Source organism: Kerstersia similis (assembly GCF_965139615.1).
Lineage (GTDB): Bacteria > Pseudomonadota > Gammaproteobacteria > Burkholderiales > Burkholderiaceae_B > Kerstersia > Kerstersia similis.
Window position 1 is genome coordinate 115,344 of record NZ_CBCSIQ010000003.1, and the last position, 57,671, is coordinate 173,014.

Here is a 57,671-nt window from a genome sequence, read left to right on the forward strand (position 1 = left end):
CCCACTCCATCGAATCGCTGACCATCCTGCGCTTTCTGACCGGTATCGGCCTGGGCGGCGCCATGCCGACCTGCATTACGCTGAGTTCTGAATACTCGCCGGCACGCCGCCGCATGATCATGGTGACGCTGAGCTGGAGCGGCTTTACCGCCGGCCTGGCGCTGGGCGGCTTGCTGGCCGGACAGATCATCCCCGCTTACGGCTGGCGCGGCGTACTGATCTTCGGTGGTGTTGTACCGCTGCTGATGCTGCCGCTGCTCGCCTGGCTGATGCCCGAATCCGTGCGCTTCATGGCCTCCAGCCCCAAGCATGCCGACGCCCTGCACAAAGTCGTGCAACGCATTACCGGCAAATCCTGGCAAGGCGTCACCATCCTGGACGATGAACGCCCCGCGCAAAGCCGTTCGCCGGTCAGCAACCTGTTCGCCGAAGGCCGCACGCTCCAGACCCTACTGCTTTGGGTCGCGTTCTTCTGCTCGCTGTTCGTGTTCTATCTGTTGACCAGCTGGTTGCCGACCATCCTCAAGGATGCCGGCTACGACATCGCCCATGCCTCGCGCGTCGGTGCCATGGTGCCGCTGGGCGGCACGGTGGGTGCCATCCTGATGGCCCTGCTGATGGATCGTGTCGGCCCGTATCGCGTACTGGCCCTGTCCTATCTGGGCGCGGCCGCCATCATTGCCCTGACCGGCTACATGATGGGCGACATTTATCAGCTGGCAGCCGCCGTATTCCTGATCGGTTTCGGCGTTGCCGGCGCGCAGAATGGCCTGAACCTGGTATCCGCCACGATTTACCCCACCACGGCCCGGGTCACCGGCGTCAGCTATGCCATGGCCAGCGGCCGCTTCGGCTCCATCGTGGGTTCCATGCTGGGGGCCTGGATGATCGCTTCCGCCGGTTCCTCGCAAGTGTTCTTCCACTGGCTCGCGCTGCCCGTGCTAATCGGCTCGGCTGCCATCTTCGTCCTCTATCGCATGAGCCTGGCTCGCCGCCGCAGCGCGGCCGGCGCAGTCCCTGCCGCCACCCACTCCTGATAGCCCCGCCGGAGCGGCACGCAATGTGCCGCTCCAGGCTGTCCTTCCTCCTGCTGTCCGCCGGCCATGCCGGCGGTCCGCTTGCTGCAGTTCCCCCAGCCTCCATTCTCCTGCCCTGGCCCGCAGCGTCTCCGGGACGCGCCAGTCATGGGTCATCGGCTCAGCCCGCTCCTCCGCTTCCCCCATACCCCCATACCGCCTGGGCAGTCCGCACAGCCTGTCGTGGCGAGCCTTTGCCGGCCCTTTGCCGTTTATGACGCCGGTTTTCTTCTATATAACAACACGGTATCAGGCAGCCCTAGGGAAAACCCTTGCATCAGTTCAGGGTTTTCCCTATAATTCATCTCAAGGGTTTTCCCTAGGTCATATAGAAGTTGGTCTTAGCCAAGACCGCACTGTATGACACATCACAAACAAGAAGGAGCCGCCACCATGACCAAGCAAACCAACACCGAACTGTATTCCGACATCCGCATGACCGACTCGCTCGAGCGCGCACTGCTGCAACGCGCCATGCTGGATGAAATCGACGCTCAACGCGCCGAAGCCATGCGCGCCATGTTCCGTTCCATCGGCAACGGCGTAAACCGTACGTTCAAGGCTGTTTTCAACACCATCGTCGAAGCGCGCAAGCATCAGGCCCGCGCTGCCATGCGCAACAGCATGGCCCGTTCGGCCAGCCTTCACGGCAAAGCAGTCTGATCACACGCGGCTCCCTGTAGTACCTGCCCGCAGCAGGCCTATGCTGCGGCAGCGCGACTTCTCCGATAGCGCTGTCTGATGCAGGGCCCGTGCGGTTGAAAAAAGCCCGGCTTTTCTTGAAAAGCCGGGCTTTTTCATTGCCGTCTTACCCCTTCTTGCCTTGCGCGCTCTTGCCTTGCGCGATGCCGCCAGACCGCCAGCACTCGGCTCACGGCCAATGCAACCATCAGCGATGCCCTCAGGATAGGCAGGTACTCAGGCCGCACTGCTGCCTGTCCGGGCGTGACGCGCCCCATAACGGGCCGCCATGCGATTGGCCGCCATCTCCAGCGCCGAACACAGCAGGAAATAGACAAAGGCCACGAACAGATAGATTTCCAGCGGGTAGATCATCGTGCGGTTGCTCACCTGCGTGGCCACAAACGACAACTCGGCCACACCCACGACATAGGCAAGCGAGGTATCCTTGATCAAGGCAACCCATTGATTAATGAATGACGGCGCCATGATGGGCAGGGCCTGGGGCAACACCACGAAGCGCAAGGTTTCCCACAGGCTCAAGCCCAACGAGCGCGAGGCCTCCCACTGCCCGGCAGGCAGGCTGCGTATGCCTGCCGCCACCGAATGCGCCAGATAGGCGCCGCCGATCAAGGACAAGGCGGCAACCACCGTCACCAGCTTCGGGATATCGACGTCGAACAGCATGGGCAGCAGGAAATACACCCAGAAAATCAGCATCAGCACGGGAATTGCCCGCAGGAAACCGATTACCAGCGTCAGCAGGCCATGCAAGGGGCCGCGCCCCAATGCCAGCGCCATCCCCAGCAACAAACCAAGAATGCTGGCAACGACACCAGACAACAGGCTGAGCAGCAAGGTCAACGACAAGCCGCCCAGCGGGCCATAGGGATAGGCCCCCACCAGGAAATACAACCAGTTGTTGGCAACGACACTGAAATCCATGCTTTATCCATTCGCCATCCCGCCCGTACAGGCCGGATGGCCGCCTCAATAACTTGGTGTGAAACGCAGTGCGCCCTGCTGCGCCACCCACCGGCGGCGCGTCTTTTCCGGCAGGCGCCACGGGCTCATGTTTTCAAACGGTAGCGGTGCTGCATCCAGTAACCGACCGCTTCGATCACCGCGATAATCGCGATGTACAGCAATGTGGCCACGCCAAAAGCCTGGAAAGTCTTGAAGGTTTCGGTTTCAACCTGGCGTGACGCATAGGACAGCTCCGCCAGACCGATGGCCATGGTCAGCGAGGAGTTCTTGACTGCATTCATATACTGCCCCAGCAAGGGCGGCATGGATATCCGGAATGCCTGCGGCAGCACGATCTGGCGCCAGATGTCCCGCCCGGGCAAACCCAGCGCCCGCCCCGCTTCCCATTGTCCTTGCGGCACGGCCTGGATGCCGGCGCGCAATTCCTCGGCAATGAACGCCGTGGTATAGAGCGTCAGCCCCCACCAGCCCGCCAGAAACTCGAAGCTAGGCCATTGCACGCCGAAAACGCCGAATTCCAGGCGATGCACGCTATTGAGCCATAGCATCCAGGATTGCGGCAGCAGCGCCGACACGCCGAAATACCAGAAGAACAGCTGTACCAGCAGCGGTGTATTGCGAAAAAAGCTCAAGCCCAGCGAAACCGGCAACCTCACGGCCCGCCAGCGCGAATAACGCGCCAGGCACAGGACAGCCCCCAGCACCGTCGCTGCAACGCAGGCCAGTACGGATAGCAGCAAGGTGACCTTGAAGCCCTCAAAGAGCCAATCGAGATATTTGGGCGCAAGCCAGTCTGCAAACATGGGCAATGAAAAATCAGGCGGCCCTGCCGCCAGTCACGGCAGCGGGCCAAAAGAAAACCGCGCAAGGTGCAGGCGCGCCATGCGCCCGCACGGGATTGTACCGGCTGGGTTCGCCTGGCTGCGGCACAATCGCGACAGGCCCGGACGGTCTGGAAACACCGTCCGGGCCTGGGATCAGCCGCCAGGTGGATTCATGAACCTGGCCGGCCTGTTCGCTGCAATGCCAGCAATCAGGGCTGCTTGTCGCCAATGCGATAGATGCGGGTCAGCGGCGTCTTGGTATCCGGGCCGAACCAGGCATCATAGATTTCCTGGGCCTTGCCGCCTTGCTCCAGTTCCACCAGAGTTTCATCGACGAAAGCCTTCAGGCGCTCTTCACCCTTGGGGATACCCACACCGATCAGGTCGCTGGAAATGGCGAATGCCGGAATTTCCCAGGTTTCCTTGTCCGGCACATTGGCCAGCAAGCCGATCAGCTTCGGGCCGTCCTGGGTAATGGCCTGCACGTTACCGTTGCGCAGCGCGGTAAAGGCAAACGGCGTATCGTCATAGGCCACGATGGTGGCGCCCGGGAACTTTTCGCGCAGCACGATTTCATTGACCGTGCCCTTGTCCACACCGACACGCAGAGAATTCAGCTGTTCAGGCGAGGTCAGCGTACCTTTGCGGGCGATGAACTGGGTGCCCGAAGCAAAATAGGGGATACTGAAATCCACTTGCTTGGCACGCTCGTCCGTGATGGTGAAGTTGGCCAGGACCAGATCGACCTTATTGGACGTCAGCAGCGGCACGCGATTGGCCGGATTGGTCGGCACGATTTCCAGTTTCACCCCAAGCTTGTCAGCGAAGGCCTTGCCGAAATCCACATCCAGGCCGGAAATCTGGCGGCTTTTTTCATCCACGAAGCCGAACGGCGGGTTGCTGTCAAATGCGGCGACCTTCAGGACACCAGCCTTCTTGATGTCATCGAGGCGATCCGCATGCGCCAGGCCGGCAACCAGGGCCAGAGACAGCGCAGCCACGGCTTTCAAAGTCTTCTTCATCTCAATCTGCTCCAAAGTAGCGCCACGAGCTCACTGGGGAAAACCCGCAGGGCTTGGCATGGGTGCTATCTAACCACGGCTTCTTAAAACCAGGATATACAGAATTTATTATTACTTATTCTTTATGGAAATAATAAAACCGGTATCGGGCGCTCAGGCGCACAGCGACTGGCCCGGCGCCTACCAGGGACGGAAAGGCGGCATAGAGGCTGGCTATCGCGCTGATTGCCGTCTTCTATGGCTCGGCCTGGCAGCCGCAAATTCCCGGCCGAACAACCTGCGTAACAGCGCAGAGCAGCGGCCCGCCACCCGGGCGCCAGCGCGACAAAGCCGCAGCAGCGGCTGCGGCTTCGGGCTGACGCGTACCGCTACCCCTGCGGTACGAATACGGGGGCTGCGGCTTAATCCGGTACCGGTGTCGGCAGCGGCCGGCCTTCCAGGTGTGCCTGCATATTGGCAAACACCAGGTCGCTCATGGCCTTGCGGGTCTGCGTGGTGGCGCTGGCCGAATGCGGGGTCAATACCACGTTCGGCAGGGCGCACAGCGCTTCCGGCACGTTGGGCTCATGCGCATACACATCCAGCGCCGCCCCACCCAGGCGGCCCTGCTGCAAGGCGGCGATCAGGGCGGTTTCATCCACCACCGAACCCCGTGCAATATTGATCAGGCGGCCATCCGGGCCCAGCGCATCCAACACTTCGGCGCTGATCAGCCCTTGCGTGCTGGCGCCGCCATAGGTGCATACCACCAGAAAATCGACCTCGCGGGCCAAGGCCACCAGGGACGGCTCATACCGCCAGCTGACATCCGCTGCCTGACGCCGCGCCGTATAGCTCACCTCCATGGAGAAGGCCGCCGCCCGCGCCGCCACCGCTCGGCCGATCCGCCCCATGCCGACCACGCCCAGCTTCTGCCCAGATACCCGGAACGACCAGGAGAACGGCCCTTCCTGCCAACGCCGGGCGCGCACGAAAGCGTCTGCTTCCACGACCCGGCGAGCCTGCGCCAGCAGCAAGGCGAATGCCATATCGGCCACATCGTCGGTCAGGACATCCGGGGTATGGGTCACGGCAATGCCTCGCGCCCGGGCAGCCGCCACATCCACGCCATCGTAGCCGACGCCAAACACCACAATCAGCTCCAGCGCGGGCAGTTGCTCCAGCAATGATGCACGGATCTTGGATTCGCCATTGGCTACCAGAATGCGAACCTGGGCAGCGACTTCACCCAGCGATCCCGGCGCGGCATCCTCGCTGGCCCGATGTACCTGGAAATGACGCCGCATCTGGTCTTCCAGGAAATGCGGCACATAGGCCACCTGCAGGACATGCACCTGTTCCATCTCTCTGTCTCCTCAATTTTTCTTCAACGGCATGGTACCGCGCCGGGCGGCGCCATGCCTGCGTGTATCAGGACTGCGCCGCCGTCTTGCGTGCCGCGCGGCGCTTGCGCCAGGCGCTGAACAGGGGTGCCAGCACTGTCACGACGGCCAGGCTGAGCAGGCCCAAGGTGATCGGGCGCTCATACAAAAAGCCGTAGCTGCCTTCGGACAAGGCCAGCGCACGGCGGAAATTGCTTTCCGCCATGGGGCCCAGCACCAGCCCCAGCACCATAGGCGACACCGGAATCGAGGCCTTGATCATCAGGTAGCCAACCACGCCGGCCACCATCATGATGCCGACATCGAACAGGCTGTTGCCGATCGCATAGGCGCCAGCCACCGCCAGCACCATGATCAGCGGCATCAGGATTTGCTTGGGGATCTGTACGATGCGTGCCACGAAGCGCATGGACATCAACGCCACCACCAGCAGCATCACATAGCAGAACAGCAAGCCGGCAAACAAGGTATAGACCAGATCGCCGTGCTCCTGGAACAACCGCGGTCCGGGCTGCATGCCCTGCAAAGTCAACGCCCCCAGCATGATCGCCGTCACGGCATCGCCAGGAATGCCCAGCGTCAGCATGGGCAGCATGGCGCCGCCGGTGCAGCCATTGGCGCCCGCCTCGGCAGCCGCCACCCCTTCCACGGCCCCTTTGCCGAACTTTTCAGGATGCTTGTTGAAACGGCGCGCTTCCCCGTAGGAAACAAAGGCCGCGATATCCGCCCCTGCCCCCGGAATGATACCGATGGCCGTCCCCAGGCCGCTGGAACGCAAAATCGTGCCCCAGACCTTGCGGCAGTTTTCCCGGGTCGGAAGAATACGCCCGATCACGGTTTTCACTTCGCTGGCTTTGCTGCTTTCCGACAGCATCTTGAAGGCTTCCGCCGCTGCGAACAAACCGATCATGATGGGAATGAACGGCACCGAGTACAGTTCGGACATCCCTCCGGTGAAACGCGGCAGGCCCACCAGCGGATCCATGCCGACTGTCGCCAGCAGCAGCCCGGCAAACCCGGCCAGCAGCCCCTTGAGCACCGACCCGCCAGACACGCTGGAAATAATGCTCAGGCCGAACACGGCCAGCGCGAACGATTCGGCAGCGCTGAAGCGCAGCGCAAAATTGGCCAGCAAGGGCGCCAGGAAGATCAGCACCAGCACGCTGATGATGCCCCCGGTCACGGAAGAAAATACCGCCACCCCCAGGGCCTGGCCTGCCTCGCCGCGGCGTGTCATGGCATAGCCGTCCAAGGCCGTGGCGGCGGCCGCCGGCGTACCCGGAATACGCAGCAGAATGGCCGTGATAGAACCGCCATACACCCCGCCGAAGAAAATCCCGGACAACAGCAGCAAACCATGCAGCGGTTCCATGCCATAGGTGAACGGCAGCATGATGGCTACCCCCATGGTGACCGACAGGCCGGGCAAGGCGCCGACCAGAATGCCCAGCGCCACGCCGGCAATCGCCAGCACCATGGCGTCCCACTGCATAGCAAGGCTTTGCGCGCCTTGCAAAAGCGACATCAGATTATCCATTCTTCCCTACTCCGTGCTTCACTCGTCGCCCAGGAACCACTCGCCGGCAGGCAGCGGTACCTGCAGCAGTTCGACGAATACGCCATACACCACCAGCCCGACCAGCACAGCCAGCGCGATGGTGGAAAAGCGCCACATGGCACCCGGCCCTTTGAGCAGGGAGATCATCAACCACAGGTAAAGGACGGTGGACAGCGCAAATCCCGCATAAACAATGGCAGCGATATACAGCGCGGCGCCGATCAAGCCCAACGCCAGACGGCCAAAATGCACCGGAGCGTGTTCCGGGTCCGCACTGTCCGCCGCTTCTTGCAAAGCTTCCTGCACCACAGCAGCAGGATTGGCCACAGGCGCAGGCAGCACCCGGCTGCGCAGGCTGGTGATGAGCAAGAGCAGTCCCAGCAGCGCCAAGACCACACCATAGGCCATCGGAAACACGCTCGGGCCAATATCGGTATCGGTCAGACTGGGCGGGAACCCCCGTGCAACCACGACAGCCGCCAGGCCGCCTCCCATGGACAGCACGCCCACCAGTGCGCTGGCTTTATCTTTTATAAACACGATGATTATCCTGACAGGGACTCAATATTCTCTGCCTGCAGATACCTGTCAGCCCAGGCCTCTGCCCACTACACCATAGCGGCGGCATGACGGCAAAAAGCGCCCGGCATATGCAACGGGCGCTTCCCCTAGCTGTTGGCGCTCAGCGACGCAGTCCTAACTCGTCGATCAATGCCTTGAAGGTCGCTTCTTCCTGGGTCAGACTGGCCTGGAAGGCGTCGGCATCATCAAACACGCGCCCGAGGTTCAGGCGTTCCAGCACCTCGATGAAAGCCGGTTCTTCTGCTGCCTGGCGAGAGGCCACGCGCAGTTTTTCGACCACGGCCGGCGGCAGGCCCTTGGGGCCCACCAGCGCACGCCAGGTTCCGATGGACAGGTCGATGCCCTTTTCCTTCAAGGTCGGCACTTCCTCGAAACCACGGGCGCGTTCATCCGCCATGACGCCCAGGGTACGCAGCGTACCGGAAGAGACATGGGTGGCGACTTCCGCCGGGCTCACGGTCACCGCTTCGATATGGTCGCCCAGCAAGGCCGTCACGGCGGGCGCGGCGCCATCATAAGGCACGTGGTTGAACTTGCTGCCCAGCTTCTGCTCGTAGGCAATGGCTGCCAGGTGCCAGATCGAACCGGTTCCTGCATTGCCGACACGAACCTTGCCAGGGTTCTGTTTCACGTACTCATTGAATTCTTCCAGGGTCTGCCAGGGCGCATCGGCCCGCACCGTTACCGCAGCCGGGTCGGCATTGATACGCGCGATGGGCGTGAAATCACTGGTTTTGAACGGTGCCAGGCCCAGACTGGGCAGAATGGCCATTTCCACCACGACCATCCCGAGCTTGTAACCATTGGGACGCGCCTTGGCGACATCCGCCGTCCCGATGGCCGTACCGCCACCCGGCTTGTTCACCACGCCCATGGCCTGGCCCAGATGCGGTTTAATGGCTTCGGCGAACGCGCGCGCCACCGCATCGGTACCACCGCCAGCGGCCGTTGGCACCACCAGTTCGATAGAACGTGTCGGATATTCCGCCGCCTGGGCAGCGCCTGCAAACATTGCTGCCGCGACCATCGCGCCAGCCAATCGGATAATGCCTTGCTTCATGTTTCCTCCAGTCGAGAGCACTCTGGTTTCCGGTCTAAGCGCCGGGTGCCCCGCAGCCATTAGAGATATAAAATTATCATCATACAATTAACTTGGGGCTAAGGCCCGGCAGACTTCTCCGAATTTACCCGCCCCCCCCTCCGACCGACCTGCGCTGCGTCGGTACTATTAACGCGGCGCCCGCCCATCGGGCAAGCGCTTGCGTGCATCCACCAGCATGCCGAGCATGGCGGCATGCGCCGCCACTTCATCCTGCCTGGCGATAGCCACACATACCCGTCCATGCTCAGGCAAGGACAGATTGAAACTGGAAGCGTGTTCGGCGTTCAGCACCAGCACGCCTTCCAGCACCATTTCGATCAGGGACACCAGGGTATTGAGCATGGCATTGCCACCGGCCGCCAGCACAGCCCGATGAAAAGCCAGGTCGGCCTCCACCCAGGCGTGCTGATCCTTGGCGCTTTCCATCAAGGCATAGGCATGCTCGATCCGCTGCAACTGCTCCGGAGTCCGCTTGCGCGCCGCCAAGGCCGCCACGCCCGGTTCCAGCACTTCTCGGACTTCCGCCAACTGCCGCAGGAACTCAAGACTGAGACCGGCCGCTGCACGCCAGGCCAGGATATCCGGATCCAGCAGGTTCCAGGTGTCCAGCGGACGCACGCGCATGCCCAGCCTGGGCTTGACGTCCAGCAGGCCCTTGGCCACCAGCACTTTGGTCGCCTCGCGCAGCGCCGTCCGGCTGACGCTCAGCTCCAGGGACAGTTCCTCTTCGCTGGGCAAGGCTGTGCCCGGCGCGTAGCGGCCTGCCGCAATGCGCCTTCCCAGCTCATGAACCACCTGCCCATGCAGGCTACGACCCGAATATGTTGCCAAGCCCTACCACTCCGCTACGCTACCGTCCCGATGACGCCACACAGGGTTACGCCAGCGATGGCCCACCTTGGCACGCTCAGCGACATAATCCTCGTTCACTTCAATTCCCAGGCCAGGCCCCTGCGGAATCCTGACGTAGCCATCCTCGTAGGCAAACGCCTCCGGGTTGCTGACATAGTCCAGCAAATCATTGCTGGCGTTGTAATGGATTCCCAGGCTCTGTTCCTGGATGAACGCATTGTATGACACCGCATCTATCTGCAAGCAGGCCGCCAGCGCGATGGGCCCCAACGGGCAATGCAGCGCCAGCCCGACGTCATAGGCTTCCGCCATGGCAGCGATCTTGCGGCATTCCGTGATACCGCCGGCATGAGAAGCATCGGGCTGGACGATATCCACATAGCCCTGGCTCAGGATGTGCTTGAAATCCCAACGCGAGTACAGGCGTTCGCCCAGGGCGATCGGCGCGCTGGCATGCGGCGCCAGTTCCTTCAGGGCTTCGTAGTGCTCCGACAGCACGGGCTCTTCGATGAACATCAGGTTGTAGGGCGCCAGCTCGCGCATCAGCACCTTCGCCATAGGCTTGTGCACGCGGCCATGGAAGTCCACGCCGATACCCACATTGGGGCCGACGGCTTCGCGCACGGCAGCCACGTTGGCCAGCGCGGCCGTGACCTTGTCGAAGCTGTCGATGTACTGCATTTCCTCGGTGCCGTTCATCTTGACGGCCTGGAAACCGCGCGCCACGGCTTCCTGCGCTGCACGCGCCGTATCAGCGGGGCGATCGCCACCGATCCAGGAATACACCTTGATGCTGTGGCGTACCGGGCCGCCCAGCAGGTCAGCCACGGGCACGCCGAGCGCCTTGCCCTTGATGTCCCAGAGTGCCTGGTCGATCCCGGCCAGCGCGCTCATGTGCAGGCCGCCGCCACGGTAGAAACCGCCACGGTACAGCACGTTCCAGTGGTCCTCGATCGTGCGCGGGTCGCGACCGATCAGGTAGTCGGCCATTTCCTCGACCACGGCCGCGACGCTGGCCGCCTTGCCTTCCAGCACGGGCTCGCCCCAGCCCACGATGCCGGTGTCGGTTTCAATCTTCAGGAACAACCAGCGCGGCGGTACCAGATAGGTGGTCAAACGGGTAATTTTCATCGTACATCCTGCCGTCAGGTGCCCTAACGGGCAGGCCTAAAAAGGAATGGGCCGCTTGCGCAAGCAGGCAGCGGCCATCAAAAAGATAAGGCTTGTTGCGTACGCCTCAGGCGCCTCAAGCGTCTTGGCGCAAGGCGCGCCAGGACGACATGAACGCGGCCGCGTTGCGACCCACCGTTGCCGCGTCGTCACCCGCCCGGTACAGCGCTGAACCCAGCCCGAAGCCCGAGGCGCCGGCTTCCAGATAAGCCTGCATGCTTTGCGGTTTGATGCCTCCCACGGGCAGCAGCGGCACCGATTTCGGCACCACGGCGCGCCAGGCCTTGATCACCACCGGCGGCATAGCTTCGGCCGGGAAGGCCTTGAGGCCATCCGCCCCCGCATCCAGCGCGGCAAAGGCTTCCGTGGGCGTGGCCACGCCCGGCGTCACGACCATGCCGGCCGCATGGGCAGCACGCACCACGGCCAGATCCGCATGCGGCATCACTACCAGACGTCCGCCCGCGTCATAAACCTCCTGCACGGCCGCCGGGCTCATGACCGTTCCCGCGCCGATGATCGCATCCTGCGGCAAAACCGCCAGCAGGCGCCGGATGCTTTCCAGCGGCTCCGGCGAATTCAGCGGCACTTCGATCAGGCGAAAACCCGCGGCATACAGCGCCTCACCGATGGCAAGCACTTCGTCAGGGCGTACCCCGCGCAGAATGGCGACCATGCCGGTTTCGGACAAGGTTTGCTTGAAATGGGCTGACAATTCGTGATTCATGGCTATTTCTGATTCCTGTTGATACCGCCGGCCGCAGCCGGCCGGCACTCTCCCTGCGCGCCGGGCCGACACCGGCCCCGGCAACGGTTTTTGCTGTCCGAAGGCATTTCCCCTGCCCCCGCTGCGTCTCAGCCCGCGTGTTGTTCCTGGGCACTGATCAAGGCCCACAGCCCGCGTACCGTCGCGTCCTCATCCACTGAAATGGCATCCAACCCATTGACGAGCATGGCCTGGCGGTAACGCTGGCACAAATGCGCACGCCCGACCACGGCGACCCGCGCCGTCCGCCACGCCTCGGACAGACCCGCGAGCAGGCCACGGATTTCATGCCCGATCAGCAGTCCAGAGAGATAGTCGATCTGTTCCGCGCCAGACAGCGCTTGCGTCAGGCCCAGTGTGCGGCTGCTGAAAATCGTAGATAACAGGCCGCGGTCGCCATGCAGCGAGGCCGCATTGCGGATGCCGCGCTCGAACGCCTGCCGGGCCGCAGGGTCGCCAGCCGCCAGCCCTTGCTCGGCCATGGAGCGGCCCAGCACGCTGTGGCGCGACAGCAGCGCAAACATCTCGCCCGTCATGAAGGTATCGAAATGCACGATGACGCCATCTTCGACCTGCACCCATTTGCTATGCGTCCCCGGCAAGCCGATCAGCCAGCGCCCGCCAGTCCCCAGGCCAGCATGCTCCAGGTGCGACAACACGCCGGCAATCTGTGTTTCCTCACCGCGCATCACATTGGGCAATTCGCCATGTTCGATCAACCCAGGCGCGATATGCACTTGCACGCCATTGCCGGCATCAACGCTCACCATGCTGCCCGCCAGACCTTCGGTGCTTGCAGGCAGGGAAATATAGGCAGCCTCGCGCCAACCCTGGGCGCTGCCGACCATGCCGCAGGCCACGACATGACGCGAGGTATTGGGCTGTGCCAGCCAATCCCCGGCAATCTGCCAGAACGCCTGGGAAAAGCGCGCCGCACGGCTGGCGGCATCATCCCCGCTGCCGGGCAAGGCCATGATGCCCCAATCATTGCCCCTGACATCCAGGATGGCGCCCGACGCCGACAACAAATAGGCACGCAAAGAACTGGTGCCCCAATCCAGGGCCACAAACTGTGTGACGCCATCACAGACGGCGCGGCAAAAAGAGGAAGTCTGACTCGTCACGGGATACGCATCCTTGTAATCGAATTATCATAATACAAATCAGCGAAATGCTGCATCAGGGAATAACAGGAGGCCTCCCGTCAGCCGAGTCCGGCTGCCCCCCCTGTCATGCACGCACCAGGGTGACGCAAACCCGGCCGCTGTTTGCCATCACGGCCGGCCGCACAGCAGGCTGGCGCCCAGCACGACATTCGGCCGGGCCCAGGCGACCGTTCAATAGCCGCGTTCGAAATGCAACTCGCCGCGCAGCGCCTCACCGCGCTGCCAGCGCTGCAAATTCTCCAGGAACAGCGGGGTCAGCAGGGCAGGCAGCGTAGGTGCCGCGCTGTGGCCCGTCAGCCACAACCCTGGTGTTCGCCAGAATGCATGCGTATCCGGCAGGGGTTCTATCCGGCACACATCAATCGCTGCGGCGCCCAAATGGCCGCTTTCCAGGGCATGCACCAGATCCCCATCCTGCACCGCCGTCCCTCGTCCCGCATTGATGAACAGGCCACCGGCCGGCATAGCGGCAAAGAAACGGGCATCGAAAATGTCCCGCGTCTCCGGTGTTTCCGGCAACACATTGACCACGACATCGGCCCAGCCTGCCGCTTCCAGCAGATCCGCCTGCGCATAAACCTGCTCAAAACCCGCAATCGGCCTGGCCTGGCGTGCCACCCCACGCACCGACCCCCCAAAGGGCGCCAGCAAGCCCGCCACTTCCTGGCCGATGACACCCGCACCGGCGATCACGATACGCAGCCCCTGCAGGCTGCCCGGCTCCGGCCCTTCCCAGACGCCCTGACGCTGCGCCTGCGCCCAGGCAAATACATGGCGGCGCCAGGCCAGCAGATACGTCAGGACATATTCGGCCATGAGCTGCCCGAACACGCCTACGGCACGGCTGGCACGCTGGGGACGCGGCAAACCCGGAGCAAACAAAGGCTCCACCCCGGCGGAAGTGGTTTGCAGCCATGCGGGCGTCGCCGGGCTGCGCGCCAACACCCGCGCAGCGTAGCTGGCACTGGCCAGCCAGATTGGCGCCACCGCCGCGGCCTGCTCCAACCCGGCATCGTCTGGCGAAGAAAAAACGGACAAGCGAGCCTCTGGCAAGGCGCTGGCGATCAATTCCGCATAATGGTCGGCACGTTTATCAACTATCAGAATAGCGTTCATGGTTCATCCTTGACTCAGGCCTGTCAGATCGCCCAGGGCACACAAGCGGATGGCAGCCCGGCCACCATGCGTCTGCCCTGCGACCCCCGCCCCGGCAGCCCGCAAGCCTGCGTGGCGCCGGGGACACAGGCACATTCTTAATCTTTCTTTTGCAGCAAAGCCTTCAACATATCCAGCCGCGCGCGCGGCGACAGGGCGGCATCCTCATCCGGCAACCCCATGCCTGGCGCATCCAGCCCCATTTCCTCAATGAAGCGTGACGGCTCGCGCACCAAATCTTCCCGTGCGCGGCGGCGTTTGCGGCACCAGCTGATCGACAACGTCCGTTGCGCCCGGGTGATGCCGACATACATCAACCGGCGCTCTTCCTCGATACGTGCCGCCAGCGACTCCGCCGCCTGCGAAGGATCGCCATCCTCGTCATCACGCCCCCAGTGCGGCAACAACCCTTCTTCCGCACCGGCCATGTACACATGGGGATACTCCAGCCCTTTGGACGCATGCAGCGTGGATAGCTTCACGGCATCTGGCTCTTCCTCGTCCTCCTGGCGATCCAGCATGGTGATCAACGCCACACGCTGCACCAGTTCATGCAGACTTAGCCCGTCGTCATCGGCCTTGCGCTTGAGCCAATCCACCAGCTCCAGCACATTCATCCAGCGCGTCTGCGCCGGGCGCTCATCCCAGGTATCGAACAGATAACGCTCGTATTGAATAGCGCCCAGCAGTTCGTCGAGCAACTCGGACGCAGGCGCAGCGGGCATGCCCGTTGCATCATCCCGGACGGAACGGCGCCGCAGGCGCTCCAGGAAATCCCCGAACACCTTCAGCGGCTCATACTGGCGCGCTGCCAGCTTGGCCGCCACGCCGCTTTCCGGCACCGCCCGCGCCAGCGCGATGCCCCGCGCCGCCGCATGTTCGCCCAATACCTGCAAGGTGGCCTGCCCGATACCGCGCTTGGGCGTGGTCGCAGCACGGATGAATGCCGGATCATCTTCCTCATTGGCCAGGATGCGCAGATACGCGAGGATATCGCGCACCTCCGCCTTATCGAAAAAACTCTGCCCGCCGGAAATCGTGTAGGGGATGCGCAGATTGCGCAAGGCCTGCTCCAGGATGCGTGACTGGTGATTGCTGCGATACAGAATGGCAAAATCACGCCAGGCGGCCTGCCGTTCAAACCGTGCCGCTGAAATCTTCATGGCGATGGACTCCGCCTCAACCGCTTCATCGCCATAGGCGGTCACGGTAATCGGCTCACCTTCGCCCAACTCTGACCACAGCTTCTTTTCAAACAGCTTGGGGTTGCGTTCAATGACCTGGTTTGCGGCATGCAGGATGCGGCGCACGGAACGATAGTTCTGCTCCAGCTTGATGACCTTCATGCCCGGATAGTCCGTTGTCAGGCGCGCCAGGTTTTCCAGCGTCGCACCGCGCCAGGCATAAATGGCCTGGTCATCGTCTCCGACCGCCGTAAAACGTGCGCGATCTCCCGTCAGCCAGCGTACCAGACGGTATTGGCATTCATTGGTATCCTGATATTCATCGACCAGCAGATAACGTACCCGCGACTGCCAACGCCGCCGCACTTCCTCATTCCGCTCGAACAAGAGGGCCGGAATACGGATCAGATCGTCAAAATCAACGGACTGGTACGCGCGCAGGGTTGCGTCATAGCTGCGGTACACCTGAGCCGCCTCGACATCATCCGGCGTCTTCGCCGCCGCCGCCGCGCCATCCGGATCCAGCAAGGCATTCTTCCACAGCGAAATCGTCGATTGCACCGAACGCAAACGGCCTTTGTCGGTGGTATCCAGCAATTCCTGGATGATGGCCAATGCATCATCGGAATCCAGGATCGAGAACTGCGGCTTGAGACCGGCATGACGCGCTTCTTCACGCAGGATACGCATGCCCAGCGAATGAAAAGTGCTGACCGTCAGCCCGCGCGACAGGCGCTTATCGACCAACCCGGCCACGCGCTCCGCCATTTCCCTGGCGGCCTTGTTGGTGAAGGTCAGGGCCACCACATGCTTTGCGGAATACTCGCAGTCGCGCAGCAGATAGGCAATCTTCTGGGTAATGACGCGCGTCTTACCCGACCCGGCACCGGCAATCACCAGACACGGCCCATCCAGGTACAGCACGGCCTCTCGCTGCGCCGGGTTCAGCCCGGCCACGGCCTCGTTAGACATCTTGGCTTCCATGACAAAAAACGCCCCTGCGCTGCGCCTTCAGCAGGCGTCGCCAACGAGAAAAAGCCCCCCTGGCGCGGCCCGGCCGCAATACAACGCCACCGCATCAGCGGCACCACCGGTTCCCGAGCGGCCTAGCGCAATATGCAGGACGGGCCCAGGCTGACTCGCAACGCGAGGCTAGCAGAATAGCATTGCCCAGGCTGCAGCCAGAGACTCAAATGTCTAGCGGATCGACTTCCAGCTGCCAGCGCAGGCGGCCCAAGCCTTGCAGGCCAGGCACCCAGTGACGCAGGAAAAACTGCAAGGACGGACGATGCGCGCTTTCCAGCAATAATTGGGCCCGCTCCATATGCGCCACTTTCACCACGCGCAACGGCACCGGGTCATAAAGGGTCACGCTATCGGGCGCCATCCCGCAATCCGCCATCACCTGGCTGGCCAGCGCCCGCGCCTGGGCCAGAAAATCCAGGGCCTGGGCCAGCTCCCGGGCTTCGGTCGCCAACAGCGCCTGATGCAGGAAAGGCGGCAGCCCGGCCACTTCGCGCTCCTCCAGCGAATAGCGGGCAAAGCCTTCGTAATCATGGCGCAACACCGCCTGATAAATCTCCTGATCCGGATAGCCGGTCTGGATCAGTACCTCCCCTGGCCGCTCATGCCGCCCGGCGCGGCCCGACACCTGCATCAACTGCGCAAAGAGCCGTTCCGGCGCACGGAAATCCTGGGAATACAGCATGGCATCGGCATTGAGGACACCGACCAGCGTCAGGCGGGGAAAATCATGGCCCTTGGCCACCATTTGCGTACCGACCAGAATATCCACCTCGCCAGCACGCACGCTATCGAACATGCGTTCCGCACTGCCCTTCAGACGTGTGCTGTCAGCATCAATACGCAGAATACGGGCGTCCGGAAAACGCCCGGCCAGCGCCTCTTCGACACGCTGGGTGCCACGTCCCATGGGCCGCAGGTCCTGATCGCCACATTCCGGGCAGGCGCGCGGCACCGGCGCCTGAAAGCCGCAATGATGGCACTGCAGATAATTCCCGCCGCGCATGCGCCGGTGCAATACGGTATGCACGGAACACCGCGGGCACTGGCTGACCCAGCCGCAGGCATCGCAATGCAACACCGGCGCATAGCCACGCCGATTCAGGAATACCAGGGATTGCTCGCCACGCGCCAAACGCTCTTCGATGGCCGTCAGCAAATGCGGCGACAGCCCCTCCTCCATGGCCAGCCGACGCGTGTCCACCAAGCGGATGGCCGGCAAAGTGCTGGCCCGCGCGCGCGCCGGCAGGCTCAAGCGTTGATAGCTGCCGCGCTGGGCATGCAGCCAGGTTTCCAGCGCCGGCGTCGCCGACCCGAGCACGACCGGAACATTCAGCGCATGGGCACGCCAGACTGCCAGATCCCGCGCGGAATAGCGCAAACCGTCCTGCTGCTTGTAGGAAGTATCATGCTCTTCGTCCACCACGATCAGGCCCAGCTGCTGCATGGGCGCGAAAATCGCCATGCGGGTGCCCAGCAGTACCCGCGCCGTACCATGCACCGCCTTCACCCAGGCGTCCAGACGTTCGCCATCCGCCAATCCGCTATGCATCACAGCGACAGCCTCCGGCCCGACCAACGGCGCCAGGCGGGCGCGCAAGGCATGTTCGAATTGCGGCGTCAGATTGATTTCCGGCACCAGCATCAGCACCTGGCGTCCGGCACGCAGCACCTCGGCGGCGGCATGCAGATACACCTCGGTCTTGCCGCTGCCGGTCACGCCATGCAGCAAAAATGCCTTGAAGCCCGGCTGCGCCGCAATGGTATCGACAGCCTGCTGCTGTGCGGCATTCAGGGTGGGGGGATGCACGCCTGGCAGCGCCGGGTTCTCTCCCCCTTCGTCCGTCTGGCTTTCGTCCACCTGGCCTTTGGCCGCGCGCTTGCGGCGGCGGGCCAGGCGCGCCACCGGCCCGCCCGCTGCGCGGCTGCCCTGATAGGCCGCCGGTCGCCGCAAAGGCCCCGGCAACGCGGGCAAGGCCACCTCTCCCAGGGGCCGCTGATAATACTCTGCTGCAAAACGCGCCAGCGCAAACCAATCATCCGGCAAGGGCGGCAAATCATCGAGCACCTGCTCGATTTCCCGCACCTGGGCCGGGTCATAGGCCGGTTCCGCCGGATTATCCACGACCAGACCGATCAGCTGCCGTTTGCCAAATGGCACGATGACCCGCAAGCCAGGCGCCAGCGGCCGGTCATGACGGTAATCGAACGGCCCGGGCAACGGGACATCCAGCACCACACGCACCCAGCAAGGTTGCGCCACTGCCGTTTCTGCGTTGCCGTCCGGACTCATGCCCATGCTCATCCAACTTAAAGCCATTTCTGGATAACTGCGTTAAACCCAAAGGCAGGCATGGGTTTCAGCCCCTTGCGCGCCTGTGGATAACTTTGGGGAAAAGCCTGCAGGGCATTCATGAGAAGAACGCACAAATACGCACCAGACCTATCAACAAAGTGCAGCAATGAAAATTTAATCTTATAAATCAATAAGATATAAAAATTACAATAAAAAATATGCGCTTATATCACGCCCCTGCCCCTCAGGACAAGCTGTGCACAAGTCCAGTACCTGCCCCGGCCGCCAGCCCGCCGCGAGCCCTCCCGGCCGGCATCGGCCCACTCCCGCACACGGTGCGCAACCGCCAGCGGAAGCGGAAGCGGCGGCATCCGGCGCAACCGTGCCTGCCCGCCCAGCGGCCCAGCGGCCAATACCCAGCAGCCTGCCCTGGCCTTATACCTGGGCCGCGTGCAAATGGCGGCTATAGGTGTGCACTTCATCCACCAGTGCACTGACGGCCTCCACTGGCGTGTGACGCGAAATACCATGCCCCAGATTGAAGACATGCCCGCCCGTGGCGACAGGACCATAGGCATCCAGCACCCGGCGCGCCTCTGCGCGTATCGCCTGCTCGCCGCCGAACAAGGCCATGGGATCCATGCAGCCCTGCAAGGCCACGCTATCCTGTACCCGGCGACGAGCCTGGCCCAGATTCACCGTCCAATCGACCCCGACGGCATCGCAGCCCGACGCCGCAATGGCTTCCAGCCACAGGCCGCCACCCTTGGTGAACACGATCACCGGCACACGCCCGTCCGGCCTGTCCCGCTTGAGCGCCTGCAGCACCTGCTGGATATAGGCCAGGGAAAACTCCTGGTAGAGGCCATCGGCCAGCACACCGCCCCAGCTGTCGAAAATCATCACGGCTTGCGCGCCCGCTTCGATCTGCGCATTCAAATAAGCGGCGGTTGCCTCGGCATTGACGCGCAGGATGGCATGCAACAGATCCGGACGCTGATACAGCATGGTCTTGATGCGCTGGTAATCATCGCTGCCACCGCCCTCCACCATGTAACAGGCAATCGTCCAGGGGCTGCCGGCAAAACCGATCAAGGGCGCCTTGCCATCCAGCTCGTGACGAATCAAGGTCACCGCGTCAAACACATAGCGCAGCTTATCCATATCCGGCACGGCCAGGCGCTTCACATCGGCCTCATCCCGGATCGGAAAATCGAAACGCGGCCCCTCGCCGTCGGTAAAACGCAAGCCCAGGCCCATGGCATGCGGCACGGTGAGAATGTCGGAGAACAGAATGGCCGCATCGAACTCGTAGCGTTCCAGCGGCTGCAAAGTCACCTCAGCGGCCAGCGCCGGGTTCTGCGCCAAGGCCAGGAACGAGCCAGCGCGCGCACGCGTGGCACGGTACTCAGGCAAATAACGCCCCGCCTGCCGCATCAGCCAGATTGGCGTGTACGGTACCGGCTGGCGCCGCAACGCCCGCAGGAACACATCATTGCGCAAAGCGGGGAAAGTCGTTGTCTGTGTCACGTCGGATTCCGTCCAATCAAGAAGGGGCGCCCCATCATGCCGGCGCAAGGCAAAACACCCGGCATTGTACTCAACCCTGGCAAGCCGCCGCCCCCGGACGCCGTGCCACGGACAGCGGTTCAGGTCGGTAGCGCCGGGCATCCACGCCGTGCTTGCGCATCAAGGACCAGAACGCACGCCTATGCTTGCAAACCGCACGCGCTGCCGCAGCCACATTGCCGCCTGCCGCCCGCAAGGCGCCATTCAGATACTCCTGTTCGAACTGGCCCAGTACCTGCCGCTTGGCTTCCTGAAACGGCACATGGGCGTAGCTGATGCCGCACAATGACAACAAAGGCATGGCGCCCGAGGCATCCGCCGCACGGCCGCCTTGCTGCCGCCCTGTCTCATCCTCATCCCGGACATCCTCCCTGCCCGCCAATCTGGGCAAGCGTGCCACCCTGGCCTGCACTTCGTCCGCATCGGCCTCGCACAGAACAAAATCATCCAGGCCCAAGCGCAGCAAATCCCGGATGGCTGGTGCCGTCAGGCCTTCCAGCAGCCCCAGCCAGGGCACTTTGCTGCCGTTATGCGCACGCCAGGCCAGCATCATCCGCGCACGGCACAACGAGGCCCGCCGCACCGGCAGCACGCAGAAATCAAAACGTCCCAGCGCCGGCCCCAGCCTGTCCAAGGCCTGAACCGCCGACCTCTCCATCCCACCGAAAACCTGCGCCTCCGCCACCCCTGTCTGCGTGCGCTCCGCCGGCACCGCCGCCAACAAGGCGAGCTCATGCAGCACCAGGCGCGGCTGCGCCGCTGCCATCCCTTTGCGCCAACCCGCCGTCCATGGCGCATCCTCCGGCAGCATCAGCATGCCGCCCTCCCTGACTCTCAATGCCATTGCTCGTCCCATTCGGTCATCGTCACAGGCCATAGCCTATGCGCCCCTGTCCGGCCCAACAATGCGCAATTGCCGACAGCGCATTGAGTATTTGCCTGAGACGCCCCCATAGACGATAATGCAAATTATTATTGGCGGCATTGCTTGAATTTATCCATTCGCCAGACTCAGCAGGCAGTGCCCGGAGGCTCTTCCCAGCGGCGCGCCCGGCGGATGGTTGGCCTTTTAACCGTCCCTGTTCCTGTTCTCAGCCCACTGCCCTATTGCCGATCATGCCTACCGGAAGCTCCGCTCAGCACGATGCCCTCGCTGCCATGTATCAGTCGCATCATGGCTGGCTGAGAACCTGGCTGCAACGCAAGCTCGGCAACACTGCCGATGCCGCCGATCTTGCTCAGGATGCCTTTCTGCGCTTGCTGGCTGCCGATGACAGCACCATCCAGGCCAGCACCGTACGCGAACCCCGCGCCTACCTCAAAACCGTGGCAGGCGGCCTGCTGGTGAACTTCCTGCGACGCCGTGCCTTGGAGCAGGCCTACCTGGATGCGCTGGCTTCACGCCCAGAAAATTTCGCCCCGTCCCCGGAAGAGCGGGCCATGGCAGTGGAAACGCTCTGTGAACTGGATGCGCTCCTGCACAGTCTGCCCGCCAGAGTCAGGCAGGCCTTTCTGCTGGCGCAGCTGGAAGGCCAGTCCACCACTGAAATCGCGCACAAACTGCAGGTTTCCGATCGGATGGTGAGAAAATATCTGGTTCAGGCCCTGGCCCATTGCGCCGCTGCCGAAGCATTGCGCGAGTACATGCATGGCTAACCCTCCCCGCCTCTCTCCTTCCGACACAGCGGCGATCAACGAAGCCTGTCAGTGGTTCTTCTGTCTGCGCGAAGGCGAGCGCAGCCAGGCGGAGCTGGATCGCTGGCTTGCCAGCAATCCACGCCATCAACAGGCCTGGCGCTGGGTGACGGCGGCACAGCAACGCTTTGAACCGGCCCAGGCGCCGGAACTGCGCCAATCCCTGCTGCAAGCACCATCCCACCGGCGGAAAACGCTCAAAACCCTGTTTCTGCTGGGTGGCGCAGGCAGCCTGGCCTGGGGCGGGCTGCACTGGAAGCTGCTGCCCGGCACCGGATCGGATCTACAAACAAAACTCGGGCAGATCAGCCACAATACCCTGCCTGACGGCAGCCAGATCTGGCTGGACACCCGCAGCAACGTCGATATTGCCTACAGCTCGACACTACGGCTTATCATCATGGGCGAGGGCCGTATCCTCATTCAAACCGCGAAGGATGCGGAACGTCCCCTGGTGGTCGATGTACCGGCAGGGCGAATCACGGCGCTGGGTACCCGCTTCAGCATCGAGCGCCACCAGGAAAGCGTGAAAGTTGCTGTGTTTGAGGGCGCCGTCAGGCTGGATTCCCTCACACCCGGCCTGCCGCCCGTCGTCCTTGCTGCCGGAGAGCAGACCTGGTTCATCCCCGATCAACCCACGGCGCGCGCCGTGCCCGTCAACGAGAACCGGGACACGGCCTGGGCCCGTGGCCTGCTGATCGCCCACGACATGCCGCTGGAAACATTCCTGAATGAACTCAGCCGCTACCGCCGCGGCATCATCCGCTGCGAACCTGAGCTACGCCATTTGAAGTTGGTCGGCATCTACCCTTTGCACGACACAGATGCCGCGCTGGAAGTCCTGACCCATACCCTGCCAGTCAAGGTGGAAAGGCCGTGGCCGCTGTGGGTATCGGTGGAAGCCAGGTAGCCCCGTCCCATCCATCCCGCCAGCCGCTTCCACCGCCATCACACTAAAAAGGCTCCCCTCCTGAGACGGGAGCCTTTTTGATGACTTTGACTTACCTGATGCTGGCTCAGCGGATTAGCTGGTGCACTTGGTATCAAAGATATTCACAGTCGGTACGCGAGGCTGGTACTCAAATGTCCAATCCGGCTTTTCTGCCACCTCGAAGCGGAAGGCAATCCCACTACGGGCGTCAATTTTCTGCCCATTCCCATCGGTAACGGTGTAGCTATCAATACGTTGATTCAGCACCAAGGAAAACTCCACGGAGCTTCCTTTACGGATGATTTGCCCTTCTTCCAGACCGACAAACTTGCCCGTGAAACCGTCAGGATGCGACAGCGACTGGGAGACGCTGAGATGATGCACAGTGTAATCCCCACCCACTGCGGTCAAACGGTAGTTCTTGACCACATTTTCGCCAAGCTCGGTGTTCAGGGAGCGCCTGTTGCATGCCAGATAGGGGAAGGTCCGTTGCCTGGGTTGCGGCTCGCCTTTCAGGCCGCCGAAAAAGACTTCTTCCCGATCCTGATAATTGATCGACACGGAATGCAGGTCTTCCAGTAACAGGCTCGGGTAGTTCTCGCGCTCAACAACATTGAAACGGTAGGTACCCGCATTGCCCACCGCCATGCCGTCGCTAACCGAGAAGTCGATGGCATAGGCACCTGGGACCTCCGGCCAGCCAAACGCAAAATACTGCGCTTCAGCCGTCGCGCTCAGTTTGCTGCCCTCCGGTTGGGTCAAGGACCACATATAGTAAAAACTGTCGCCATCGGGATCGACGATGTTACCGAAGTTAGCGGCAAGCGACGCGGTACCCGTACCATCTGCAGTGGCTTTCGCTGCATGATCAATCACATAGGGCTGATCGGCCGCATCGAAATTCCGATTGGAGGCGAAATCGAAGTTAGTATTTCCGCCATTCAGGAAAATGCGATCGACGACCGGTGCACTATTGCTCTTCTTGGCCAGAACCATCGCATGGCCCAGCACTGAGGTATGGCCCATCTTGTTGGTGGTATAGACCACCACACGATAAATACCCGGCTTATCTGTCACCAGGCCTGCTCGTGCATCTTTCAACACAACCCGCTGGCCGCTGCTGCCTTCCACCGTGACGTTCGAAAATTTCAAGGATGCGTTGCTGCCATTAGGCTTGTCCAGCACATGCCAATGGAAGGTCAATTCCTGTCCGCCCACACGCCAGGTCTTGCTCGCGTCAAACCATGCTTCCTTGCCCACCATCAAGGTTTCCGAGTCGGCAGTCACGTTGATGCTGTAATTGGAATATGGTGCGGTATTGATATTCCACGAGTATTCAATCGGATCGCTGACATTACCTCCGGTACTCTTGACCGCGTACTTGATCTTGTATGTTCCTTCAACGTCAGGCGTAAAGCGATAGCGCCCCGCCCCCGTCCACGCCGGCGGCGAGAAACCATTAGGTACGCTCACCCACTCCAAGGTGTGGGTGGACAAACTGTCCCCCCTGGCATCCGGATCCCAGGACAACCAACCGGAATCATAGACAGTATAGGAATACCCCAGTTCCCACTCATTACTTCCTACGGGTTTGTAGAAAGAATAAACAGGGCTGCCCGCCTCGCTATCCAGGCTGGCAACCAGCTTTTGCTTGGGCGCATCGGCTGGCGTGGTCACCGTGATCGTCGTGCTCTGCACATCACTCACGGACACGCCATCAAACACATAGAAGTACACATAATATGTACCCGATGCTTCCGGAGTGAACGTGGCAACGGCCTGGTCAGCCCCCTTGATCGCCGTATCCACGTCCTGCTTGCTGCCCATCGGGAACATATTGGTCTTGACGATCATGGGCGCGGGGTCAACAAAAGACCAGCGATACATCAGAGGATCAGGACCCTCATCCGGATCGTAGCTCTTGCTGCCATCCAGCTTGACCGTCTGGCCACGTTCGATCTCATAGGGACCGCCAATGTCGGCCACCGGTTTGACATTGTGCGTACCCACCAGCACCGTCGTCGTCACCGGTTCAGATTGCCTGTCGCCATACGATACGATCAGTGAAACCTTGTATGCGCCTTTCAGCTGCGCCAGGAAACTGGCCTTGGCTTGCGTACTGTTTATCAGCTCGACACTGCTGCCAGACGGCTGCTCATCCAGCGACCAGTGATACTTCAGTTCTGACGCTTTGGCGCCGGTCGGGGCAACGCTATGACTGCCATCCAGTTCCACCAGCGCGCCTACCAGCACGCTTGAGGAGGGTTCCAGCACCGCCACGGGATCCACGTTGGTGGCGGTCATCTTCACCTGGCTGGCTGCGCTGGTCGCGATACCGTCATTGACCAACAATTCGGCCACATAGCTGCCGGGGACATCGGCCACAAACGTCGTCTTGGCCGCCTTGGCATCAACCAGGGCCGCCTTGCTGCCCGCCGGCTTGTCCTTGAGGCTCCAGTCATAGTTCAGCGCGCCATTGCGCGGAGAACTGCTGCCCGAACCATCCAGTGTAAACGTGCTCTTGTACTCGGCCGTCAAAGGGTCTGCGGCGGCAACCGCTTTCGGCTTTTCAACTTCCGTCCTGTCGTCGTCTCCGCCACCGCCGCCGCATGCGGCCAACAGAGACAGGCAACTCAATGCCAGCAATCTGTGTAAATGCTTCATGGATTTGCTCCAAATGAAAAAATACCCGGCACCGCCCCCTCCTCGCACGACAGCCCTCCGAACATCGGAGAACAACCAAATGAGGGGATATTCCAGCCGCCGGAAAGGATCTGTATCAATACTGCAAAGTGACGCCCAACCTGGCCGTCCGCCCCGGTGCCGGGACATAGCCCAGGCCCAGCGCGTCGTAGTAATAACGATCTGTCAGGTTGTCGATATTGAAGGTAACGGTGAGGTGCTCACTCTGCTTCCATGAGGCATACACATCGAACAAGGTGTAGCGTTCCCAAGGAATGATGAAGAGCAGGCCGTTGGCAGTGACATCGTCGTAATCCGGCGCCTGATTGCGCTTGCCGACAAAAGTGGCACGCATACCCAGATCCAGCTTCTGGTTGAACAACCGGGTACCAAGAATGGCACTGCCATGCCACTTGGGCGGGATCATGTTGTTGAAATATGAATCTTTCACACCGTAGTCATTGCAGCGGTCGCGGCGGCCACTACCGTAATGACATACTTCGACATCGTCGTAATACGACCCGCCAACCTGTCCGTAAACCACCCCCATGTCGTACTCGACCATCAGCTCGCTGCCCTTGATCGAGACACTGTCAATATTTCTCATGGTGAAATAGGCTGCGGCATCACTGTCCCATCTGTTCGGACTGGTCCGTGTCAGATAGTCATTGGTCCGATTGCTGAACCGTGCCAGCTTGATGCCCAACCGATCCCCGGGAAGAAAGGCATCGTTGCGCAGGTAGTTGAGCCCCAGTTCACGGTTGATGGCTCGTTCGGCCTTCAACGGGCGATCTTCCGATGGGCTGACCGACCAGCCCTGGCTGGACTCGAACAAACTGGGCATACGCAGACCTTCGGCATAGCGGCCGTAGAACTGCAAGCCATTGAGCAGCGGTTCCCAGGTCAGACTGAATACCGGCGCGGTGCCACTGTTGCGGGTTTTCATGTAATTCGGATCGCACGTACCAGATCCCGAGCTGTCCACGCAATCTGGATTGGGCACATATTCCCAGGCGACACAATCACCGCTGTCCTTGTCAACATCGGTGCATTGCTTGATATTCGCAGCGACATCAATGGCTTTTTTATCATTCGTCGTCGCGCGCATATAGCGCAAGCCGGCATTCATGGTGACGGTGGGATGAGGCTGCCACTGCCAGTTGATGAAAGAGCTGAATTCGCTGCGATCGGCCACTCGTCCGTACGACGAATTGGCAGCAGGATTCCCCCTGGAATCCAACGGACGCTCAGTGTCCGCATCCTCGCGCTGCACGGCCATGCCGAACGACAGGTTGTGCTCACCCCAGGCATCGAAACGCATGGTGTTGCTGATATCCCCGCCGTAGCGCTTATATTTTTCCGGCGTAGGGATAATGATGAAGCTGCCCAGGCTATCCCAGTTGTCCGAGTATGAACGGTTCATGCTCTTGGTGCGCGTCGCCCAGACATTGGTGCGCAGGTCCACCAGATCGGTGCCGGAGGGATCCCAGTGATGGCGCGCCGCAAACGTATTGGCCGTCACATGGCTGCCGCTGGTCTGGCGAATAGCGTCAAACCCCACCAGCTGGGACGGCATCATTTCGCCATATTCACTGTCGTATCGCATGAACGACAGCTCCAGATCCTGCTCGCCGGGCAAGAGAATATTGCTCTTCAGCAGCAGGCTTTCGCTGATATTCTGGCTGTTCAGAACTTCTTCATGGGCACGATAGCGACCAGAATGCGTCCGTTCCGCCGACACTTCGGTATAGAACGGTTTTTCGATGTAGCTGACATTCACCTCCGGAACAGGGCCGTGCTTCCCGGTGAAGTAATTACCTTGATGCCGGCGGGCATAGGCCGCCACCAGGTCAATTTTTTCGAAGCGCGCGGCGGCCGCAATACTGCCGGACCAGCTGCCCATGTTAAACAGGCTCGGGGCGCCGACACCCAGATCATCGCCACCGTAAGACGCAGGCGGTTCACGCCCTTCACAATAGGCGGGGTTGGCGCAATCGGTCACATACCCCGTCACGCCATCCAGATAGAGGCCGCCGGGCGTGCCCGCTTCCGGTGCCGACCGGCTATTGCCCTGCAAGGTGCCACGCATGCGCACACCAGTGGTCTTGCCCGGCATCAGAATGTCGTTGGCGTTGATGGTACGCATGCTGACCACGCCGCCGATGGCGCCCGCACCATCGGCCGTCATGACCGGCCCTTTGCTGATGTCCACGCCGCCGATCAGATCCGGATCCACATAGCTACGCGAGACGACTCCGCCATAGCCCCGATACACCGTGGTTTCCTGGCGGGCGCCATCAATCAGCACCGGCACCCGGCCTTGCCCCTGCATCCCGCGGATATTCACATCCAGGCCGCCAGAATTGCGGTTTTCGGCAACCAGCACCCCTGGCGTTCCCTGGAACATGTCGCCAACGGAAGACCCTCGGAAACGCTCAATATGGTCACGGCTGATGTATTGCGCCGACCCGGCGGTCTGGAACGGTTTGTCCGCATTGTTGTACTGGCCGGCCACCTCCACCGCATCCAGTTCCGCCACGCTTGCCTTGCTACCCGGAGCCGGCCGTACCACATAGATTCCCTGGCTGTTACGTTGGACTTCCAGGCCGTGCCCGCCCAGCAAGGCAGCAAATCCCTGCTCGACGCCATAGGTGCCGCGCAATCCAGGGCTGTTCACGCCTGCCAGGAAACGTGAATCGGCCGACAGCAGCACACCGGCCTGATTCGCCCAGTTTTCCAGCACGTTGCTAAGGCGCCCTGCCGGAATATCGACGGTAATGGTGCCCGCCGTACGGGCAGCGGTCTCGACAGGCTCCTGGGCCTGCACCCCCGCAGGGTCTGGCGCCATCCACCCGAGGCAGGCGGCAACAGCCAGCGCCAGGCCATTCAGGCGCCCCAGACTGGCGCGAGCCGCAAAACTTGATTGCATTGAAAACATCCAGTGACCACGCCCGACATCCGGGGCGTACACCTTATATGTCAATCAAGAATCAAGAATCGGAACCAGTTGCAGAACAAATTTTTCTTTTTTGCACCTGCTTTTCTGAAACAGGCGTATCAGCCCTGCCAAACCCGCTGCGCCAGGCGTTCGCTGCCAGGACACGACCCCACAAATCCGGCGCCAGCGACACCGCCGTCGAAACAGAACAGCCCATGAAAAACGGCCCCGAAGGGCCGTCGTTCATTGCCAGGGCGGAGATGCCTCAGAACGAGGAGCGCACACCCAGGTCACGCAGGCGGCGGGCCGCGCTGGCCTGGGCTGCCAGCATTGCCAGCTCAGCCTCGACCACGGCAATTTCTTCCTTGCCCTGGGCGTTGCGCAGGGACTCTTCGGCCTTCTTACGGGCTTCGAGCGCCTTCGCTTCGTCCAGCTCGGCACCGCGGATCGCGGTATCCGACAGCAAGGTTACCGCGCCCGGCTGCACTTCAAGAATGCCGCCGGCGACGAAGATGTAGTCTTCGCCTTTGCCATCAGCATGCACGATTTTCACCGTACCGGGACGAATGCGCGAAATCAGCGGGGTGTGGCCGGGCAGAATGCCCAGCTCGCCCGATTCTCCAGGCACAGCCACGAACGAGGCTTCGCCGGAAAAAATGGACGCTTCCGCACTGACGACATCGACACGAATGGTAGCCATGAATAGCCTCCGGTATTACCCCCGGCGCACCGCGCCGGGGAATGAAGGCCTGCCACGCAAGGCGACAGGCCCGTTCCAGCCTTACTGCAGCTTCTTGGCCTTTTCGAAGGCCTCGTCGATGGAACCGACCATGTAGAAGGCCTGTTCCGGCAGCGCATCGCACTCGCCTTCGACGATCATCTTGAAGCCACGGATGGTTTCCGACAGCGGCACGTATTTGCCGGGCGAGCCGGTGAACACTTCTGCCACGTGGAAAGGCTGCGACAGGAAGCGCTGGATCTTACGCGCGCGGGCCACGGCCTGCTTGTCTTCCGGCGACAGTTCGTCCATGCCCAGAATGGCGATGATGTCGCGCAGTTCCTTGTAGCGTTGCAGGGTTTGCTGCACGCCACGGGCCACCTTGTAGTGCTCTTCGCCCACGATTTGCGGGTCGAGCTGGCGGCTGGTGGAATCCAGCGGGTCCACGGCGGGGTAGATACCCAGCGAGGCGATGTCACGCGACAGCACAACGGTGGAGTCCAAGTGCTGGAAGGTCGTGGCAGGCGACGGATCGGTCAAGTCATCGGCAGGCACGTAAACGGCCTGGATGGACGTGATGGAGCCGGTCTTGGTGGAGGTGATGCGCTCTTGCAGCACGCCCATTTCTTCTGCCAGCGTCGGCTGGTAGCCCACGGCGGAAGGCATACGGCCCAGCAGTGCGGACACTTCGGTACCGGCCAGGGTGTAGCGGTAGATGTTGTCCACGAAGAACAGGATGTCACGGCCTTCGTCACGGAACTTCTCGGCCATCGTCAGACCGGTCAGTGCCACGCGCAGACGGTTGCCGGGAGGCTCGTTCATCTGGCCGAACACCATGGCCACCTTGTCCAGAACGTTCGACTCTTCCATTTCGTGGTAGAAGTCGTTGCCTTCACGGGTACGCTCACCCACGCCGGCAAACACGGACAGACCGCTGTGCTGCTTGGCGATGTTGTTGATGAGTTCCATCATGTTGACGGTCTTGCCCACGCCGGCGCCACCGAACAGACCCACCTTGCCGCCCTTGGCGAACGGGCAGACCAGGTCGATCACCTTGATGCCGGTTTCCAGCAGTTCCACCGACGGCGACAATTCGTCGAAACGGGGAGCCTTCTGGTGAATGGCGCGCTTTTCTTCGCAGGCGATGGGGCCGGCTTCGTCGATCGGGCGACCCAGCACATCCATGATGCGGCCCAGCGTGCCGTTACCCACGGGCACCGAGATCGGTGCGCCGGTGTTGGCCACGGACATGCCGCGGCGCAGACCGTCGCTGGAACCCAGCGCGATGGTGCGGACGACGCCGTCGCCCAGCTGTTGTTGAACTTCGAACGTCAGCCCTTTTTCGGCAAACGAATCACTTTCGTCGGCCAGTGTCAGGGCGTCATAGACCTTGGGCATATGATCGCGGGGGAACTGAATATCCACCACGGCGCCGATGCACTGAACGATGGTACCGTTGCTCATGTCGATTCCTTGATAATAACTTTCTTGACGGGATACCGCGCCATCATCAGACGGCGGCGGCGCCCCCCACGATTTCCGAAATTTCCTTGGTGATCGCGGCCTGACGGGTCTTGTTATAGACCAGCTGCAGATCACCGATGACCTTCTTGGCGTTGTCCGACGCGGCCTTCATGGCTACCATACGGGCAGACTGCTCGGACGCCATGTTCTCCGCGACCGCCTGATACACCAGACCTTCGACGTAGCGGTGCAGCAGATCGTCGATCACGCTCTTGGCATCGGGCTCGTAGATGTAATCCCAGCCATACTCGCCCTTGCTCACCGCAGCAGCCTCAGCCGCTGCTTCACCACGCGTCTGATACGGATCCACCAGCTGACCAGGCAGCGGCAGCAGGCGTTCAAACACAGGTTCCTGACGCATCGTGTTCACGAAGCGGTTGGTGGCGACATAGACGGCGTCGATACGGCCGGCGATGAAATCGTCGAACTGCACCTTCAACGCGCCCACGAGGCGCTCCAGGTTAGGCGCATCGCCCAGCTGGACTTCCTGCGACACCAGATTGACGTCCAGACGCGTCAGCAGGCCCAGGCCCTTGTTGCCAAATGCCGTGAACTGCGTCTTCACGCCAGCAGCCTCGAACTCACGCAGGCGATTGAGCACCAGGCGCATGACGTTCGTATTCAGACCGCCGCACAAACCTTTGTCGGTGGTGATGACAACCACACCCACCGCCTTCACGCTGTCGCGCTCATGCAGATACGGATGGCTGTACTCAGGATTGGCCTGCATCAGGTGCGAGGCGATTTCCCTGACCTTGTCGGCATAAGGACGGCCGGCGCGCATCCGTTCCTGCGCCTTGCGCATCTTGGACGCGGCGACCATTTCCATGGCCTTGGTGATCTTGCGCGTGTTCTGCACGCTCTTGATCTTGGTTCGGATTTCCTTGATTCCGGGCATTGCGCTTTCCTGTTGAGACAACCGCCGGCCTTCAGCGGCCGGCTGGCTCGGGGCGGTGGGATGACAGCTCAGCAGCCATCCCGCCGCCTCTTGTCAAGATTCCTTAAAAAGCACCGTGCTTCTTGAAATCCTGGATCGCAGCAGCCAGTTCGGCCTCGCCTTCCTTGGACAGTTCCTTGGTGTTCTCGATGGCTTCGATCAGGCTGGCGTTCTTGCTCTTCAGGGTATCCTTCAAGCCCTTCTCGAACGACAGAACCTTCTCGACGGCCACGTCATCCAGGTAACCGTTGTTGACGGTGAACAGCGTCACGGCCAGTTCCCAGACCTGCAGCGGCTGGTACTGAGGCTGCTTGAGCAGTTCCACCACGCGCTTGCCGCGCTCCAGCTGGCGACGGGTTGCGTCGTCGAGGTCGGAGGCGAACTGGGCGAAGGCGGCCAATTCACGATACTGAGCCAAGTCGGTACGAATACCGCCGGACAGCTTCTTGACGACCTTGGTCTGAGCAGCACCACCCACGCGCGACACCGAGATACCGGCGTTGATGGCGGGACGGATACCAGCGTTGAACAGGTCGGTTTCCAGGAAGATCTGGCCGTCGGTGATCGAGATCACGTTGGTCGGAACGAAAGCGGACACGTCGCCGGCTTGCGTTTCGATGATAGGCAGTGCGGTCAGCGAACCGGTCTTACCCTTCACTTCGCCGTTGGTGAACTTCTCGACGTACTCTTCGCTGACGCGAGCAGCACGTTCCAGCAGGCGGGAGTGCAGGTAGAACACGTCGCCGGGGTAGGCTTCGCGGCCGGGCGGGCGGCGCAGCAGCAGCGAGACCTGGCGATAGGCCCAGGCTTGCTTGGTCAGGTCATCATAAATGATGAGCGCGTCTTCGCCACGATCGCGGAAGTATTCGCCCATGGTGCAGCCCGAGTAGGCAGCCAGGTATTGCATGGCGGCGGAATCGGAAGCGGCGGCGGCCACGATGATGGTGTATTCCAGCGCGCCGTGCTCTTCGAGCTTGCGCACCACGTTGTTGATCGTCGAGGCCTTCTGACCAATAGCGACGTAAACGCAGGTAACGTTCTTGCCCTTTTGGTTGATGATGGCATCCACGGCAACAGCGGTCTTGCCGGTCTGACGGTCACCGATGATCAGCTCGCGCTGGCCACGGCCGATAGGCACCATGGAGTCGATAGCCTTGATACCGGTTTGCAGCGGCTGCGACACCGACTTACGCCAGATCACGCCGGGCGCGACCTTTTCGATAACGTCGGTCAGCTTGGCGTCGATCGGGCCCTTGCCGTCGATGGGCACACCCAGCGCGTTGACCACACGGCCACGCAGCTCGGGGCCGACGGGGACTTCGAGAATGCGGCCGGTCGCTTTGACCGGGTCGCCTTCGGAAACGCCAACGTAGTCGCCCAGCACCACGGCGCCGACGGAGTCGCGCTCGAGGTTCAGTGCCAGACCATAGACGTTGTTGGGAAATTCGAGCATTTCGCCCTGCATCACGCCGGACAGGCCGTGGATACGGGTGATGCCGTCGGTCACGGACACAACCGTGCCCTGCGTACGGATATCAGTCGAAACGCCCAGGCCTTCGATACGGCTCTTGAGCAGTTCGCTGATCTCGGACGGATTGAGTTGCATGTTCAGACTCCTGGAATCCAGTGTGCCGGCGATCAGGCCGCCAGCGTATTGCGCATTTGGGCCAGACGTGCCAGGACGGAATCGTCCAGCACCTGATCGCCTACTGCGACGCGCACTCCGCCGATCAGCGAGGCATCGACGGTGACATTGGGTTTAAGCTTCAGGCCGAAGCGTTTCTCGAGCGCGGCCACCAGACCGGCCAGTTCCTCGCCTTCGAGCGGGAACGCGCTGGTGATATCGGCAACGGCAGCGCCTTCGCTACGGTTCTTCAGTTCAATGAACTGCCGTGCGATCTCGGGCAACAGCAACAAACGGCCGTTTTCCACGAGCAAGGTAATGAAATTGCGGGCGCTGGGCGACAGTTCGGCCTGCGTCAACTGGATAAACAGTTCAATGCTCTGTTCGTCGTTCAGACGCGGATCGGAGAAGGCTTCGCGGACATCGGGCAAGGCCACGACCTGCGCCCACTGGGACAGCAGTTCAGACCAGCTTTCAGAACCCGCCGATTCCTTGTCCTTGCTCGCAGCTTCGTACAAAGCCTCTGCATACGGGCGGGCTACAGTCGAAATTTCAGCCATGGCAGTCCCGGATTAAAGCTGAGCTTTGAGTTGGTTCAGCAGATCGGCATGCGCCTTGGCGTCGATCTCGCGCTTCAGGATCTGCTCGGCGCCCTGGACAGCCAAAGCTGCCACATCATTGCGCAGTGCTTCACGCACACGCTGGGCTTCCTGCAATGCTTCCTGACGAGCCTGCTCGACGATGCGGGCGCGCTCGGCTTCGGCTTCCTTGCGGGCCTGTTCCAGCAGAACCGTGCTTTGCTTTTCCACTTCGGCCAGACGCGTCTGGACTTCCGTCTTGGCATTGGCTTCGATCAGACCGATACGGGCCTGTGCTTGAGCCAGGTCAGCCTTGCCTTTATCAGCAGCAGCCAGACCATCTGCGATTTTCTGACGGCGTTCCTCGATCGCCTTCGTGAGGGGCGGCCAGATGAATTTCATCGAGACCCAGCCCAAAACGAAGAACACGAGCATCTGGAAGAAGATTGTCGCGTTCAGATTCACGTTCGTGTTCCTTTTACACCTTGTGCGACTCTGCTATCCGCCTGAACGCAGGAACAGAGCCAGGAATTCCTGCCGACAGGGCATACGGTCGATTGACAACCGCATGCCCGGCGCCGGCATCATGAACCGCCGACCTAGCCGGCGGAAACAACGGTGCTTCTTAGACGAAAGGATTCGCGAAAGCGAACAGCATGGCGATACCCACGCCGATCAGGAAGGCGGCGTCGATCAGACCAGCCAGCAGGAACATCTTGGTTTGCAGGGCGTTCATCAGTTCAGGCTGACGGGCCGAGGCTTCGAGATATTTGCCGCCCATGATACCGATACCGATGCAGGCGCCGATGGCCCCCAAACCGATGATGAACGCGCAAGCGAGGGCAACGAAAGCAACGTTGGTCATGACACACAACTCCTTGGTTAAAAATCTGAAATCGAAAAAAGGAAAATAAAAACCGGGTACTGCCAATACATCCGACTCTGGCGCACCCGGCATCGCCGGGTGGCCCTAACCGATCAGTGACCTTCGTGAGCCTGACCGATGTAAACCAGCGTCAGCATCATGAAGATGAAGGCCTGCAGCAGAACGATCAGAATGTGGAAGATCGCCCAGACCGAACCGGCCAGCACGTGGCCAATACCCAGGCCAATACTGGTTGCGTTCAGCCCTGACCAGGCACCGCCCAGCAGGGCGATCAACATGAAGACGAGTTCGCCGGCAAACATGTTGCCGAACAACCGCATACCCAGGGACACCGACTTGGCGGCGTACTCGACCAGGTTGAGCAGGAAATTGGCGGGAGCCAGCAGCACGGCAGCAAAACCATGCGCATGGAAAGGCGCGCTGAACAGTTCTTTGACGAAGCCGCTCGGGTGCTTGATCTTGATGCCGTAGTAGAGCATCAGCAGCAGCACGCCCAGAGACATGCCCATCGGGATGTTCAGGTCGGCGGTCGGCAGAATACGGTGATAGTACAGGGGATCGCCATGCTCGGCGCCCAGGCCGGTCCAGCGCATGATGGTGGGAACCAGATCGACGGGGATCAGGTCCAACGCATTCATGAAGACGATCCAGAGGAAAACTGTCAGTGCCAGCGGCACGACAAACAGGCGGGACTTGGCATTGGGCACAATGCTGCGCGCTTGCTCGTCCACCATTTCCACCAGCATCTCGACGAATGCCTGGAAGCGGCCGGGCACGCCTGCCGTGGCACGGCGCGCGGCCCGCCACAGGAAGAACACGGCCAGCAGGCCCATCAGCGCCGACCAGAAGATCGAGTCATAGTTGATGACATCGAACTGGGCGATCAGCGACTGTTTTTCGCCGATATTGTTGTTGTGCACCAGGTGGTGCTGGATGTAATAGGACTGAGGCGACACATCGCTGGCAGCAGCCATTTGATTCCCTACCCTGTTCTTTTGAGCCACCGGCACGAAGCCGACACACATTCATTCCTGCGGGGACGCATTATCGCGAACGACTATGACAGCTTGCGCCGTCCCCACCGCGTACTGCGAAAGAGCATCCATAGCAATGGACCCTTGAGCGCGCAGATCAATCCTGCCAGCAATGCCGGCCAGACCAAGCTGTCACCACCCTCGGACGCCGCCCACCACAGCAAAGCAATGGCAGCCAGCAATTTGAACGCTTGCCCAAGAATGAACACCACCGGGCTGGACTGGCCAGACACAGAAATGGTCATCATGAGACGCAGAATGAAAATCGCACTAGGTAGCAAATAGGCGCCAGCCCCTATCAGGGCAGACACACCGGCACCTGCCCCGGCAATCAGCCAGGACAAGACAACCGCCAGACTTCCCATCAGAACCTGTGCAACCAAAGCCCCGGCCAGTTCCTTCCTGGCCCGAAGCGCTACTGCCGTTCGCTCGGTGGCTGTCAGCATCAGACGCGGTTCTGTTCCCTGCCCCTGCATGCCTTGCCCCCTTGTTTCTGCGAACTACCCCGCAAGCGTCAAACCCAAAAATTATAACTTGAATTTTTTTGACAGGGCAATCCAAAGTTGCGGCACCGCAATATGGGGATGGCCGGAGCGGTTTCAAGGTGCGTGGTAACAGCTCGCAATGAAGAGCCGTGGCTCATGAAAAATGGGGCTCTGACCCTCGCCGCCTGGCGCTGCAGCAAGATCACCCAAGCTTCAAGCCATTGCCAAGCCTGATCGCGTAGCTTGTGCTACGCCCTCCCGCCTGGCTTTTTTGAAGCACACCGTATTGCACCAGCTCCGTGATGTCACGCAAGGCAGAATCGCTTGAGCACTTGGCCAGCGCAGCCCATTTGGCGGTCGTCAGCTTGCCGTCAAACCCATCCAACAGCCGGTTCAGCACTTTGATCTGCCGTTCATTCATGGGAATGGTTGCCGCGTCTTGCCAGAACTTCGCTTTGGTAAACACCTGATCGAGGACGCCATGCGCATGTTCGATGGCTTTGAGCAAAGTCGCAAGAAACCACACCAACCATTGCGTGACATCCATATCACCCTTTTGCGTGCGCTCAAGAATGTCGTAGTAGGCCTTGCGCTCTCGTTGTATCTGCGCAGACAGGCTATAGAAGCGTTGCTGACTGCCATCTGCGCGGGTTAGCAATAGATCGCCGATTGCACGCGCGATGCGACCGTTGCCGTCATCGAAAGGGTGTAGTGTGACAAACCAGAGATGCCCCAAGCCTGCGCGAACCAAGGCGGAATCTCTCAGTGTGGTGTCATTTAGCCAGGCAAGAAAACGCGCCATCTCTGCCGCAAGCCGTTTGGCAGGCGGCGCTTCGAAATGGACTTTTTCACGCCCCATCGCACCTGAAACAACCTGCATGGAGCCCGCACTGTCGTCTCGCCAGGCGGCAACCTTGATAGCGTTGATTCCGGAGTAGCCGAAAGGAAACAGCGCTGCATGCCAGCCAAACAAGCGTTCGACGCTTACAGGGGCCATCGCGTTACTGGTGGCATCCAGGATCATATCGACGATTCCGTCGATATGACGGTCTGCGGGCGCCAACGCGCCGATATCGACGCCCAGGCGACGCGCGACAGATGATCGAACCGAGGCGACATTGAGTGTTTCACCCTCTATTGCGCTGGTTTGAACGACGTCCTCAGTCAACGCAAGCAGACAGGCGTCATCGCGCAAGGCAAGCCCTACGTCTGCCAGTCGGCCGAGCAGCAACCCTTGCGCACGACTCACGGCCGCCAAAGGTTCCGCAAGCACAGCGAGGTCGTATTGCCAATCGGGCCAATGCGGCGATTGCCAGATATATTCACCGTGATTCATGCGGCGATTGTGGCGGCACTTATCCTTTTCGTCAAACGCTGGTGCTTCACGGCACGCTCGCGTTGACGCGAAACATACCGCGTTGAATGGCGGCGCCAGCCCATGAACGACGGCCTCGGCTACCGTTTCGCCCTTACGGTGCCCGCAATATCTCCCCTGCCGTCATCCTCCCGCAGGAATCCCCTACTACCCTGTCATACGGGGCCGGCGCACAATTATTCCAGCACGGCGGATGCACATATGCCCCTTCCATCACGAGACCTCAAGGAGACAACTCATGGCAGGCAAGAAAATCCTGATGATTTGCGGCGATTATTGCGAAGACTATGAAACCATGGTGCCATTCCAGACGCTGCTGGCGGTGGGCCATGATGTGATTGCCGCCTGCCCCGGCAAGAAGGCGGGCGAGCAGATCAAGACGGCGATCCACGATTTTGAGGGCGCGCAAACCTATAGCGAAAAACCCGGCCACAATTTCACGCTCAATGGCAGCTTCGATAGCCTGGATCCCGCTGACTTCGATGCCCTGGTGATTCCCGGCGGCCGCGGCCCCGAGTATCTGCGCCTGAATGCCAAGGTCGTGGCTGCCGTGCGCCATTTCTTCGAGGCCGACAAGCCGGTGGCGGCGGTCTGCCACGGCGCGCAATTGCTGGCCGGCGCTGGCGTGCTGAAAGGCCGTTCGTGCTCCGCCTACCCGGCCTGCCAGCCGGATGTGGAAACGGCCGGCGGCACCTATATCAATATTCCGGTGGATCAGGCCCATACCGACGGCAATCTGGTGACGGCCCCCGCCTGGCCCGCGCACCCAGCCTGGCTGGCGCAGTTCCTGAAGGTGCTGGGTACGCACATCAGCCACGGCTGACAGTCACGCAGACATCAACGGCCGGGCGCATGCGCCCGGCACGCATGGCGCGCCTGGCTCTACAATTGCGCCATGAATACCGTCAGCAAAACCCCAACCCCCATTCAATATCGTATCGAACCCTTCGACCCGGCCGGGCACCGTTTCCGCGTGCAGCTGAAGGTCGAACAGCCGGATGCCGGCGGCCAGTGCTTTGCGCTGCCCGCCTGGATTCCCGGCAGCTACCTGATCCGCGATTTCGCGCGCCAGATCGAAACCATATCCGCCCGCTCCGGCAATGCTGCCGTCGCGCTGCGCAAGCTGGATGACCATCGCTGGCAAGCCGATGCGGTCGAGGGCCCGCTGGAACTGGAATACACCGTTTATGCCTGGGACCTGTCCGTGCGCGGCGCGCACCTGGACGAAAGCCACGGCTTCTTCAATGGCACCAGCGTATTCCTGCAAGTCATCGGCCAGGAGGATCGCCCCTGCCTGGTCGATATCGCCGCCCCCGCCGGCATCAACGGCTGGAAGGTGCACACCAGCCTGCCCGAAGCCCGCGGCTTGCCAGGCTGCGCCCGCCGCCATGGCTTCGGCTGCTACCTGGCGCCTGACTACGACGCACTCATCGACCACCCGGTGGAAATGGGCACGCCGCTGGTGGCCCGCTTCGATGCCCATGGCGCCGAGCACGAGATTGTCTTTACCGGTCTGGTTCCCCAGCTGGATCTGCCCCGCATCATTGACGATGTGCGCCGCATCTGCGAAACGCAGATTGCGTTTTTCGAGCCTGAAACCCGCCGCGCGCCGTTTCTCGACAGCGCCCGCCGCTATGTGTTCCTGGTCCAGGTGACCGGCGACGGCTATGGCGGCCTGGAGCACCGCGCCAGCACGGCCCTGCTGGTTTCGCGCAATGATCTGCCCGTACTGGGCGAGACCGAGCAGAGCGACGGCTACCGCAGTTTCCTGGGGTTGGTCAGCCACGAGTATTTCCATACCTGGCACGTCAAGCGCATCAAGCCCGCCGCCTTCGTGCCCTATACGCTGGATCGCCCCGCACACACACGCCTGCTCTGGGTCTTTGAAGGCTTCACGTCCTACTACGACGACCTGATGCTGCTGCGTGCCGGCGTCATCAGCGAAGCCAATTACTTCAAGCTGCTGGGCAAGACGCTGCATGTGGTGCACAACGGCACCGGCCGCTTCAAGCAATCCGTCGCACAAAGCAGTTTCGATGCCTGGACGCGCTACTACAAGCAGGATGAGAACTCGGTCAATGCGATTTCCAGCTACTACACCAAGGGTTCGCTGGTGGCGCTGGCGCTGGACCTGCTCCTGCGCCACGCCAGCGGCGGCAAGAAATCGCTGGACGATGTGATGCGCCTGCTGTGGAAGCGCTATGGCCGGGAGTTCTACCGCGGCCTGGCGCGCGGCATTGTCGAAGACGCCATGCCGGCATTGGTGCAGGAAGCCACCGGCATCGACGCGGCCGCTGAGATCGCTGCCTGGACTGAAGGCACCGCAGACCTGCCGCTGCCGCAACTGTTTGCCGCGCAGGGGTTCCAGGCTGCCCCGGCCGCAGCAGGCAACACGCCCTCGCTGGACATTCGCAGTCGTGCCGCCACCGACGGCGCAGGCATTGCCGCCGTGCATGAGGGGGGTGCCGCGCATCGTGGCGGCCTGTCGGCACAGGATGTCATTATTGCTGCCGATGGCTTGCGCATTGCTTCCGTGGATGCGCTGAACGCGCTGCTGGCGCGCCGCCGCTCTGGCGACACCGTGCATTTCCATGTGTTCCGCCGCGATGAACTGCGCCAGTTCACCGTCACGCTGAACCCGGCCGTGCCAGGCAGCTGGACGATCAGCCGCACCGCCGTCACAGCGGCGTAAACCGGCGCAGCGCCCGCGCCTGCTGACCGCAGACGCGGGCGCTCTGAGCGTCCACGGGCAGACCAGCCATGCCGGCCCGGCCTCAGCGCCAGCAAAACAGTCTGGCCACCCCGGCGCGCCACCGGCAGCCGGAAGCGCGCCGGCAGGCATGGGAATGCCCTAAAATCCGGCGCATGAACCAGAGTTCCTTTTCTTCCGGCCTACGCCGCGCCGTTCTCATCACCGGTGCTGCCCGACGCATGGGCAGCGCCATTGCGCTGGGCTTCGCGCAGCGAGGCTGGGATGTCGTGATCCATCATCGCGCCAGCCCTGACGAAGCGCAGGCCACCGCCGCAGCGGTGCGCGCCTGCGGCGTCCAGGCAACCATCGTCACGGCCGACCTGGCCGAAGAGGGCGCAGCGGCACGGCTGTTCCAGGACGCCCTGGCTGCTTTCGGCCAGCTCGATGCCGTCGTCAACAATGCCTCGCGCTTTGACTACGATGATGCCGACAGCTTCGGCACCCACCTGCTGTTCGGCCACATGCAGCCGAATCTGGTCGCCCCCGTGGCACTGGCCCGAGACCTGGCCCGCCACGTGCGCGAGCGCCAGGGCAAAGGTGTGGTCATCAATTTGCTGGATCAGAAACTCTGGAACTACAACCCGGACTTCTTCAGCTATACGCTGAGCAAGGCGGCGCTGGAATCCGCCACCACCATGCTGGCCCAGGCATTGGCGCCGCACGTGCGCGTGGTTGGCATTGCGCCTGGCCTGACGCTGCCCAGCCATCTGCAAACGGCGGAAGCCTTCGAGCAAACGCATCGCCTGGCCCCGCTGGGGCAGGCCAGCACCGCAGCCGACATCGCCGATGCCGCTGTGTTCATGGCCCACAATCCTGCCATCACAGGCACCACGTTGCTGGTCGATGGCGGCCAGCACCTGGTCGGCTTTACCCGTGACTTCAGCATGATGGCGCCAGACCCCGGCAGTTGATCGACCGCCATGTCGCCAGCCCCGGCAAGCGTCCCGGCCCTGAACACTCCGGCTTCCTGCCACCCGGTGCCGCGCCTGCCCTTATTTTCCTGAACCCAAACATCATGTACCTACGCCGCGTTTTCTTTTCCCGCCTGGCGGTGGATGCCAATATCGGCATACTGGCCCACGAACTGCGCACCACCCAGCCCCTGCACATCGACGCCGAGTTCGATGTCATCATCCGCCAGCCGGTCAACGACCACGATATCCGCAGCGTCCTGGACTATCGCCAGTTGCGCGACGCCATCATCGCGGAGTGCACGCGCGGCCATGTCAACCTGATCGAAACCCTGTGCGAAAAGGTCGGCCTGCGCCTGCTGGCTGATTTCAGCGATATTCAGACCGTCAAGCTGCGCATCAGCAAACCAACGGTATTCTCCGACTGCGCAGCCGTCGGCGTGGAAGTCACCATGGACCGGAACACGACAACACTATGAGCCTGCCCAGCCTCGACCACTCATCCGCTGACACCATGAACCCTCAAGCGACGCCCGCGCAACCGGCTGCCACCAGCACGCCGCCCAGCGCCAAAGCGCAGGCCCGCGAACGCCTGGAAAACAACAAGCTCGCCAAACGCCTGGCCCGCGAAACCACCCGCGCCATCTCCGACTACAACATGATCGAAGAAGGCGACCGCGTCATGGTGTGCCTGTCCGGCGGCAAGGATTCCTACGGCCTGCTGGACATCCTGATGCGGCTGCGCAGCCGCGCGCCCTTCCACTTCGATATCGTGGCCGTCAATCTCGATCAGAAGCAGCCGGGTTTTCCTGACCACATCCTGCCGGAATACCTGCGCAGCCTGGATGTGCCCTTCCATATCGAAACCCAGGATACCTATTCCATCGTCACGCGCGTGGTACCGGAAGGCAAGACCATGTGTTCGCTGTGCTCACGCCTGCGGCGCGGCATTCTGTACCGCGTGGCCGATGAACTGGGTGCCACCAAAATCGCGCTGGGCCACCATCGTGACGACATTCTGGCCACCTTTTTCCTGAACCTGTTCTATGGCGGCAAACTGAAAGGCATGCCTCCCAAACTGGTGTCCGATGATGGCCGCCACACAGTGATTCGCCCGCTGGCCTATGTGCCGGAACGCGACCTGATCGCCTATGCGCGCCATATGCAGTTCCCTATCATTCCCTGTAACCTGTGCGGCAGCCAGGAGAACCTGAAGCGCCAGGAAGTCGGACGCATGATCGCGCAATGGGATAAGGAGCAGCCGGGCCGCTCCTGGAATATTTTCAACGCCTTGTCACGAGTGGTGCCCTCCCATCTGATGGATAGGGAACTGTTCGACTTCGCAGGACTCAAGCCCACAGGCATTCCTGACGAGGAAGGCGACAAAGCCTTTGATGGCGATGAGTTCCAAGGCCCGGAGTCGCATCAGGCGCAAGCGGATGCCAGCGTTGCCTCCACGCCTGAAGCCGTCATGGCTGCCACTCCGGCCACGCCGACGCCAGGCGCCGCCGTTCCGCTGAAAGAAACAGCGCTGACATTCATCCGCCCGTCAGGCAAGCGCACGGTGGCAACGGACAACGCTGGCGACAAGCAGGCCGACCAACAACCTGCTTGACCCGCCCCCTGCCAGACCCCTGCGCCGCACCACGGCGCCCGGGTACAGCCAGCAGCTGCGCCTTTGCACAGGCCAGCTGCTGCTCAATGCCTCATCAAGCCCTCGCCATCAAGCCAAGACCTTGACCTTGGCGGACGCCTGTTTGGCCTTGGCGCGTGCCGCCTCGGCATCATCCGCCACTGCCAGGGCCACGCCCATGCGGCGTTTGACAAAAGATTCGGGTTTGCCGAACAGGCGCACGTCCACACCAGGCTCGGCCAAGGCCTCGGCCACACCTTCGAACGACACAGCCCCGGCCTGCACACCGCCGTAGATCACGCTGCTCGCTCCCGGCTGACGCAGCGAGGCGTCCACCGGCAAGCCCAGCAATGCCCGCGCATGCAACACGAATTCGCTCTGCGTCTGTGTCACCATCGTGACCATGCCGGTATCATGCGGACGCGGGCTGACTTCCGAGAACCAGACCTGATCCCCGGCGACAAACAATTCCACGCCGAATACCCCCCAGCCGCCCAAAGCCGCGGTGACGGCCTCGGCAATTTCCCGGGCGCGCGCCAGCGCGGCATCCGACATGGGATGCGGTTGCCAGCTTTCGACATAATCGCCGTCCACCTGCCGATGGCCGATGGGCGCGCAGAAGCTGGTGTGCGTCGTACCGTCGGCCGCGCGCGAACGCACCGTCAACAGCGTGATTTCATAATCGAAATGAATGAAGCCTTCGACAATGGCACGGCCACCGCCCACGCGTCCGCCTTCCTGTGCGATACGCCAGGCTTCGGCAACCTCATCCTGGGCACGAATGACGGACTGCCCTTTCCCCGATGAGGACATGACCGGTTTGATCACGCAGGGATAGCCAATGCCGGCGTCGATTGCCGCCTGCAACTCGGCCAGGCTATCGACAAAACGATAGGGCGAAGTCGGCAAGCCCAGCTCTTCGGCTGCCAGGCGCCGGATTCCCTCTCGGTTCATGGTCAAACGCGCCGCACGCGCCGTTGGCGTCACCCGCGCCACGCCAGCCTGCTCGATCTCCACCAACAGATCGGTGGCGATCGCTTCGATTTCCGGAACGATGATGTGCGGCCGCTCCTGCTCGATCACGCGGCGCAAGGCATCACGATCCGTCATCGGGATGACATGCGCGCGATGCGCCACCTGCTGGCCCGGCGCGTTTTCATAGCGATCGACGGCAATCACCTCGACCCCCAGTTGCTGCAGGGCAATCACCACTTCCTTGCCCAGCTCGCCCGCACCCAGCAGCATGACTCGCACGGCACGGTCGGACAAAGGGGTTCCCAGCAAAGCGGGGGCATTGGCGGTTGACATGAACCAGCTCCATAAATGAATGACAATACACAAGTGTAAATACCGCGGGTGGCGCGCGGTGCGCCATAATCCCGATGGGTACGGCAACCTGGCGGCTGCGCCTGCCAGATTGCCATGCGCCTGCCGGCTTTGCAAATCCCGGATACGCCTGCACGCCCGGCACTGCACTAAAATCCCACAATGGACATCAACACCGCATTTACTCCCGAACTCGCACTGGCCAGCGCCTTCCGTACGCTGGAAACCGAAGCGCAGGCCATCCTGGCGCTGCGGGACGGCTTGCGCATTGCCTTTCCCCAAGCCGTTGCGCGTATCCTGGCCTGCAAAGGGCGGGTGATTGTCAGCGGCCTGGGAAAAACCGGCCATATCGCCACCAAGATCGCCGCTACCTTTGCCTCTACCGGCACCCCCTCGTTCTTCCTGCATGCCGCCGAAGCCGTGCACGGCGATCTGGGCATGGTGACCGGCGCAGACATCCTGATTGCCATTTCGCAGTCAGGCGGCAGCCAGGAACTCTTGACCATTCTGCCCGCCGTCCGCCGTCTGGGCGTCCCGGTCATTGCCATCAGCGGCAATCCGCAATCGGAACTTGCGCGCAACGCGGATATCTATCTCAGTAGCGCGGTTGCACAGGAAGCCTGCCCGCTCAATCTGGCCCCGACTGCCAGCACCACCGCCGCGCTGGCGTTGGGTGATGCACTGGCAGTCGCCTGCCTGGAAGCCCGGGGCTTCGATGCGCAGGATTTCGCCCGGTCGCATCCTGGCGGTACGCTGGGCCGCCGCCTGTTGACGCGGGTACGCGATGTCATGCGCCAGGGGAGCGAATTGCCGACCGTGCCTGCACAAGCCAGCATGATCCAGGCGCTGGAAGAAATTTCACGCAAGGGCATGGGCATGACCGTCGTGCTGGATGCCGAAGACCGACCTTGCGGCATTTTTACTGACGGCGACCTGCGGCGCCTGCTGGAAAAGCGGGGCAGCATCACCGGGCTGAGCGTGAGCGCAGGCATGACGCACCAACCGCGCTCCATCCACCCCGAAGCCCTGGCCGTGGATGCGGCCGCACGCATGGATGAGCTGCGTGTCAGCCAGTTGCTCGTCACTGACAGCCAGGGCAAATTGGTCGGCGCCCTGCATATGCATGACCTGATGGCTGCCAAAGTCATCTAACCCGACCCGTCCGTACACTGTTTCAAGGAAGCCCATGACCACTCCCTCTCCGCTCAGCCCCACGCCGCACCCGATCGACGCGCTCGTCCTGTCGGGACTGCCCGAAGCGACTCGTGAGCGCGCGGCGGCCGTGCGCCTGCTGGCACTGGATGTGGACGGCGTGCTGACAGACGGCAGCCTGATCTACGGCGAGCAAGGTGAAGCGTTGAAACGCTTCAACGTACTGGATGGCTATGGCCTGCAAATGCTGCGTGACAACGGCATCCTGGTGGCTCTGATCACCGGCCGCAAAGGCCTGATCCTGGAACGCCGCGCGGCCGACCTCGGCATCGGCATCGTGCTGCAAGGCGTACGCGACAAATGCAGCGCCCTGCAGGACCTTGCCCGCGAACACGGCCTCATGCTGTCGCAAACCGCCTTCATGGGTGACGACCTGATAGATGTCCCCGCCATGTTGCGTGCCGGCCTGGCAGCCAGCGTTCCCAATGCCCCGGTGTATGTGCGCCAGGCGGCGCACTGGACTGCCAGCCTGGCCGGAGGGCACGGCGCCGTACGAGAATGCTGTGACATGATTCTCGCTGCCCAGGGCAAATTGGGGCAACGCGTGCAGTCCGGCGGCGCAGGCGCGCCCGTCGTGCAATAACGGGGCCACTCATGCGTGACCGCATGCCCTCTTTAACCGCGCTGATCCTGCTGCTGGCCCTGGTGGCCGGCACCTGGTGGGCGGCCGACTACGCCCAGCGCTCCATCCCCATCGACCCGCCACCGCGCATGACGCACGAACCGGACGCCTGGGCGGAGGTGTTCGCCTTCATGCAGACCGACCCGGAAGGACGCCCGACCAACCGCCTGGAAGGCAAGCGCATGGAACACTTCCCGGACGATGACTCCTACGCCGTGGATGCGCCACGCGCCATCAGCCAGCAAGCCGCCAATCCGGTTACGATAGGCACCGCCCGCACCGGCATCATGGATCAGGACGGCAAGCGCATTACACTGCAGGGCGATGCGCGGCTGCTGCGCAAGGCAGAGGCAGACCGCCCGGCGCTGGAAGTCCGCAGCGAAGAAATCATTATCCTGCCGGATGACGACCTGGCCTATACCGACCAGCCCGCCACCGTGACACATGGGAAATCCCATATGCAGGGTACCGGCATGCGCTACGACAATGCCACCCGGCAATTGAAAGTCCAGTCTTCCACGCAAGTCCATATTGACGGTGAAAACCAGCCTGGGCTCCGTTCCCCTAGTTCACGACAGCCATGAATCCATCCTTTCTTGCCCGCCCTTTTCTCCTGTTGAGCGCCTGCGCGGCACTGCTGTGCGGCGCCGCCCAGGCCCAACAAGCGAATGCCGAAGACCCCAGCACGCAGATCCTGTCTGTCTCGCTGGAATATGACGATCTCAACCGCAGCAGCATTTTCACTGGCGACGTCATCATGACGCGCGGCATGATGACCTTGAACGCGGATCGCCTGGAAATGCGGGAAGACAAGGACGGCTTCCAATACGGCACAGCGACGGCCAACAGCGGCAAACAAGTCCGCATCCGCCAGGAACGCCCGGAAAATGCTGAGATTTTCGAAGCACGCGGCCAGCGCGCCGACTACGACAGCAAAGCGGAAACCATCGTCCTGAACGGCAACGCCAGCATCGTGCGCATGATTTGCGGCAAACCCTATGACCGCATTAACGGCGACCGCATCGTCTATAACCAGAAAAACGACACCTATTCGGCCAGCAGTGAATCCGGCCGGGTTCGCTCCGTGGCGCAGCCTCGCAGCAAGACCGAGGCCGCCGCAGCGGAATGCCTGGGCCGCCCCGCCGCCAAGCAGGAATAAGGCACACGATGTCAAATATCTCTTCCTCTGCGCTGGGCAACAAAACGCCTGGCAGCCTGCGCGCCACCGGCCTGCGGAAAACCTATAACAAGCGCACGGTGGTGCAGGATGTCTCCGTCTCCGTCGATAGCGGCGAGGTGGTCGGCCTGCTGGGCCCCAACGGCGCCGGTAAAACCACCAGTTTCTACATGATCGTCGGCCTGGTTCCCGCAGATGCCGGCCGCATCGAAATCGACGGTCGCGACGCCACGGCGCTGCCCATCCATCGCCGCGCGCGTCTTGGCCTCTCCTACCTGCCGCAGGATGCCTCGGTCTTCCGTCGCCTGACGGTAGAACAGAACATCCGGGCCGTCCTGGAACTGCAGCTCGACGCCAACGGCAAGACCCTGCCGACCAAAGCCGTCAATGAACAGCTTGAGAACCTGCTGGACGAATTGCAGATCGACCATATCCGCGAAAGCATGGCGATTTCGCTATCGGGCGGCGAGCGCCGCCGCGTGGAAATCGCCCGTGCGCTTGCCACGCGGCCGCGCTTCATCCTGCTCGACGAACCGTTTGCCGGTGTCGATCCCATCGCGGTAATCGAGATTCAGCGTATCGTGCGTTTTCTCAAAGGCCGCGGCATTGGCGTGCTCATCACCGACCACAACGTGCGCGAAACCCTGGGGATCTGTGACCGCGCCTACATCATCAGCGAAGGCAAGGTACTGACCAACGGCCACCCGGACGAAATCGTTGGCGATCCCGCCGTGCGGCGAGTGTACCTGGGCGAGCACTTCCGCATGTAAGGCCGCCGGCTCCCGGCGCCAGCCATGGCACACGCGACATTTCACACACGGGTTTGTCCTGCCTCATGGACAGTGCCCATGACAGCATCGGCGGACTTGCTTTCGGCGCGTATCCCGATACACTGAGAACATACGGCGGGAAATTATTCCGCCAGGCACCGGGGCTCAGGCCAACTGGCAGGCGCCCCGGGAACATCACCACGGAGGGAGCAATATGAATCTGAATATCAGCGGTCACCACCTGGAAGTCACCCCTGCCATCCGCGACTACGTCACCTCCAAGCTCTCCCGCGCCCTGGGCCGATTCGATAGCGTCATCGACGCCCAGGTCATTCTGTCGGTCGAGAAGCTGCGCCACAAGGCCGAAGTCACGGTCCGCGTCCCTGGCAAGGATCTGCACAGCGAAGCCGCCGAGGAAACCCTCTACGCCGCCATCGACCTGCTAGCCGACAAACTCGACAGACAAGTCACCGATCACAAGAATCGTGTCCGCGACCACGCGCACGAATCTGCCAAGCGCCAGGTCATTGAATAACCAGGCAACATCCCGCACACCGCCCGCTCAGCCGGGCGGTGTGCGTTTCCGGCGCCTGCAAAGCGAAAAGATTTTTGCATTGCGGTATAAGTCCCTATAATGCGAAACCATGAACCATTTGTCGCGCATTCTGCCTGCCGGCAATGTCGTGCTCGACTTGCCCGTCACCAGTAAGAAACGGGCATTCGAGCAGGCCGGCCTGCTATTTGAAAACCATCACGGCCTGGCTCGCTCCACCGTGTTTGACAGCCTGTTCTCACGGGAACGGCTGGGTTCCACCGCACTCGGCCACGGCGTTGCCGTTCCGCACGGCCGTGTCAAAGGCCTGACGCATGCACTGTCTGCGTTCTACCGCCTGGCACAACCCATTCCCTTCGATGCCCCCGACGGCCAGCCCGTCAGCTTGCTGATGTTCCTGCTGGTGCCGGAAACTGCCACCCAGCAACACCTGGACATCCTGGCCGAACTGGCCCAGTTGCTTTCCGACAAAGCCCTGCGCGAACGCCTGCTGACGGAAACCGACCCAAGCGTCGTGCATCAACTCCTGACCCAATACACGCCCGCCGGGGCGTCCGGGGCATAGGGTCGTCCACCATGGTGACGATCCGCAACCTGGTCGAGGATAACGCCCCCCTCGTCCCGTTTACCTGGATCGCCAGCGAAGCAGCCGCTGATCGCGGGATCCCCAACGACGGCGATTCGGCGGCCGACCTCATCGGTCACTTGAACCTGATCCATCCCGGGCGCATCCAGGTTTTCGGCGACCAGGAAATCGCTTTCTACTGCCGCCTGGAACGCCGCCGCCGTGGCCAGCACCTGGCTGAGCTGCTGGCCGCTGGCGTACCTGCCATGATCCTCGCCGAGGACTCCATCAGCCGCGCGCCCCCCGACCTCATCCAGGCCTGCGAAAGCCAGCAGGTTCCCTTGCTGGCCACGCCCATGCCGGCGGCACGCGTCATCGACCTGCTGCGCAACTACCTGGGCAAGCGCATGGCGCCGACCACGACGGTGCATGGCGTCTTCATGGATGTCCTGGGGCTGGGCGTGCTGATCACCGGTGAATCCGGGCTGGGCAAGAGCGAACTGGCACTGGAACTGATTTCGCGCGGTCACGGCCTGGTGGCGGACGACGCCGTCGATTTCGCCCGCACGGCCCCCACGCTGGTGGAAGGCTACTGCCCGCCGCTGCTGCAGAACCTGCTGGAAGTACGCGGCCTGGGCCTGCTGGATATCCGTACCATCTTTGGTGAAACGTCGGTGCGCCGCAAAATGCCGCTCAAGCTCATCGTGCATCTGGTACGTTCCAGCGCCACCGAGAAGTTCGAACGCCTGCCCCTGCAGGATCTCAGCCAGGATGTGCTGGGCCTGCCCATACGCAAGGTCATGCTCCAGGTCGCCGCAGGGCGCAACCTGGCCGTTCTGGTCGAAGCTGCGGTACGCAACAGCATCCTCAAGTTACGCGGCATAGATACCTTGGGAGAGTTCATGAGCCGTCAATCCCTGGCCATCATGCAGGGTATGGATAAGCAGCCATGAATCGTTCGATTCAGGATATCGTCATCATCACCGGCATATCCGGCTCAGGCAAATCCGTTGCCTTGCGCATGCTGGAAGATTCAGGCTACACCTGCATCGACAATCTTCCCATCCGCTATCTGCAGGATTTTTGCGTCGATCTGAATTCCCAGCCGCCCAGCCATGTCGCGGTTGCCATTGATGCCCGCTCGCCTGGTGAGATCGAAGATTTGCCGCAGGTGCTCACGGCCATTCGCGCCATTGGCATCCCCTTGCGCGTCATTTTTCTGGACGCCAGCACTGAAGCGCTGGTGCAGCGCTATTCCGAATCCCGCCGCCGCCATCCACTCACGGACAGGCTGTCGGCAACCGGCAAGACCTTGACGCTGACGGAATGCATCCAACAGGAACGGGAACTGCTGGCGCCCTTGCGCGAGCAGGAGCACATCATCGACACCTCCTATCTCAGCCCGGTGCAATTGCGCCACTGGATAGGCCAGGTGGTGCAGGTCGAACGCCTGCCCTTGCTGCTGACTTTCGAATCCTTCGCCTACAAGATCGGCGTGCCCAGTGACGCCGACCTCGTCTTCGATGCCCGCTGCCTGCCCAATCCGCACTACGATGCGGCATTGCGCCCCCTGACCGGCAAGGATGCCCCCGTGGCCAAATGGCTGGAGGGCTACGCCCAGGTTGGCGAGATGATTGATGACATCTATGGCCTGGTACGCAAATGGCTGCCACGCTACATGCAGGACACTCGCAGTTATCTCACCGTTGCGGTAGGCTGTACCGGGGGCCAGCACCGTTCGGTTTACGTGGTCGAACAGCTGGCCCTGCGCTTCGCTTCGCACTCCCCTCTGCTGGTGCGGCACCGTTCCCCGATACACATTCCGCGCGCATGATGTCTGGTGCGCATATCGTCACGCCCGGCACGCACCAGCCAGGCCACCCGGCTCCCCTGGCTGCGGCCCCCCTCCCTCGAACAGCGTACCGCTGGCTCTGGCTGGCCCTTGCCTTGTTGATCGCCGTCGTGCTTTCGGCCTGCGGCAGTTCCCCCAAACGCAGCGGCGGCTACTACAAGGATGACGGCCCGCATGCACGCGTACCTGCCGACCTGGACAAAGTCCCGGATGCCGTGCCGCGCGTGGAACCGTATGCCAGCGGCCCGAACCGGCCCTATACCGTTTTCGGCAAGAAGTACGTGCCGGACACCAGCGGCCGCGCCTACCGTAACCGTGGCACGGCATCTTGGTATGGCAAGAAATTCCATGGTCAGCCGACGTCCAACGGCGAAACCTACGACATGTACAAGATGACGGCCGCGCACCCCACGCTGCCCATCCCCAGCTACGCAAAGGTGACCCGTACCGCCAATGGCCGCAGCGTCATTGTCCGCATCAACGACCGTGGCCCCTTCCATGATGGCCGCATCATCGACTTGTCTTATGTCGCCGCTCACCGGTTGGACATCATTGCTCCCGGTAGCGGCGAAGTGATCGTCGAGTGGATCAGCCCGGATGACATCCGGGGCAACCGGGTGCCGCAAGCCTCCGGCCCAAGCCCGGTGTTGGCAAGCGCCACCTCTGCCAGCCCTCCCGCCGTCTCTGCCGCCATGCCCGGCATCTTCCTGCAACTGGGCGCCTTTGGCTCAGCAGACAACGCCAACGCCTTCCTGGCCCACATGCGCAGCGAACTCGACAATGACCCCCGCCTGCGGCTGGAACAAGGCGGCAATGGCATTTATCGTGTCCGACTGGGCCCCTACCCCGACCGCAGCAGCGCGGAAGACGCTGCCAGCCGCATCGGCCGCCAGCTGGGCATTTCACCCTCCATCGCCCTGCAGCCCTGAGCCGGCCGCCCATGACGCCCGTACGCCGGTTCCGGCAACGCCTGTTGCCCTGCCTGATCCTGCTTGCCCTGCTGGCGCTGGCCACATTCGGCTATACGCGCATCATGGGCCGGGTCGCGCCCGGCGTGCCCCCCGTTGCCGAACAAGGCGCCCCACAAGCCGATCTGGTACGTGTCTATAAGTCCGCCAGGCGCCTGGAGCTCTGGCAGGGCGCTACCCTGCTCGCCAGCTACCGCATCGCGCTTGGCGGCGCGCCTGACGCCGGACACAAGCAACAGGAAGGCGACCAGCGCACGCCAGAAGGCAGATATGTGATCGACTGGCGCAACCCGCGCTCGCGCGCTTACCTGAGCCTGCACATTTCCTACCCCAACGCACAGGATCGCCAGGCTGCGGCTGCCGCCGGCTACCCACCTGGCGGCGATATCATGATCCACGGCCTGCCCAACGGCTGGGGCGCTCTCGGCCCCATCCATCATTGGTGGGACTGGACGGACGGCTGCATCGGCGTCAGCAACAACGATATGCGGGAAATCTGGTCCCAGGTTCCCAACGGCACCGCCATCGAAATCGAAGCCTGAGCGCAAGCCAGGGTGGACAATTCCGGCACTTGCCGGCTTCCCTGGCCGCCCGGAGCGCGTCACACTCGCGCCATGGCCTCAATCCGCTTCGTTCTTGCGCTGCAAGGCGCGACGATAAATCGCGTCGCGGTCGCCCCCTGTCACCTTCTGCGCCACCTTCACCGCGTCGCGCAGCGACAGGCTCTCCAGCAACGCATCCAGCAGCGTATCCAGGGCTGGGTCGCCCGCCTCGGCCGCCTCGTCGTCGTCATCCACAGCGGCTGCCGCGCTTTCATGCAGGATCAGCACGAACTCACCCTGGCCGCGATGCGGCTGGGCTTCCAGCCAGGCCTGTGCCTCGGCAGCCGGCACCGTCGCCACTTCCTCGAAACGCTTGCTCAATTCGCGGGCAATCGTTACCCGCCGCTGCGGGCCGGCGATCTCCAGCACATCGGCCAGGGTCGCCTTGAGCCGGTGCGGCGACTCGAAAAACACCACAGGCGCGGCCAACGCGGCCCAGCGGCGCAGCCAGCGCTGGCGCGCCATGCTTTTGTGCGGCGCAAAGCCGGCGAAAGCAAACGCCGGGTTTTCATCCGACGTCGCGCCGCTGGCCATCAAGGCGGCGATCACCGCGCTCGGGCCCGGCACCGGCACCACCTGATACCCCGCTTCCCGCACGGCACGCACCACGCGCGCGCCGGGGTCGCTGACGGCTGGCGCGCCCGCGTCAGACACCAGGGCCACCCGCTGCCCAGCCGCCAGGCGTTCCAGAATATCCTGCGCCGCGCTGGCCTCATTGTGGCGATGCGCCGACATCAAGGGCGTGGACAGGCCCCAGGCGTCGAACAGGGTGCGGGTCACGCGGGTATCCTCGGCCGCCACCACATCGACCTTGGCCAGCGTCTGCCAGGCCCGCACGCTCAAATCGCCCAGATTACCGATGGGTGTGGCCACCACATACAGGGCGGCGGCAGGCCAATGCTGCGCCATCACCTTCTCGGCGGCACGCAGCCAGGCCGAAGGCGCGGATAGGGAAATATCGGATGTCTCGTTCATCCCGCGAGGATACTATTTTCAGCGATGCCGCGTATGCCCCGCTCTGGCAACAGCTGGAGAAAGCCCAGGGCCGGGCGCGGCGCAACCGCAAGCGGCGGCTGGCGCGGCAACACGCTGCACGCCTTGAGGCCATCTCGGACCCCACGCCGCCCCCGGCGCCAGACCAGGCGCCACGTCATGCCCGGCAAGGCAGCCCTGCCCGCCAGCGCGGCAACCGCGCAGAAGACCGCGCCCTGGCGCACCTGCAAGCGGCCGGGCTGGTACTGCTGGCGCGCAACCTGCAATGCCGCGCCGGAGAAATCGACCTCGTCATGCGCGACGGCCAGGAACTGGTCTTCGTGGAAGTCCGCCAGCGCAGTCATAGCCGCCATGGCGGCGCGGCGGCCAGCGTGGATGCTGGCAAGCAAAGGCGTCTGCTGGCCACCGCAGCGTGGTTTCTCCCTCAGATCAGACGAGCTCATTTCCCTAGCCGTGAACCAGGCTGCCGCTTTGATGTGCTGGCTGTGGACGGCCACACCATCCACTGGCTGAAAAGCGCCTTCCTCAGCTGACGCCTAGTGCAAACGCAGCCCCCAGGCATCTCCACCGGCACTCAGGTTCATGGACCTGAACCATTACGCGCGCCACGAACACGACAATATTTTCCGGAAATTGACAAAAATCATCGGCCAGAACCGTAACAGATTTGAGAATTGCACTCATTCTCTGATTGGGAATTGCCTGATTTGAAAGCTTGGGCGTGGTGACGACCGCTTTTCCACGCTCCCGCCACACCCCCCCGATTCCGCGCCCGTTTGATCGACTTCCAATCATCGCGGGACAACACCAGATAGAACATGTCTTCAGAACATTGCTCCCCGCCCAAACTCCTGGCCCTTCTCATTGCCGGCCTCGGCTGCGTATCCGGCGGTTTGCCAGCCGTTTCCGCCCAGCCATTGACTGCGGACATCCAGACGGCTGAACAGCAAAATCCGCGACCGGCGCCCGAAAAACGCGTTCAGCCTCATCAGGATCACCAGGAACCCTCCGACGGCGTCACCCAGCTAAATGCTGTCGAAGTCGTCGCCCCCGAACGCACGGACGACGAAAAAGGCGCGGACGATGTCTTCCACAAGAACGTCTCGAACGTTTACATGGGCAAGGAAGAAATCGAGCGCTACCGCATCGACGCAGCGGGAGACGTGCTCAAGGGCCTCAACGGCGTGTACAACATGAACACCCGCACCGCGGGCGGCGCCATCACGCCGAATATCCGCGGCATTTCCGGAAAGGGACGCATCCCCGTCACCATAGACGGCACGGAACAAACCGTAGATGTCTGGCAGAACAACTATGGCGTCGGTGACCGCAACTACGTCGATCCCGCCCTGTTCCGCAGCATCGCCGTCGATAAGAGCCCGGATCTCAGCCGCAATATGAAGCCGGGCGTCGGCGGCTCCATTGCCATTCGCACCATCGAAGCCAGCGACATCGTCAAAAACGGCGACACCTGGGCACTGCAGCTCAAGCTGGAAGGTGCAAACAATACGATCAAGCCACAGAACAAGCTTGACCAATTCCTGGGCAAAGACTATCGCCGCGTCGGAGGCACCGCCGATGGCGCCGGCGGCGGTTTCCAAAACGGTGAGTTAAGCCCTTACGCCTTGCTCATGGATGACGTCGAAGCCCCCAGAGACAAGGGCAGCGCCGACAATTGGCGTTTCGGTGGCGACAAGTCGGCCATGCTTACAGCAGCATTCCAGACGGATATCACCGATGGTCTGCTGAGTTACGCCTACCGCAACAAGGGCAATTATTTCGCCGGCAAGAACGGCGTGGGCGATTATCTGGACAATCCGATCTACGACATGGACAACTGCGGTATCGACTGCAAAAGTTCAGCCGCCTTTGTCCCCAACATGGGAGAGATGTATCCGGCCGGTGCGGAAGTCTTCAACAGCAATACCCGTACCGAAACACTGCTGGCCAAGAACAACTGGCACTTCGGCGACAACCAGAAACTCAGCCTGCAATACATGCGCACGGATGTGCGATTCGGCGAGATCAATCCATTTCAGTCCACCTGGGCGCTGAATTTCTATGAATTGAATCCTGACTTCATCGACCAGCCCAAACCGCCACAAACCCAGAACATAGACTCCAAGATACGCTCGGATACCTGGAAGCTAGGGTACGAATTCAAACCCGAAGACAACCGCTGGGTCGATCTTGAGGCCAGTCTCTGGCGCGTCAAAACCGACAGCGTCCGTCATCAGAGCGGTGGCATGTCCCTGGCGGTCAATACGCCCGACACCATGCACGATGCCTGGTACTGGTGCAATGTACGCAATACGACGCCATGGAATATGGCTGAATCTACTTGCGAAGAACTGGGCGATATGTGGGGCTTCGACAAAAGCACCACGCTGGACGAAATCATCGCTGAATCCGATGCCATCTTCGGCACCGAAGGCAAGAAGATCATTTCCGGCGCACAGCAAACCACCCAGGTGACGCGCAACGGCGCCAATCTCAGCAATCGCTTCAAGTTATCGCCCAACTTCAATTTGACCCTGGGCGCAGACATCCAGCGCGAGAAACTCGGGGAAGAAAGCACCATCATCAACAGTGACGACCTTTTCAACATCTACGGCACTGTCACCGGACTGGCCAAACTTGCCGGGCCGCGCAGCGGCAAAAGGCAGGAATGGGGCATGACCATGACGACGGACTGGCAGCCAGTTTCCTGGCTCAATGTCCAGGCTGGCGTGCGCTATACCCGCTTCAAGGGCGAAGACACGGCAATGTCCGAAGAACGGCAACAACGCAACGAACAGTTCGCCTGGGGCGGGGGCTTCAACGAATATATCGACGCCTACTCCCTGCCGTATTGGGAAATCGGCTCTGCGGAGTTCAAGGCGGATTATGAAAACCATATGGATCTCTTTGACCAATGGGCGAACACTATCGGAAAAGATAACCCTTTAGGCGATCCCGCAGCCGCCCAACGCCTTCAGGAGTCACATAATGCGTTCCACAAGCAATATGGGGTAAGTACTTCTTCCGTCCGGTCAAACTCGCAGAACGGACAGACGATTTACTACCAGTTCCGCCCCGACATCATCATTCCATTTCGCAACGGGAAACCGGATAGTTCGGCGTCAACTTTGACGCCAGGCATGTTCGATGAAAAAGTCAGCACGCCTCAGGCAACGGAAGGCGAATACTACAAATACCTGATTGGCGGCCAACAGCCTGGATCCATCACCTACGAAGAATGGAAGCTGCTCCCTAGCACTACCCGCCAAGTCACGACCGCCGCAGGGGAGTTCAACCCTAACGGAGGTAGCTCCGAAGCGTTGAAAGCCATCACCCGACCCATCACCGACGACCAGAAGTGGGCCCGGCCAGAAAAACTGAAAGGCGATGCCTGGGCGCCCATGCTGGCGCTGACCGTTTCGCTCAGCCCACAACAACGCCTGTTTGCCCGCTATGCGGAAATGACGCGTTTTCCGAGTATTTACGAGGCCACGTCCACTGCCATCGACGGGCTGGTCAGCATGCCTACTGCGCCTGGCTTCGACCTCAAGCCGGAACGCAGCCAGAACTGGGAAATAGGCTATGCCTTCGATTTCACCCCGTACTGGGACAAGCTGGATTATGGCGACATCCGCCTGAGCTACTTCAGCAACACGATCAGAAATGTCATTGATACGACCGAAGCGCGGCGCATCACGCAATATGACAAGAAGATCGTCAAAGGGCTGGAGTTTCAAAGCCGTATCGACACTGGCGGCTTCTTTGCTTCTGCCGGCGTCACCTACCGCCTGAAAAACGTCACCTGCGATGCCGATACCGCATTTGCCTTTGATATGTACCTGGGCCGCATTCCCGACTGCATAGAAGGCGGATTTGGCGTCACGCGTTTCTACCAGTCCCAGCAACCCAAGTATTCGATCAATGTGGACCTGG

The 57,671-nt window shown here is 61.8% G+C and carries 52 protein-coding genes and 1 pseudogene (2 of these 53 cut by a window edge); 22 read left to right on the top strand and 31 right to left on the bottom strand.

Annotated features, from left to right (window positions below):
• Positions 1-1,037, top strand: the 3' portion of a protein-coding gene (locus ACNA1V_RS03095; RefSeq protein WP_415832123.1) for an MFS transporter. It extends 322 nt beyond the left edge of the window; only the last 1,037 of its 1,359 coding nucleotides appear in the window; its start codon lies off the left edge, out of view; its stop codon occupies positions 1,035-1,037.
• Positions 1,038-1,469: 432 nt separating this feature from the next.
• Complete coding sequence (locus ACNA1V_RS03100; protein WP_415832124.1) at positions 1,470-1,739, top strand: hypothetical protein; 270 nt, start codon at positions 1,470-1,472, stop codon at positions 1,737-1,739.
• A gap of 255 nt (positions 1,740-1,994) precedes the next feature.
• Here the strand turns inward: ACNA1V_RS03100 and ACNA1V_RS03105 are convergent, their stop codons facing one another.
• The 16 genes from ACNA1V_RS03105 to ACNA1V_RS03180 all read right to left on the bottom strand — a co-directional run bounded on the left by ACNA1V_RS03105 (position 1,995) and on the right by ACNA1V_RS03180 (position 21,212).
• Positions 1,995-2,702 (bottom strand): amino acid ABC transporter permease, encoded by a 708-nt coding sequence (locus tag ACNA1V_RS03105; RefSeq protein ID WP_415832125.1) that lies wholly within the window; start codon positions 2,700-2,702, stop codon positions 1,995-1,997.
• 125 nt (positions 2,703-2,827) lie between these two features.
• The gene (locus ACNA1V_RS03110; RefSeq protein ID WP_415832126.1) at positions 2,828-3,547 is read right to left on the bottom strand and encodes an amino acid ABC transporter permease; all 720 of its coding nucleotides are present in this window, start codon (positions 3,545-3,547) and stop codon (positions 2,828-2,830) included.
• Positions 3,548-3,777: 230 nt separating this feature from the next.
• Positions 3,778-4,590, bottom strand: coding sequence for an ABC transporter substrate-binding protein (locus ACNA1V_RS03115; protein ID WP_415832127.1), 813 nt, complete (start codon positions 4,588-4,590; stop codon positions 3,778-3,780).
• 401 nt (positions 4,591-4,991) lie between these two features.
• Positions 4,992-5,933: a 2-hydroxyacid dehydrogenase gene (locus ACNA1V_RS03120; protein ID WP_415832128.1), complete on the bottom strand. Its 942-nt coding sequence runs from the start codon at positions 5,931-5,933 to the stop codon at positions 4,992-4,994.
• A gap of 67 nt (positions 5,934-6,000) precedes the next feature.
• Positions 6,001-7,497, bottom strand: a complete 1,497-nt coding sequence (locus tag ACNA1V_RS03125; RefSeq protein WP_415832129.1) for a tripartite tricarboxylate transporter permease — start codon at positions 7,495-7,497, stop codon at positions 6,001-6,003.
• A 30-nt stretch (positions 7,498-7,527) separates the two neighbouring features.
• Positions 7,528-8,070: a tripartite tricarboxylate transporter TctB family protein gene (locus ACNA1V_RS03130; protein WP_415832130.1), complete on the bottom strand. Its 543-nt coding sequence runs from the start codon at positions 8,068-8,070 to the stop codon at positions 7,528-7,530.
• Positions 8,071-8,212: 142 nt separating this feature from the next.
• On the bottom strand, positions 8,213-9,172 hold the full coding sequence (locus ACNA1V_RS03135; protein WP_415832131.1) for a tripartite tricarboxylate transporter substrate binding protein: 960 nt from the start codon (positions 9,170-9,172) through the stop codon (positions 8,213-8,215).
• A 168-nt stretch (positions 9,173-9,340) separates the two neighbouring features.
• Positions 9,341-10,045: a FadR/GntR family transcriptional regulator gene (locus ACNA1V_RS03140; protein ID WP_415832132.1), complete on the bottom strand. Its 705-nt coding sequence runs from the start codon at positions 10,043-10,045 to the stop codon at positions 9,341-9,343.
• A gap of 3 nt (positions 10,046-10,048) precedes the next feature.
• Positions 10,049-11,197 (bottom strand): galactonate dehydratase, encoded by a 1,149-nt coding sequence (gene dgoD / locus ACNA1V_RS03145; protein ID WP_068371341.1) that lies wholly within the window; start codon positions 11,195-11,197, stop codon positions 10,049-10,051.
• 115 nt (positions 11,198-11,312) lie between these two features.
• Positions 11,313-11,963 carry a 2-dehydro-3-deoxy-6-phosphogalactonate aldolase gene (locus ACNA1V_RS03150; RefSeq protein ID WP_415832133.1) on the bottom strand — a complete coding sequence of 217 codons (651 nt, stop codon included), beginning with the start codon at positions 11,961-11,963 and terminating at the stop codon, positions 11,313-11,315.
• Positions 11,964-12,091: 128 nt separating this feature from the next.
• On the bottom strand, positions 12,092-13,126 hold the full coding sequence (locus ACNA1V_RS03155; protein ID WP_415832134.1) for a 2-dehydro-3-deoxygalactonokinase: 1,035 nt from the start codon (positions 13,124-13,126) through the stop codon (positions 12,092-12,094).
• A 213-nt stretch (positions 13,127-13,339) separates the two neighbouring features.
• The gene (locus tag ACNA1V_RS03160; RefSeq protein WP_415832135.1) at positions 13,340-14,284 is read right to left on the bottom strand and encodes a D-2-hydroxyacid dehydrogenase; all 945 of its coding nucleotides are present in this window, start codon (positions 14,282-14,284) and stop codon (positions 13,340-13,342) included.
• A 137-nt stretch (positions 14,285-14,421) separates the two neighbouring features.
• Positions 14,422-16,479: a UvrD-helicase domain-containing protein gene (locus tag ACNA1V_RS03165; protein ID WP_415832136.1), complete on the bottom strand. Its 2,058-nt coding sequence runs from the start codon at positions 16,477-16,479 to the stop codon at positions 14,422-14,424.
• Positions 16,480-16,696: 217 nt separating this feature from the next.
• Positions 16,697-18,829, bottom strand: a complete 2,133-nt coding sequence (locus ACNA1V_RS03170) for a primosomal protein N' (protein ID WP_415832225.1) — start codon at positions 18,827-18,829, stop codon at positions 16,697-16,699.
• A 432-nt stretch (positions 18,830-19,261) separates the two neighbouring features.
• Positions 19,262-20,356 (bottom strand): uroporphyrinogen decarboxylase, encoded by a 1,095-nt coding sequence (gene hemE, locus ACNA1V_RS03175; RefSeq protein ID WP_415832137.1) that lies wholly within the window; start codon positions 20,354-20,356, stop codon positions 19,262-19,264.
• 70 nt (positions 20,357-20,426) lie between these two features.
• Positions 20,427-21,212, bottom strand: a complete 786-nt coding sequence (locus ACNA1V_RS03180; RefSeq protein ID WP_415832138.1) for a hypothetical protein — start codon at positions 21,210-21,212, stop codon at positions 20,427-20,429.
• Positions 21,213-21,511: 299 nt separating this feature from the next.
• Here ACNA1V_RS03180 and ACNA1V_RS03185 point away from each other — a divergent pair, with 299 nt between their 5' ends.
• A complete protein-coding gene (locus ACNA1V_RS03185; protein ID WP_415832139.1) occupies positions 21,512-22,051 on the top strand; it encodes a sigma-70 family RNA polymerase sigma factor in 540 nt (179 codons plus the stop codon).
• Entirely contained in the window at positions 22,044-23,000 is a 957-nt protein-coding gene (locus tag ACNA1V_RS03190) for a FecR family protein (protein ID WP_415832140.1), read from the top strand. Before ACNA1V_RS03185 ends, ACNA1V_RS03190 begins: the two co-directional genes overlap by 8 nt.
• A gap of 114 nt (positions 23,001-23,114) precedes the next feature.
• Here the strand turns inward: ACNA1V_RS03190 and ACNA1V_RS03195 are convergent, their stop codons facing one another.
• The 13 genes and pseudogenes from ACNA1V_RS03195 to ACNA1V_RS03255 all read right to left on the bottom strand — a co-directional run bounded on the left by ACNA1V_RS03195 (position 23,115) and on the right by ACNA1V_RS03255 (position 37,763).
• Positions 23,115-25,685, bottom strand: a complete 2,571-nt coding sequence (locus ACNA1V_RS03195; protein ID WP_415832141.1) for a PKD domain-containing protein — start codon at positions 25,683-25,685, stop codon at positions 23,115-23,117.
• A gap of 115 nt (positions 25,686-25,800) precedes the next feature.
• Positions 25,801-27,819: a TonB-dependent receptor domain-containing protein gene (locus ACNA1V_RS03200; protein WP_415832226.1), complete on the bottom strand. Its 2,019-nt coding sequence runs from the start codon at positions 27,817-27,819 to the stop codon at positions 25,801-25,803.
• A gap of 48 nt (positions 27,820-27,867) precedes the next feature.
• Positions 27,868-28,641: pseudogene (locus ACNA1V_RS03205) on the bottom strand (STN domain-containing protein); the annotation flags it as partial.
• Positions 28,642-28,906: 265 nt separating this feature from the next.
• Positions 28,907-29,341: a F0F1 ATP synthase subunit epsilon gene (locus ACNA1V_RS03210; RefSeq protein WP_415832142.1), complete on the bottom strand. Its 435-nt coding sequence runs from the start codon at positions 29,339-29,341 to the stop codon at positions 28,907-28,909.
• A gap of 81 nt (positions 29,342-29,422) precedes the next feature.
• Positions 29,423-30,823, bottom strand: coding sequence for a F0F1 ATP synthase subunit beta (atpD, locus tag ACNA1V_RS03215; protein WP_127773020.1), 1,401 nt, complete (start codon positions 30,821-30,823; stop codon positions 29,423-29,425).
• Between the two features lie 46 nt (positions 30,824-30,869).
• Complete coding sequence (gene atpG, locus ACNA1V_RS03220; RefSeq protein WP_415832143.1) at positions 30,870-31,781, bottom strand: F0F1 ATP synthase subunit gamma; 912 nt, start codon at positions 31,779-31,781, stop codon at positions 30,870-30,872.
• A 103-nt stretch (positions 31,782-31,884) separates the two neighbouring features.
• Positions 31,885-33,426: a F0F1 ATP synthase subunit alpha gene (gene atpA, locus ACNA1V_RS03225; RefSeq protein WP_415832144.1), complete on the bottom strand. Its 1,542-nt coding sequence runs from the start codon at positions 33,424-33,426 to the stop codon at positions 31,885-31,887.
• 32 nt (positions 33,427-33,458) lie between these two features.
• On the bottom strand, positions 33,459-34,004 hold the full coding sequence (locus ACNA1V_RS03230; protein ID WP_068371385.1) for a F0F1 ATP synthase subunit delta: 546 nt from the start codon (positions 34,002-34,004) through the stop codon (positions 33,459-33,461).
• Between the two features lie 12 nt (positions 34,005-34,016).
• Entirely contained in the window at positions 34,017-34,487 is a 471-nt protein-coding gene (locus ACNA1V_RS03235) for a F0F1 ATP synthase subunit B (RefSeq protein WP_415832145.1), read from the bottom strand.
• Between the two features lie 160 nt (positions 34,488-34,647).
• A complete protein-coding gene (gene atpE / locus ACNA1V_RS03240) occupies positions 34,648-34,887 on the bottom strand; it encodes a F0F1 ATP synthase subunit C (protein WP_068371391.1) in 240 nt (79 codons plus the stop codon).
• Positions 34,888-35,000: 113 nt separating this feature from the next.
• Positions 35,001-35,882: a F0F1 ATP synthase subunit A gene (gene atpB / locus ACNA1V_RS03245; protein ID WP_415832146.1), complete on the bottom strand. Its 882-nt coding sequence runs from the start codon at positions 35,880-35,882 to the stop codon at positions 35,001-35,003.
• An 83-nt stretch (positions 35,883-35,965) separates the two neighbouring features.
• The gene (locus tag ACNA1V_RS03250; protein WP_415832147.1) at positions 35,966-36,388 is read right to left on the bottom strand and encodes an ATP synthase subunit I; all 423 of its coding nucleotides are present in this window, start codon (positions 36,386-36,388) and stop codon (positions 35,966-35,968) included.
• A gap of 241 nt (positions 36,389-36,629) precedes the next feature.
• Positions 36,630-37,763: a Fic family protein gene (locus ACNA1V_RS03255; RefSeq protein WP_415832148.1), complete on the bottom strand. Its 1,134-nt coding sequence runs from the start codon at positions 37,761-37,763 to the stop codon at positions 36,630-36,632.
• A gap of 277 nt (positions 37,764-38,040) precedes the next feature.
• On the opposite strand from ACNA1V_RS03255, the gene ACNA1V_RS03260 reads away from it, so the two are divergent.
• The 5 genes from ACNA1V_RS03260 (at position 38,041) to ttcA (ending at position 43,080) form a co-directional block, all read left to right on the top strand.
• Entirely contained in the window at positions 38,041-38,625 is a 585-nt protein-coding gene (locus tag ACNA1V_RS03260) for a DJ-1/PfpI family protein (RefSeq protein WP_415832149.1), read from the top strand.
• A 72-nt stretch (positions 38,626-38,697) separates the two neighbouring features.
• Positions 38,698-40,494: a M61 family metallopeptidase gene (locus ACNA1V_RS03265; RefSeq protein ID WP_415832150.1), complete on the top strand. Its 1,797-nt coding sequence runs from the start codon at positions 38,698-38,700 to the stop codon at positions 40,492-40,494.
• 173 nt (positions 40,495-40,667) lie between these two features.
• Positions 40,668-41,465: an SDR family oxidoreductase gene (locus ACNA1V_RS03270; RefSeq protein ID WP_415832151.1), complete on the top strand. Its 798-nt coding sequence runs from the start codon at positions 40,668-40,670 to the stop codon at positions 41,463-41,465.
• A gap of 104 nt (positions 41,466-41,569) precedes the next feature.
• Entirely contained in the window at positions 41,570-41,944 is a 375-nt protein-coding gene (locus tag ACNA1V_RS03275; RefSeq protein WP_415832152.1) for a dihydroneopterin aldolase, read from the top strand.
• A gap of 35 nt (positions 41,945-41,979) precedes the next feature.
• Positions 41,980-43,080, top strand: coding sequence for a tRNA 2-thiocytidine(32) synthetase TtcA (ttcA, locus tag ACNA1V_RS03280; protein ID WP_415832227.1), 1,101 nt, complete (start codon positions 41,980-41,982; stop codon positions 43,078-43,080).
• Positions 43,081-43,188: 108 nt separating this feature from the next.
• Here the strand turns inward: ttcA and purT are convergent, their stop codons facing one another.
• Entirely contained in the window at positions 43,189-44,406 is a 1,218-nt protein-coding gene (purT, locus tag ACNA1V_RS03285; RefSeq protein WP_415832153.1) for a formate-dependent phosphoribosylglycinamide formyltransferase, read from the bottom strand.
• Positions 44,407-44,586: 180 nt separating this feature from the next.
• Between purT and ACNA1V_RS03290 the strand changes: the two genes are divergently transcribed.
• The 11 genes from ACNA1V_RS03290 (at position 44,587) to ACNA1V_RS03340 (ending at position 52,685) form a co-directional block, all read left to right on the top strand.
• The gene (locus ACNA1V_RS03290; RefSeq protein WP_415832154.1) at positions 44,587-45,576 is read left to right on the top strand and encodes a KpsF/GutQ family sugar-phosphate isomerase; all 990 of its coding nucleotides are present in this window, start codon (positions 44,587-44,589) and stop codon (positions 45,574-45,576) included.
• Positions 45,577-45,610: 34 nt separating this feature from the next.
• Entirely contained in the window at positions 45,611-46,219 is a 609-nt protein-coding gene (locus ACNA1V_RS03295) for a KdsC family phosphatase (RefSeq protein WP_415832155.1), read from the top strand.
• A gap of 11 nt (positions 46,220-46,230) precedes the next feature.
• Positions 46,231-46,842 (top strand): LPS export ABC transporter periplasmic protein LptC, encoded by a 612-nt coding sequence (gene lptC, locus ACNA1V_RS03300; protein WP_415832156.1) that lies wholly within the window; start codon positions 46,231-46,233, stop codon positions 46,840-46,842.
• Positions 46,839-47,417, top strand: coding sequence for a lipopolysaccharide transport periplasmic protein LptA (lptA, locus tag ACNA1V_RS03305; RefSeq protein ID WP_415832157.1), 579 nt, complete (start codon positions 46,839-46,841; stop codon positions 47,415-47,417). The genes lptC and lptA overlap by 4 nt, the downstream gene beginning before the upstream one ends.
• Positions 47,418-47,425: 8 nt before the next feature.
• Positions 47,426-48,205, top strand: coding sequence for an LPS export ABC transporter ATP-binding protein (gene lptB, locus ACNA1V_RS03310; protein ID WP_415832158.1), 780 nt, complete (start codon positions 47,426-47,428; stop codon positions 48,203-48,205).
• 214 nt (positions 48,206-48,419) lie between these two features.
• Positions 48,420-48,740, top strand: a complete 321-nt coding sequence (hpf, locus tag ACNA1V_RS03315) for a ribosome hibernation-promoting factor, HPF/YfiA family (RefSeq protein ID WP_415832159.1) — start codon at positions 48,420-48,422, stop codon at positions 48,738-48,740.
• A gap of 109 nt (positions 48,741-48,849) precedes the next feature.
• Positions 48,850-49,323, top strand: coding sequence for a PTS sugar transporter subunit IIA (locus ACNA1V_RS03320; protein WP_415832160.1), 474 nt, complete (start codon positions 48,850-48,852; stop codon positions 49,321-49,323).
• An 11-nt stretch (positions 49,324-49,334) separates the two neighbouring features.
• Entirely contained in the window at positions 49,335-50,276 is a 942-nt protein-coding gene (gene hprK / locus ACNA1V_RS03325) for an HPr(Ser) kinase/phosphatase (protein WP_415832161.1), read from the top strand.
• Entirely contained in the window at positions 50,273-51,157 is an 885-nt protein-coding gene (gene rapZ, locus ACNA1V_RS03330; protein ID WP_415832162.1) for an RNase adapter RapZ, read from the top strand. The genes hprK and rapZ overlap by 4 nt, the downstream gene beginning before the upstream one ends.
• Complete coding sequence (locus tag ACNA1V_RS03335) at positions 51,154-52,104, top strand: septal ring lytic transglycosylase RlpA family protein (RefSeq protein WP_415832163.1); 951 nt, start codon at positions 51,154-51,156, stop codon at positions 52,102-52,104. The genes rapZ and ACNA1V_RS03335 overlap by 4 nt, the downstream gene beginning before the upstream one ends.
• 11 nt (positions 52,105-52,115) lie before the next feature.
• Complete coding sequence (locus ACNA1V_RS03340) at positions 52,116-52,685, top strand: L,D-transpeptidase family protein (RefSeq protein WP_415832164.1); 570 nt, start codon at positions 52,116-52,118, stop codon at positions 52,683-52,685.
• A 78-nt stretch (positions 52,686-52,763) separates the two neighbouring features.
• Here ACNA1V_RS03340 and rsmI read toward each other — a convergent pair whose 3' ends face one another.
• The gene (rsmI, locus tag ACNA1V_RS03345; RefSeq protein WP_415832165.1) at positions 52,764-53,720 is read right to left on the bottom strand and encodes a 16S rRNA (cytidine(1402)-2'-O)-methyltransferase; all 957 of its coding nucleotides are present in this window, start codon (positions 53,718-53,720) and stop codon (positions 52,764-52,766) included.
• On the opposite strand from rsmI, the gene ACNA1V_RS03350 reads away from it, so the two are divergent.
• Positions 53,708-54,271, top strand: a complete 564-nt coding sequence (locus ACNA1V_RS03350) for a YraN family protein (protein ID WP_415832166.1) — start codon at positions 53,708-53,710, stop codon at positions 54,269-54,271. The genes rsmI and ACNA1V_RS03350 overlap by 13 nt on opposite strands.
• A 285-nt stretch (positions 54,272-54,556) precedes the next feature.
• Positions 54,557-57,671, top strand: partial view of a TonB-dependent receptor domain-containing protein gene (locus tag ACNA1V_RS03355; protein ID WP_415832167.1) — the 5' portion only. Its footprint extends 311 nt past the window's final position; 3,115 of the gene's 3,426 nt are visible here — the first part of the coding sequence; it begins with the start codon at positions 54,557-54,559; its stop codon lies off the right edge, out of view.

Bases quoted from the DNA above. Each gene is read 5' to 3' on its own strand.
- lptC (WP_415832156.1), top strand. From the start codon at position 46,231: ATGCGTGACCGCATGCCCTCTTTAACCGCGCTGATCCTGCTGCTGGCC.
- atpD (WP_127773020.1), bottom strand. From the start codon at position 30,823: ATGAGCAACGGTACCATCGTTCAGTGCATCGGCGCCGTGGTGGATATT.
- ACNA1V_RS03320 (WP_415832160.1), top strand. From the start codon at position 48,850: ATGAACCATTTGTCGCGCATTCTGCCTGCCGGCAATGTCGTGCTCGAC.
- ttcA (WP_415832227.1), top strand. From the start codon at position 41,980: ATGAACCCTCAAGCGACGCCCGCGCAACCGGCTGCCACCAGCACGCCG.
- ACNA1V_RS03190 (WP_415832140.1), top strand. From the start codon at position 22,044: ATGGCTAACCCTCCCCGCCTCTCTCCTTCCGACACAGCGGCGATCAAC.
- ACNA1V_RS03120 (WP_415832128.1), bottom strand. From the start codon at position 5,933: ATGGAACAGGTGCATGTCCTGCAGGTGGCCTATGTGCCGCATTTCCTG.
- hpf (WP_415832159.1), top strand. From the start codon at position 48,420: ATGAATCTGAATATCAGCGGTCACCACCTGGAAGTCACCCCTGCCATC.
- ACNA1V_RS03335 (WP_415832163.1), top strand. From the start codon at position 51,154: ATGATGTCTGGTGCGCATATCGTCACGCCCGGCACGCACCAGCCAGGC.
- ACNA1V_RS03350 (WP_415832166.1), top strand. From the start codon at position 53,708: ATGTCTCGTTCATCCCGCGAGGATACTATTTTCAGCGATGCCGCGTAT.
- ACNA1V_RS03160 (WP_415832135.1), bottom strand. From the start codon at position 14,284: ATGAACGCTATTCTGATAGTTGATAAACGTGCCGACCATTATGCGGAA.
- ACNA1V_RS03210 (WP_415832142.1), bottom strand. From the start codon at position 29,341: ATGGCTACCATTCGTGTCGATGTCGTCAGTGCGGAAGCGTCCATTTTT.
- ACNA1V_RS03230 (WP_068371385.1), bottom strand. From the start codon at position 34,004: ATGGCTGAAATTTCGACTGTAGCCCGCCCGTATGCAGAGGCTTTGTAC.
- ACNA1V_RS03100 (WP_415832124.1), top strand. From the start codon at position 1,470: ATGACCAAGCAAACCAACACCGAACTGTATTCCGACATCCGCATGACC.
- rsmI (WP_415832165.1), bottom strand. From the start codon at position 53,720: ATGAACGAGACATCCGATATTTCCCTATCCGCGCCTTCGGCCTGGCTG.
- ACNA1V_RS03275 (WP_415832152.1), top strand. From the start codon at position 41,570: ATGTACCTACGCCGCGTTTTCTTTTCCCGCCTGGCGGTGGATGCCAAT.
- purT (WP_415832153.1), bottom strand. From the start codon at position 44,406: ATGTCAACCGCCAATGCCCCCGCTTTGCTGGGAACCCCTTTGTCCGAC.
- atpB (WP_415832146.1), bottom strand. From the start codon at position 35,882: ATGGCTGCTGCCAGCGATGTGTCGCCTCAGTCCTATTACATCCAGCAC.
- atpA (WP_415832144.1), bottom strand. From the start codon at position 33,426: ATGCAACTCAATCCGTCCGAGATCAGCGAACTGCTCAAGAGCCGTATC.
- atpE (WP_068371391.1), bottom strand. From the start codon at position 34,887: ATGACCAACGTTGCTTTCGTTGCCCTCGCTTGCGCGTTCATCATCGGT.
- ACNA1V_RS03110 (WP_415832126.1), bottom strand. From the start codon at position 3,547: ATGTTTGCAGACTGGCTTGCGCCCAAATATCTCGATTGGCTCTTTGAG.
- ACNA1V_RS03290 (WP_415832154.1), top strand. From the start codon at position 44,587: ATGGACATCAACACCGCATTTACTCCCGAACTCGCACTGGCCAGCGCC.
- ACNA1V_RS03265 (WP_415832150.1), top strand. From the start codon at position 38,698: ATGAATACCGTCAGCAAAACCCCAACCCCCATTCAATATCGTATCGAA.
- ACNA1V_RS03180 (WP_415832138.1), bottom strand. From the start codon at position 21,212: ATGCTGATGCTGCCGGAGGATGCGCCATGGACGGCGGGTTGGCGCAAA.
- rapZ (WP_415832162.1), top strand. From the start codon at position 50,273: ATGAATCGTTCGATTCAGGATATCGTCATCATCACCGGCATATCCGGC.
- lptB (WP_415832158.1), top strand. From the start codon at position 47,426: ATGTCAAATATCTCTTCCTCTGCGCTGGGCAACAAAACGCCTGGCAGC.
- ACNA1V_RS03150 (WP_415832133.1), bottom strand. From the start codon at position 11,963: ATGAATCACGAATTGTCAGCCCATTTCAAGCAAACCTTGTCCGAAACC.
- ACNA1V_RS03260 (WP_415832149.1), top strand. From the start codon at position 38,041: ATGGCAGGCAAGAAAATCCTGATGATTTGCGGCGATTATTGCGAAGAC.
- ACNA1V_RS03340 (WP_415832164.1), top strand. From the start codon at position 52,116: ATGACGCCCGTACGCCGGTTCCGGCAACGCCTGTTGCCCTGCCTGATC.
- ACNA1V_RS03115 (WP_415832127.1), bottom strand. From the start codon at position 4,590: ATGAAGAAGACTTTGAAAGCCGTGGCTGCGCTGTCTCTGGCCCTGGTT.
- ACNA1V_RS03295 (WP_415832155.1), top strand. From the start codon at position 45,611: ATGACCACTCCCTCTCCGCTCAGCCCCACGCCGCACCCGATCGACGCG.
- ACNA1V_RS03185 (WP_415832139.1), top strand. From the start codon at position 21,512: ATGCCTACCGGAAGCTCCGCTCAGCACGATGCCCTCGCTGCCATGTAT.
- hprK (WP_415832161.1), top strand. From the start codon at position 49,335: ATGGTGACGATCCGCAACCTGGTCGAGGATAACGCCCCCCTCGTCCCG.
- ACNA1V_RS03165 (WP_415832136.1), bottom strand. From the start codon at position 16,479: ATGTCTAACGAGGCCGTGGCCGGGCTGAACCCGGCGCAGCGAGAGGCC.
- ACNA1V_RS03200 (WP_415832226.1), bottom strand. From the start codon at position 27,819: ATGCCGGGCAAGACCACTGGTGTGCGCATGCGTGGCACCTTGCAGGGC.
- ACNA1V_RS03270 (WP_415832151.1), top strand. From the start codon at position 40,668: ATGAACCAGAGTTCCTTTTCTTCCGGCCTACGCCGCGCCGTTCTCATC.
- ACNA1V_RS03255 (WP_415832148.1), bottom strand. From the start codon at position 37,763: ATGAATCACGGTGAATATATCTGGCAATCGCCGCATTGGCCCGATTGG.
- ACNA1V_RS03135 (WP_415832131.1), bottom strand. From the start codon at position 9,172: ATGAAGCAAGGCATTATCCGATTGGCTGGCGCGATGGTCGCGGCAGCA.
- ACNA1V_RS03250 (WP_415832147.1), bottom strand. From the start codon at position 36,388: ATGCTGACAGCCACCGAGCGAACGGCAGTAGCGCTTCGGGCCAGGAAG.
- ACNA1V_RS03170 (WP_415832225.1), bottom strand. From the start codon at position 18,829: ATGGGCATGAGTCCGGACGGCAACGCAGAAACGGCAGTGGCGCAACCT.
- atpG (WP_415832143.1), bottom strand. From the start codon at position 31,781: ATGCCCGGAATCAAGGAAATCCGAACCAAGATCAAGAGCGTGCAGAAC.
- ACNA1V_RS03125 (WP_415832129.1), bottom strand. From the start codon at position 7,497: ATGTCGCTTTTGCAAGGCGCGCAAAGCCTTGCTATGCAGTGGGACGCC.
- lptA (WP_415832157.1), top strand. From the start codon at position 46,839: ATGAATCCATCCTTTCTTGCCCGCCCTTTTCTCCTGTTGAGCGCCTGC.
- ACNA1V_RS03195 (WP_415832141.1), bottom strand. From the start codon at position 25,685: ATGAAGCATTTACACAGATTGCTGGCATTGAGTTGCCTGTCTCTGTTG.
- dgoD (WP_068371341.1), bottom strand. From the start codon at position 11,197: ATGAAAATTACCCGTTTGACCACCTATCTGGTACCGCCGCGCTGGTTG.
- ACNA1V_RS03105 (WP_415832125.1), bottom strand. From the start codon at position 2,702: ATGGATTTCAGTGTCGTTGCCAACAACTGGTTGTATTTCCTGGTGGGG.